Origin of the sequence: Corynebacterium sp. CCUG 71335 (assembly GCF_024454075.1) — a bacterium.
GTDB classification, from domain to species: Bacteria; Actinomycetota; Actinomycetes; order Mycobacteriales; family Mycobacteriaceae; genus Corynebacterium; species Corynebacterium genitalium.
Genome location: NZ_JAGPYY010000001.1, coordinates 57,356 through 113,403 on the forward strand (window position 1 = coordinate 57,356; position 56,048 = coordinate 113,403).

59 protein-coding genes (2 of these 59 running past the window's edge) are annotated in these 56,048 nt (G+C 63.5%); 34 read left to right on the plus strand and 25 right to left on the minus strand.

Annotated elements, in window-relative coordinates; translation table 11 throughout:
* A protein-coding gene (locus KBX19_RS00265) for a GH32 C-terminal domain-containing protein (RefSeq protein WP_255997013.1) crosses the window boundary here: on the plus strand, positions 1-1,203 show its 3' portion. The gene continues 186 nt to the left of window position 1, outside the view; only the last 1,203 of its 1,389 coding nucleotides appear in the window; the start codon falls outside the window, past its left edge; it ends in the stop codon at positions 1,201-1,203.
* 27 nt (positions 1,204-1,230) lie between these two features.
* On the opposite strand, the gene KBX19_RS00270 is transcribed toward KBX19_RS00265, so the two are convergent.
* From KBX19_RS00270 to dapE, 7 genes are all read right to left on the minus strand, one after another.
* Entirely contained in the window at positions 1,231-2,106 is an 876-nt protein-coding gene (locus tag KBX19_RS00270; protein ID WP_255997014.1) for a methyltransferase domain-containing protein, read from the minus strand.
* A gap of 5 nt (positions 2,107-2,111) precedes the next feature.
* Positions 2,112-2,282 (minus strand): DUF3117 domain-containing protein, encoded by a 171-nt coding sequence (locus tag KBX19_RS00275; protein ID WP_083770323.1) that lies wholly within the window; start codon positions 2,280-2,282, stop codon positions 2,112-2,114.
* A gap of 6 nt (positions 2,283-2,288) precedes the next feature.
* Positions 2,289-2,654 (minus strand): cell division protein DivIVA, encoded by a 366-nt coding sequence (locus tag KBX19_RS00280; RefSeq protein WP_255995269.1) that lies wholly within the window; start codon positions 2,652-2,654, stop codon positions 2,289-2,291.
* A 10-nt stretch (positions 2,655-2,664) separates the two neighbouring features.
* Positions 2,665-3,375 (minus strand): glucosyl-3-phosphoglycerate synthase, encoded by a 711-nt coding sequence (locus tag KBX19_RS00285; protein WP_255995268.1) that lies wholly within the window; start codon positions 3,373-3,375, stop codon positions 2,665-2,667.
* The gene (gene folP / locus KBX19_RS00290) at positions 3,375-4,223 is read right to left on the minus strand and encodes a dihydropteroate synthase (RefSeq protein ID WP_255997015.1); all 849 of its coding nucleotides are present in this window, start codon (positions 4,221-4,223) and stop codon (positions 3,375-3,377) included. The genes KBX19_RS00285 and folP overlap by 1 nt, the downstream gene beginning before the upstream one ends.
* Complete coding sequence (locus KBX19_RS00295) at positions 4,223-5,020, minus strand: TIGR00730 family Rossman fold protein (RefSeq protein ID WP_255995265.1); 798 nt, start codon at positions 5,018-5,020, stop codon at positions 4,223-4,225. The genes folP and KBX19_RS00295 overlap by 1 nt, the downstream gene beginning before the upstream one ends.
* 69 nt (positions 5,021-5,089) lie before the next feature.
* Positions 5,090-6,175, minus strand: a complete 1,086-nt coding sequence (dapE, locus tag KBX19_RS00300; RefSeq protein WP_255995264.1) for a succinyl-diaminopimelate desuccinylase — start codon at positions 6,173-6,175, stop codon at positions 5,090-5,092.
* Between the two features lie 51 nt (positions 6,176-6,226).
* Between dapE and KBX19_RS00305 the strand changes: the two genes are divergently transcribed.
* From KBX19_RS00305 to KBX19_RS00325, 5 genes are all read left to right on the plus strand, one after another.
* Complete coding sequence (locus tag KBX19_RS00305) at positions 6,227-7,174, plus strand: succinyltransferase (protein ID WP_255997016.1); 948 nt, start codon at positions 6,227-6,229, stop codon at positions 7,172-7,174.
* A gap of 57 nt (positions 7,175-7,231) precedes the next feature.
* The gene (locus KBX19_RS00310; RefSeq protein WP_305083292.1) at positions 7,232-8,698 is read left to right on the plus strand and encodes an amino acid permease; all 1,467 of its coding nucleotides are present in this window, start codon (positions 7,232-7,234) and stop codon (positions 8,696-8,698) included.
* 128 nt (positions 8,699-8,826) lie between these two features.
* The gene (locus KBX19_RS00315; RefSeq protein WP_255995293.1) at positions 8,827-10,161 is read left to right on the plus strand and encodes an amino acid permease; all 1,335 of its coding nucleotides are present in this window, start codon (positions 8,827-8,829) and stop codon (positions 10,159-10,161) included.
* A gap of 123 nt (positions 10,162-10,284) precedes the next feature.
* Complete coding sequence (gene dapD / locus KBX19_RS00320; RefSeq protein ID WP_005290811.1) at positions 10,285-11,250, plus strand: 2,3,4,5-tetrahydropyridine-2,6-dicarboxylate N-succinyltransferase; 966 nt, start codon at positions 10,285-10,287, stop codon at positions 11,248-11,250.
* A gap of 67 nt (positions 11,251-11,317) precedes the next feature.
* Positions 11,318-12,430: an HNH endonuclease signature motif containing protein gene (locus KBX19_RS00325; RefSeq protein WP_255997017.1), complete on the plus strand. Its 1,113-nt coding sequence runs from the start codon at positions 11,318-11,320 to the stop codon at positions 12,428-12,430.
* 48 nt (positions 12,431-12,478) lie between these two features.
* On the opposite strand, the gene KBX19_RS00330 is transcribed toward KBX19_RS00325, so the two are convergent.
* The 7 genes from KBX19_RS00330 to typA form a co-directional block, all read right to left on the minus strand.
* Complete coding sequence (locus tag KBX19_RS00330) at positions 12,479-13,054, minus strand: GtrA family protein (RefSeq protein WP_156774926.1); 576 nt, start codon at positions 13,052-13,054, stop codon at positions 12,479-12,481.
* A 166-nt stretch (positions 13,055-13,220) separates the two neighbouring features.
* A complete protein-coding gene (gene dapC / locus KBX19_RS00335) occupies positions 13,221-14,321 on the minus strand; it encodes a succinyldiaminopimelate transaminase (protein WP_005290818.1) in 1,101 nt (366 codons plus the stop codon).
* Positions 14,322-14,645: a ferredoxin gene (gene fdxA / locus KBX19_RS00340; protein WP_255995260.1), complete on the minus strand. Its 324-nt coding sequence runs from the start codon at positions 14,643-14,645 to the stop codon at positions 14,322-14,324.
* 39 nt (positions 14,646-14,684) lie between these two features.
* Complete coding sequence (locus KBX19_RS00345; RefSeq protein WP_255995259.1) at positions 14,685-15,071, minus strand: hypothetical protein; 387 nt, start codon at positions 15,069-15,071, stop codon at positions 14,685-14,687.
* Positions 15,068-16,009 carry an N-acetyl-1-D-myo-inositol-2-amino-2-deoxy-alpha-D-glucopyranoside deacetylase gene (gene mshB / locus KBX19_RS00350; protein ID WP_255997018.1) on the minus strand — a complete coding sequence of 314 codons (942 nt, stop codon included), beginning with the start codon at positions 16,007-16,009 and terminating at the stop codon, positions 15,068-15,070. The genes KBX19_RS00345 and mshB overlap by 4 nt, the downstream gene beginning before the upstream one ends.
* On the minus strand, positions 15,981-17,678 hold the full coding sequence (locus KBX19_RS00355; RefSeq protein ID WP_005290831.1) for an ABC transporter family substrate-binding protein: 1,698 nt from the start codon (positions 17,676-17,678) through the stop codon (positions 15,981-15,983). Before KBX19_RS00355 ends, mshB begins: the two co-directional genes overlap by 29 nt.
* An 11-nt stretch (positions 17,679-17,689) precedes the next feature.
* Entirely contained in the window at positions 17,690-19,606 is a 1,917-nt protein-coding gene (gene typA / locus KBX19_RS00360; protein WP_005290834.1) for a translational GTPase TypA, read from the minus strand.
* 306 nt (positions 19,607-19,912) lie between these two features.
* Between typA and KBX19_RS00365 the strand changes: the two genes are divergently transcribed.
* A complete protein-coding gene (locus KBX19_RS00365) occupies positions 19,913-20,653 on the plus strand; it encodes a hypothetical protein (RefSeq protein WP_232210301.1) in 741 nt (246 codons plus the stop codon).
* Positions 20,654-20,681: 28 nt separating this feature from the next.
* A complete protein-coding gene (locus KBX19_RS00370; RefSeq protein WP_005290838.1) occupies positions 20,682-21,260 on the plus strand; it encodes a DUF402 domain-containing protein in 579 nt (192 codons plus the stop codon).
* Here the strand turns inward: KBX19_RS00370 and KBX19_RS00375 are convergent.
* Complete coding sequence (locus tag KBX19_RS00375) at positions 21,257-21,589, minus strand: DUF2218 domain-containing protein (RefSeq protein WP_040423787.1); 333 nt, start codon at positions 21,587-21,589, stop codon at positions 21,257-21,259. The two genes, KBX19_RS00370 and KBX19_RS00375, sit on opposite strands and share 4 nt — an antisense overlap.
* A gap of 58 nt (positions 21,590-21,647) precedes the next feature.
* Between KBX19_RS00375 and KBX19_RS00380 the strand changes: the two genes are divergently transcribed.
* The 3 genes from KBX19_RS00380 (at position 21,648) to KBX19_RS00390 (ending at position 25,843) form a co-directional block, all read left to right on the plus strand.
* Entirely contained in the window at positions 21,648-22,577 is a 930-nt protein-coding gene (locus tag KBX19_RS00380; RefSeq protein ID WP_005290844.1) for a DUF808 domain-containing protein, read from the plus strand.
* 61 nt (positions 22,578-22,638) lie between these two features.
* Entirely contained in the window at positions 22,639-24,363 is a 1,725-nt protein-coding gene (locus KBX19_RS00385; protein ID WP_005290847.1) for a hypothetical protein, read from the plus strand.
* A 133-nt stretch (positions 24,364-24,496) separates the two neighbouring features.
* On the plus strand, positions 24,497-25,843 hold the full coding sequence (locus KBX19_RS00390) for a DUF4185 domain-containing protein (protein ID WP_040424551.1): 1,347 nt from the start codon (positions 24,497-24,499) through the stop codon (positions 25,841-25,843).
* On the opposite strand, the gene KBX19_RS00395 is transcribed toward KBX19_RS00390, so the two are convergent.
* The gene (locus KBX19_RS00395; protein WP_005290853.1) at positions 25,840-26,154 is read right to left on the minus strand and encodes a DUF4298 domain-containing protein; all 315 of its coding nucleotides are present in this window, start codon (positions 26,152-26,154) and stop codon (positions 25,840-25,842) included. The two genes, KBX19_RS00390 and KBX19_RS00395, sit on opposite strands and share 4 nt — an antisense overlap.
* Positions 26,155-26,213: 59 nt before the next feature.
* Here KBX19_RS00395 and KBX19_RS00400 point away from each other — a divergent pair, with 59 nt between their 5' ends.
* On the plus strand, positions 26,214-26,633 hold the full coding sequence (locus KBX19_RS00400) for a cupin domain-containing protein (RefSeq protein ID WP_005290855.1): 420 nt from the start codon (positions 26,214-26,216) through the stop codon (positions 26,631-26,633).
* 71 nt (positions 26,634-26,704) lie between these two features.
* Here KBX19_RS00400 and KBX19_RS00405 read toward each other — a convergent pair whose 3' ends face one another.
* Both KBX19_RS00405 and KBX19_RS00410 read right to left on the minus strand, forming a co-directional pair.
* Positions 26,705-27,454 (minus strand): SCO1664 family protein, encoded by a 750-nt coding sequence (locus tag KBX19_RS00405; RefSeq protein WP_005290859.1) that lies wholly within the window; start codon positions 27,452-27,454, stop codon positions 26,705-26,707.
* Positions 27,447-28,031: a histidine phosphatase family protein gene (locus tag KBX19_RS00410; protein WP_005290862.1), complete on the minus strand. Its 585-nt coding sequence runs from the start codon at positions 28,029-28,031 to the stop codon at positions 27,447-27,449. Before KBX19_RS00410 ends, KBX19_RS00405 begins: the two co-directional genes overlap by 8 nt.
* A 39-nt stretch (positions 28,032-28,070) precedes the next feature.
* Here KBX19_RS00410 and KBX19_RS00415 point away from each other — a divergent pair, with 39 nt between their 5' ends.
* The 7 genes from KBX19_RS00415 to KBX19_RS00445 all read left to right on the plus strand — a co-directional run bounded on the left by KBX19_RS00415 (position 28,071) and on the right by KBX19_RS00445 (position 37,719).
* Positions 28,071-29,471, plus strand: a complete 1,401-nt coding sequence (locus KBX19_RS00415) for a magnesium chelatase (protein WP_005290865.1) — start codon at positions 28,071-28,073, stop codon at positions 29,469-29,471.
* The gene (locus tag KBX19_RS00420; RefSeq protein WP_005290869.1) at positions 29,464-31,410 is read left to right on the plus strand and encodes a VWA domain-containing protein; all 1,947 of its coding nucleotides are present in this window, start codon (positions 29,464-29,466) and stop codon (positions 31,408-31,410) included. The genes KBX19_RS00415 and KBX19_RS00420 overlap by 8 nt, the downstream gene beginning before the upstream one ends.
* 178 nt (positions 31,411-31,588) lie before the next feature.
* Positions 31,589-33,622: a bifunctional UDP-sugar hydrolase/5'-nucleotidase gene (locus KBX19_RS00425; RefSeq protein ID WP_005290872.1), complete on the plus strand. Its 2,034-nt coding sequence runs from the start codon at positions 31,589-31,591 to the stop codon at positions 33,620-33,622.
* A 196-nt stretch (positions 33,623-33,818) separates the two neighbouring features.
* Positions 33,819-35,264 (plus strand): DHA2 family efflux MFS transporter permease subunit, encoded by a 1,446-nt coding sequence (locus KBX19_RS00430; protein WP_005290874.1) that lies wholly within the window; start codon positions 33,819-33,821, stop codon positions 35,262-35,264.
* 76 nt (positions 35,265-35,340) lie between these two features.
* On the plus strand, positions 35,341-36,201 hold the full coding sequence (locus KBX19_RS00435; RefSeq protein ID WP_005290877.1) for an SDR family oxidoreductase: 861 nt from the start codon (positions 35,341-35,343) through the stop codon (positions 36,199-36,201).
* A 245-nt stretch (positions 36,202-36,446) separates the two neighbouring features.
* Positions 36,447-36,998, plus strand: a complete 552-nt coding sequence (locus KBX19_RS00440) for a fused MFS/spermidine synthase (protein ID WP_255997019.1) — start codon at positions 36,447-36,449, stop codon at positions 36,996-36,998.
* A 13-nt stretch (positions 36,999-37,011) separates the two neighbouring features.
* A complete protein-coding gene (locus KBX19_RS00445) occupies positions 37,012-37,719 on the plus strand; it encodes a hemolysin III family protein (protein ID WP_005290883.1) in 708 nt (235 codons plus the stop codon).
* 18 nt (positions 37,720-37,737) lie between these two features.
* Here the strand turns inward: KBX19_RS00445 and KBX19_RS00450 are convergent, their stop codons facing one another.
* Both KBX19_RS00450 and KBX19_RS00455 read right to left on the minus strand, forming a co-directional pair.
* Complete coding sequence (locus tag KBX19_RS00450; RefSeq protein WP_255997020.1) at positions 37,738-39,879, minus strand: YhgE/Pip family protein; 2,142 nt, start codon at positions 39,877-39,879, stop codon at positions 37,738-37,740.
* Positions 39,880-40,063: 184 nt separating this feature from the next.
* The gene (locus KBX19_RS00455) at positions 40,064-42,481 is read right to left on the minus strand and encodes an ATP-dependent DNA ligase (protein WP_255997021.1); all 2,418 of its coding nucleotides are present in this window, start codon (positions 42,479-42,481) and stop codon (positions 40,064-40,066) included.
* 57 nt (positions 42,482-42,538) lie between these two features.
* Between KBX19_RS00455 and KBX19_RS00460 the strand changes: the two genes are divergently transcribed.
* The 5 genes from KBX19_RS00460 to KBX19_RS00480 all read left to right on the plus strand — a co-directional run bounded on the left by KBX19_RS00460 (position 42,539) and on the right by KBX19_RS00480 (position 47,187).
* Complete coding sequence (locus KBX19_RS00460) at positions 42,539-43,378, plus strand: Ku protein (protein ID WP_255997022.1); 840 nt, start codon at positions 42,539-42,541, stop codon at positions 43,376-43,378.
* Positions 43,379-43,401: 23 nt separating this feature from the next.
* Positions 43,402-43,824 (plus strand): DUF3592 domain-containing protein, encoded by a 423-nt coding sequence (locus tag KBX19_RS00465; protein ID WP_255997023.1) that lies wholly within the window; start codon positions 43,402-43,404, stop codon positions 43,822-43,824.
* Between the two features lie 85 nt (positions 43,825-43,909).
* Entirely contained in the window at positions 43,910-44,326 is a 417-nt protein-coding gene (locus KBX19_RS00470; RefSeq protein ID WP_255997024.1) for a DUF3592 domain-containing protein, read from the plus strand.
* Between the two features lie 901 nt (positions 44,327-45,227).
* A complete protein-coding gene (locus KBX19_RS00475; protein WP_005290893.1) occupies positions 45,228-45,905 on the plus strand; it encodes a YoaK family protein in 678 nt (225 codons plus the stop codon).
* Positions 45,906-46,083: 178 nt separating this feature from the next.
* Positions 46,084-47,187 carry a DNA alkylation repair protein gene (locus KBX19_RS00480; protein ID WP_255997025.1) on the plus strand — a complete coding sequence of 368 codons (1,104 nt, stop codon included), beginning with the start codon at positions 46,084-46,086 and terminating at the stop codon, positions 47,185-47,187.
* Positions 47,188-47,210: 23 nt separating this feature from the next.
* Here the strand turns inward: KBX19_RS00480 and KBX19_RS00485 are convergent, their stop codons facing one another.
* The gene (locus KBX19_RS00485) at positions 47,211-47,681 is read right to left on the minus strand and encodes a GNAT family N-acetyltransferase (RefSeq protein ID WP_255997026.1); all 471 of its coding nucleotides are present in this window, start codon (positions 47,679-47,681) and stop codon (positions 47,211-47,213) included.
* Between the two features lie 263 nt (positions 47,682-47,944).
* Here KBX19_RS00485 and KBX19_RS00490 point away from each other — a divergent pair, with 263 nt between their 5' ends.
* The gene (locus tag KBX19_RS00490; RefSeq protein WP_255997027.1) at positions 47,945-48,223 is read left to right on the plus strand and encodes a DUF1275 family protein; all 279 of its coding nucleotides are present in this window, start codon (positions 47,945-47,947) and stop codon (positions 48,221-48,223) included.
* Between the two features lie 3 nt (positions 48,224-48,226).
* Here KBX19_RS00490 and KBX19_RS00495 read toward each other — a convergent pair whose 3' ends face one another.
* Positions 48,227-48,748 carry a DUF1707 domain-containing protein gene (locus KBX19_RS00495; RefSeq protein WP_040423788.1) on the minus strand — a complete coding sequence of 174 codons (522 nt, stop codon included), beginning with the start codon at positions 48,746-48,748 and terminating at the stop codon, positions 48,227-48,229.
* Positions 48,749-49,607: 859 nt separating this feature from the next.
* Here KBX19_RS00495 and KBX19_RS00500 point away from each other — a divergent pair.
* Complete coding sequence (locus KBX19_RS00500) at positions 49,608-50,198, plus strand: putative glycolipid-binding domain-containing protein (RefSeq protein ID WP_255997028.1); 591 nt, start codon at positions 49,608-49,610, stop codon at positions 50,196-50,198.
* Positions 50,199-50,229: 31 nt separating this feature from the next.
* Here the strand turns inward: KBX19_RS00500 and KBX19_RS00505 are convergent, their stop codons facing one another.
* Together KBX19_RS00505 and KBX19_RS00510 are read right to left on the minus strand one after the other, a co-directional pair.
* Positions 50,230-51,222, minus strand: coding sequence for an NAD-dependent epimerase/dehydratase family protein (locus KBX19_RS00505; RefSeq protein ID WP_040423790.1), 993 nt, complete (start codon positions 51,220-51,222; stop codon positions 50,230-50,232).
* Between the two features lie 57 nt (positions 51,223-51,279).
* Complete coding sequence (locus KBX19_RS00510) at positions 51,280-51,603, minus strand: helix-turn-helix domain-containing protein (RefSeq protein WP_005290928.1); 324 nt, start codon at positions 51,601-51,603, stop codon at positions 51,280-51,282.
* A 242-nt stretch (positions 51,604-51,845) separates the two neighbouring features.
* On the opposite strand from KBX19_RS00510, the gene KBX19_RS11340 reads away from it, so the two are divergent.
* The 5 genes from KBX19_RS11340 to arfB all read left to right on the plus strand — a co-directional run bounded on the left by KBX19_RS11340 (position 51,846) and on the right by arfB (position 54,332).
* Complete coding sequence (locus KBX19_RS11340; RefSeq protein ID WP_370686972.1) at positions 51,846-52,157, plus strand: hypothetical protein; 312 nt, start codon at positions 51,846-51,848, stop codon at positions 52,155-52,157.
* Positions 52,158-52,190: 33 nt separating this feature from the next.
* Positions 52,191-52,733 carry a hypothetical protein gene (locus KBX19_RS11345; protein WP_370686973.1) on the plus strand — a complete coding sequence of 181 codons (543 nt, stop codon included), beginning with the start codon at positions 52,191-52,193 and terminating at the stop codon, positions 52,731-52,733.
* Positions 52,734-52,876: 143 nt separating this feature from the next.
* Entirely contained in the window at positions 52,877-53,227 is a 351-nt protein-coding gene (locus tag KBX19_RS00515) for a VOC family protein (RefSeq protein ID WP_370686974.1), read from the plus strand.
* Positions 53,228-53,284: 57 nt separating this feature from the next.
* Positions 53,285-53,827 carry a DUF488 family protein gene (locus tag KBX19_RS00520; RefSeq protein WP_255997029.1) on the plus strand — a complete coding sequence of 181 codons (543 nt, stop codon included), beginning with the start codon at positions 53,285-53,287 and terminating at the stop codon, positions 53,825-53,827.
* 61 nt (positions 53,828-53,888) lie between these two features.
* The gene (gene arfB / locus KBX19_RS00525) at positions 53,889-54,332 is read left to right on the plus strand and encodes an alternative ribosome rescue aminoacyl-tRNA hydrolase ArfB (RefSeq protein ID WP_255997030.1); all 444 of its coding nucleotides are present in this window, start codon (positions 53,889-53,891) and stop codon (positions 54,330-54,332) included.
* On the opposite strand, the gene KBX19_RS00530 is transcribed toward arfB, so the two are convergent.
* Entirely contained in the window at positions 54,298-55,047 is a 750-nt protein-coding gene (locus KBX19_RS00530; RefSeq protein WP_083770327.1) for a DUF2625 family protein, read from the minus strand. The two genes, arfB and KBX19_RS00530, sit on opposite strands and share 35 nt — an antisense overlap.
* Before the next feature lie 172 nt (positions 55,048-55,219).
* Here KBX19_RS00530 and KBX19_RS00535 point away from each other — a divergent pair, with 172 nt between their 5' ends.
* The 3 genes from KBX19_RS00535 to KBX19_RS00545 form a co-directional block, all read left to right on the plus strand.
* The gene (locus tag KBX19_RS00535; RefSeq protein WP_232210303.1) at positions 55,220-55,327 is read left to right on the plus strand and encodes an alkane 1-monooxygenase; all 108 of its coding nucleotides are present in this window, start codon (positions 55,220-55,222) and stop codon (positions 55,325-55,327) included.
* Between the two features lie 82 nt (positions 55,328-55,409).
* On the plus strand, positions 55,410-55,769 hold the full coding sequence (locus KBX19_RS00540) for a helix-turn-helix transcriptional regulator (protein ID WP_005290942.1): 360 nt from the start codon (positions 55,410-55,412) through the stop codon (positions 55,767-55,769).
* Positions 55,766-56,048, plus strand: partial view of a cation-translocating P-type ATPase gene (locus tag KBX19_RS00545; RefSeq protein ID WP_255997031.1) — the 5' end (the start) only. It continues 1,610 nt past the right edge of the window; only the first 283 of its 1,893 coding nucleotides appear in the window; the start codon lies at positions 55,766-55,768; its stop codon lies off the right edge, out of view. The genes KBX19_RS00540 and KBX19_RS00545 overlap by 4 nt, the downstream gene beginning before the upstream one ends.

Below are 56,048 nucleotides of genomic sequence, written 5' to 3' on the forward strand. Positions count from 1 at the left end.
GACGTCATCGCGCCCGTCGGCGGCGAAACGCGCGTACTCGCCGGTTCTGTCGTCGCCGGGCCCGCAGGCACCGACCTCTACTTCACATCCGAGACCTCTGCGGGCACCACGATCCAGGTCGCGCGTATCGACGACATCGGTTCCCTCTGCGACAACATCGACGATTCCCACCAGGTCGACCCCGGTGTGCGCCGCATGGGCCCAGTGGTGAAAGACAAGGGCCGCTTCATCCGCTTCCGCTCCCCCTGCGTCGTGCCCGACTGGAGTGCCTCCGACGACCGCGAGCAGGGCCAGTCCGGCTGGCTCATGCTCGCCAGCACCGGCGAGGCCGACAGCCCCATGCCCGTCGTGCTCGAATCCGCCGAAGAGGACACCTGGACGCTCATCGGCCCGCTGCGCTTCGTCGGCGACACCGGCATTCCTTCGGACGTCCGCGTCGTCGCTCCCCGCATCTTCCGCCTGCGCGACGAGGTCGACGGATTCATCTACGACGTCCTCTTCCTCACCCAAGAGCTGGAAAAGTGGGACCTGTCCGGCTACCTGATCGGCGAGCTCAACGGCAACGAATTCACCGTCAAAGCACCATTTAGCCGCATCGACCACGGCCACGACTTCACTCGCCCCCGCACCACCAACTTCGTGCCCGGCACGCTTTCCGACGACGAGCGCTACGCCGAAGCCCGCATCTTCGGCCTCCTCGCAGAAACCGGCCGCGGCGGCGACCCGACATCCCAGCCGTCCTGGGCAGCGGAAGGCTGGGCCAACGCCCTGTCCCTGCCGCGCGTGGTCACCCTCGCCGGCGGGCAGCTCTACCAGACCCCCGCTCCGGGCCTGCCCGCCGCCGTCGACGCCACCGAGCACGCAATGCTGTGGACCGGCATGTGCGACATCCCCGCCGGTTCTGAGGTGAAGGTCGAGATTGTCGACGCAGCCGACAACGTCTGCGTGACCATCACCCACTCCGGCGACCAGATCACCGTGGACAGGCACGACGGTGACCCCGCCTCCGCCTCGCTCGACGACGAGGACGAGGACCACATCTCCGTGCTTATCGACGGCTCCGCCCTCGAAATCTTCGCCGGCGGCGGCGCCGTCACCTTCTCCAGCCGCTTCCGGCCCGAGGTCGGCGCGACGGGGTTGCGTGTGAGCACCTCCGGTGACGCGCAGATCCTCAACCAGTGGCGCCGCGGCGCTGCGCGCTAAACACTCCGCGCGCTAGGTCCTTCTCGCCTAGACCTTCCGCAGACGGGTGAGCTGCGCCCGCGCCGTCACCGTCATCGTCTCCGGTAGCGCGGCGACGCGCTCAGCGAGAACCTCCGGGGCGAGATGGCGTGCCGAGGGGCTCATGCCCACCTGGGCGGCGATCGATTCGCGGTCGAGCTTCATGGGAAACTCGACCAATTCGTGCGGGTCGTCGCCGACCGGTTCCAGGTAGCCGGCGGCCTGCTCAAGCATTCGCTCGACTTTGCCCTCCTCGACGCCGAGGATCCCCAGCGGCACGCGCAGTTCGTCGAGGTGGCCGGATTGCGGCGTGAGGATAATGGCCTCGCCTCCGCTGCCAAGCGCTCGGGCGAACTCGGCCGGGTTGCGCGGCGCGAAGATGACCGTGATCACATCGATGGACTGGTCACGCACCGGCAGCCCCTGCCACACATCGGCAACGATGGCGCCGACCCTCGGGTGCGACTTCGCCAGGTGCTTCGCCGCCGGAACCGAAATGTCCACACCGACCCCGCGTGCCCCGTCCACCGCATCGAGCGTGTGGGCCAAGTAGTAACCGGTGCCGGCACCGACTTCGAGGATGGTGGGGGCTGAAGCGGCGGAGGAATCGTCGATAAGCGCAAGGGCGTCGAGGACGCGTTCGGTGACTGTCTCCACGAACGGCGCGAAGTGCCCACGCGACAAGAACGCCTCGCGGGAAGCGACCATCGCCGGGCTGTCACCCTCGTGCGCGATGCCTGCGCCGGACGCGAGCGTGACATACCCCTGGCGTGCTACGTCGTAGGAATGCCCGGACTCAGACACCAGGCGTGCGAAATCATCTGCGCCGTGCAAAGGTGTGCCGTCGACGGGGTCAGCGAGAACGTCGACAATATCCCGCAGCATTTGGCTTACTCGCCTGCGACGCCGAGCAGCAGGTTGCCCAGCTCAGCCGCCTCTTCGTTGTTCAGCTCCACAACGAGACGGCCGCCACCGTCGGACGGAATGCGCATGACAATCTTGCGGCTTTCCTCCACAACCTCCATGGGACCATTTCCGGTACGTGGCTTCATTGCAGCCATGCAGTGTCACTCCTCGACATGTAGGTGAGAGGATCCTCGCTCAGAACCCTCGGTTAAGGTGTCTACAATCTTACGCTCATTCGGCGCGGCCGGAGCCAGCTCCGGGACCGCCCCAGGGGCTATCCCGCACTTGGCGACGAGCTGCTCCACGAGTGCATCCACCTGATCCTGGCGGTACCCGCGCGGGACGACTTCGAGCGCGATGTCGTCGATGCGGCCGCCCTCGACGGCGGCGCGGTTGGCTTGAATGACGTCGTGCGGCTCATCCATCGGCGGCAGCACTTCGCCGCGGCCAAAGATCGACGCGGACACCCACGCGCCGAACACGGCGATGGCGGCGATGACGAGGATGAGCAGCAACCAAGACAGCATGCTGGGGATATTACCGCACCCACGGCGGGCGCTCGGCGTGCGGCGCGAGCACCCCTGCGCGCGACAGAATGGCCCGCGCGACCGTTTCGGACATCTGCGTCAGCTCCGTCAACGGCCGGTTGCGGTGGGTTTTCAACCCGAGGTCCACTTGGGTGATGGATGCGGGGCCGTGGTGGGTGGTGACGTCGATAAGCAGTCCCGCCTCTACGCCATACCCCGCGGCGAACGGCAGGCGCAGGGCAGTCTCGCGGCGAATCGCGTACTCGCCGGCGAGTGGCTGGTCCAGCTGCGGCACGTCTGGAAAGAATAGGCGCAGCAGGGGTTTCGCGGTCAGTTCTGTGACGCGGCCGCCGTCGTTGGCGCGGCGGTACGCGGCCTTGACCAGGTGGATCGCCGGGTCCTCGAGCGGTGCGGCGAGCGTATCGACCCACCACGGTTCGACGGTGGTGACATCAGCGTCGAGAAACACCACGACATCGCCGCTCGCCGCCTTCACCCCGCGCCACAACGCCTCCCCCTTGCCGGGGCGCACAGGTTGCGGGTCAATGTCGCGCCAGTTCACCACGGTCGCGCCCGCCTCTGCCGCACGCTGCGCCGTGTCATCGCGCGAATCCGAGTCGATGACAAGCACTTCATCAGCGCCCGACGCACGCGCTTGCTTGACGACGCCCCCTACCGTCTCCCCCTCATCCAACGCCGGCACCACGACTGAAACGCGCATCAGCCCAGTCCTCTGACGGTGTCCCGGGGCGGTACAGTCCCTTGGATCGCGGCGGTCATGTAGAGCACGTCCATGGTGTCGGCGACCTCGTGGACGCGGAAAGCCGCGACACCGCGGGCTGCGCACCACGCCGTCGCGGCGAGTGTTCCGGTGACGCGCTCCCCGACGGGCTGGCCGTTCTTGCCCAGTGTCTCCCCAATGAAATCCTTGTTGGACAGAGCCATGAGGACGGGCCAACCGGTGGCGACGATCTCGTCGACACGCCGGAGAATCTCCAAGCCGTGAAAAGTGTTCTTGCCGAAGTCATGCGTGGGGTCGATGAAGACCTTGTCCTCCGGCACGCCGCAAGAAACTGCGCGCTCGGCCAGCGCGGTGGTTTCGGCGATGATGTCGGCGACCACGTCGTCATAATGCACCCGGTGCGGGCGTGTCCGCGGGGTGGCACCACCCGTGTGAGAGCAGACGTAGCCGACCTTGTGGGCGCCAGCGACCTCAACGAGCTCCGGCTCCCAGCCCGCCCACGTGTCGTTGATGATGGTGGCGCCCGCCGCAATCGCGGCTTCGGCGACCTCCGGGCGCCACGTGTCGGCGGAAATGTCGACGGTGCTTGCGGAGAATTCCTCGCGGACCGCAGCAATCAGCGGAACGATCCGGTCGATCTCCTCCGCCACACTGACGGTGTCGCCGGGTCCGGCCTTGACACCTCCGACGTCGATAATGCTCGCGCCCTCGGCGACTATTCGGCGGGCTCGCTCGACGGCGCTGTCGAAGGCATACGTCGCACCCTTGTCGTAGAAGGAGTCCGGGGTGCGGTTGAGGATGCCCATGATCCGGGCCATCTCACCCATCAGGCTTGGTGCGGCGTGTGAATGTTCCGCGGGTCGGTCATCTCGCGGTGGGACGCGCAAATGTACTCCACGGCTTCTTCGACGGAGTCGGTGACAAGGAAAAGCTCATCATCACCCGGAGAGATCAGGCCGCGGGCGAGCTGCTGACCGCGGATCCAGTCCACCAAGCCGGACCAGAACTCGGTGCCCAACAGGACCATCGGGAAATTGGTCACCTTGCCGGTCTGGATCATGCAGAGGACCTCGAAGACCTCGTCCATCGTGCCGTAGCCGCCGGGAAGCGAGATGAAGCCCTGGGAGTACTTCAAGAACATCGTCTTGCGGGCGAAGAAGTAACGGAAGTTCAGACCCAGGTCGACCCAGTCGTTGAGCCCCTGCTCGAACGGCAGCTCAATACCCAGCCCGACGGACATGCCCTGTGCCTCGTGCGCGCCACGGTTCGGGCCTTCCATCAGGCCGGGGCCGCCGCCGGTGATGACGGCGTACCCAGCGTCAACAAGGGCCTTGCCCAGCTGGCGGGCCTGCTCGTACTCCGGGGTGCCCTCGCCCAGGCGTGCCGAGCCGAAGACAGTCACGGCCCAGCCCAGATCCTGCAGTGCATCAAAACCGGAGACGAACTCGCTGGTGATGCGCATGACGCGCCACGGATCGGCGTGTTTCCAATCGTGATCGGCGCGGCCCATCTCGAGCAGGCGCTGGTCATAGGTCGAGCTCCCGTCCTTATCTCTATTGCGCTTGAGAATCGGGCCGGACAGCGTGCGGTTTCTGTCCGGGCGGGGTGTGATCTGTGGGGCCACGGGGTAAACTTGCCTTTGCGTAGGGTGCGGGGGTGCTGAACTTATAAGGTGGCCGGCATCTGCCAGCTCTTACCTACTCTGCGGAGCGAGGAACTCGCGCAGAGAGTCGGCGACGGTGCGGATCTGGTCCACCGGGCACTGCTCATCAATCTTGTGGGCAAAGCCGGGGTCGCCGGGGCCGAAGTTCACGGCCGGAACCCCCAGACTAGAGAACCGCGACACATCCGTCCATCCGAACTTGGCACGGAAGTTCCCGCCGACGGCGCGCAGCAGACCCTTCGCGACGGGGTCGTCGAGACCCGGCAGGGCACCGCCGACCGCATCGTCGTAGGTGAGTTCAAGGCTCTCGTCAATGTCTAGGACGGACTCAAGGTGCGCTTTGGCGTCCTCCAACGAGCGGTCCGGAGCGAAGCGGAAGTTCACCGTCAGCCGCGCCTCATCTGGGATGGTGTTGGTGGCCACTCCCCCGCTTATCCCCACGACGTTGAGGCCCTCGCGGTATTCGCACCCGGCGATGGTGACCGTGCGCGGCTCGTAGGCCGCCACGCGGCCGAGCACCCCGGCCAGGTCGTGAATAGCGTTGTGTCCCAGCCACGCGCGTGCCGAGTGGGCGCGCGTGCCGCGGGCGTCGACGAACACGCGGATCGTGCCCTGGCATCCGGCCTCGATAATCGCTCCTGACGGCTCGCCGAGCAGCGTCAAGTCGCCGTCGAGCAGCTCCGGGCAATCCCGCTCCAAGTGTGCCAGGCCGTTGTATTGGGCGGCGACCTCCTCGGCTTCGTAACAGATCAGGGTCAGGTCGGTGGTGAGGGAAGAAGCGTCGTAAAGCGTGGCGAACGCGTGCAAATAGCAGGCCAGGCCCGATTTCATGTCCACCGAGCCGCAGCCGAACAGCGTATCGCCCTCAACGCGGTGCGGGACGTTGTCGGCGATCGGCACCGTATCGATGTGCCCTGCCAGCACCACCCGTTGCCCCAACCCGCGGTGCGTGCGCGCGATGAGCGTGTGGCCGCGCCGGGTCACCTCCACGCCGTCCAACGCGCGCAGGGCCTCCTCGATCGCATCGGCGATCTGCTCTTCCTCATGCGACGGCGACGGGATGTCCATCAGCGCTTTCGTCAGCTCAACAGGGTCCTGAAATAGATCTAACGTCACGTGGGCGATCTTAGCGCGCGGCCGCTGAGTCCCTTTCGTACGATGTGACGCATGGGTCAATCCGCACGCGCAGTAGGAATCGCCAACATCGCCGCCGACGGTACCGTGCTGGACAGCTGGTACCCCTCCGTGTCGCTTATCGACGACCCCGCCGACATCCTCGCCCCCTCCACCCGCCGCGTCAGCGCCAACGACCTTTCGCAGCGCCTGCTCAACCTCGTCGGAATGGACAGGGACCGCCGCGTCGAAGTGGTGCCCGTGCTCACCGAAATCGCCGACCTGGACGCTCCCGCCATCGACGCTCATGATGTCTACCTGCGCCTGCACCTGCTCTCCCACCGCAAAGTGCGGCCGCTGGAGATCAACATGACCGACTGCCTCGAGCACCTCGTGCCCGTGGCCTGGACCAACAAAGGCCCCTGCCTGCCCGACGACTTCGAGTACGTGCGCACCAACTTGCGCGCCCGCGGCACCATTCACGTCTACGGCATTGAGCGGCTGCCCCGCATGGTCGACTACGTCGTGCCCACCGGTGTGACCATCGCCGAGGCCGAGCGCGTCCGCCTTGGTGCCTACCTCGCCGAAGGCACCAGTGTGAACCGCGAAGGCTACGTCTCCTACAACTCCGGAACACTCGGCGCTGCCCGGATCGAAGGGCGACTGTCATCGGCGTGCGTCGTCGGCGGCGGCTCCGACCTGGGCCTGTCGTCGCTCGTCATGGCCGGCCGCTCCGGCGGATCCAACCGCACCCCGCTCCACATCGGTGCGGACTGCATCATCCACCCCTCCGCCGGCATCATTGACCTCGACCTGGGTGACCGCTGCGAAATCGGCGCCGGCGTCATGCTCGAACCGGGCACTATTCTCCATGACTCCCGCATCGGCACCGGCTTCGAATCCTACGTTCCCGCCCGCACCATCAACGGCCAGTCCGACATCACCATCACCAACGAAGCGCACAGCGCCACACCGGTGATCCGCGAGCGGCGCGCGCAATAACGCGAAATCCTCCCCTGATTTCTTGGTCAGCCCCCGCTATTCCTAGACTTGACATTTATGTCAACATCCCTGAACGCCGGGCTGAAAACCCGTCACCTGACCATGATGGGACTCGGCTCAGCTATCGGTGCCGGCCTGTTCCTGGGCACCGGGGTGGGTATTCAAGCCGCCGGCCCCGCTGTGCTCATCGCCTACATCATTGCTGGCGCCATCACCGTGTGCGTGATGCAGATGCTCGCCGAGATGGTCGCCGCGCGCCCGTCGTCGGGCACCTTCTCCACCTATGCCGAGGAAGCGTTCGGGCCCTGGGCTGGCTTCCTCATCGGCTGGCTGTATTGGTTCATGATGATCATGATCATGGCCGTGGAGATCACCGGTGCCTCCGCCATCATCGCCGCCTGGTTCAGCATCTCGCCATGGATTCCGGCGCTTGTGGCGATTGTCGTGTTCACGCTGATCAACTTCGCCGCCGTGCGCAACTTCGGCGAGTTCGAATTCTGGTTCGCACTAATCAAAGTCGTAGTCATCGTGGCGTTCCTGATTCTCGGCGTCGCGCTGTGGCTGGGACTGCTGCCGGGCACGTCGTTTGTCGGCCTGTCCAACGTCAGCGACATCGGCTTCATGCCCAACGGCTGGGGCGGCGTGGCTACCGCGCTGCTCGCCGTCGCGTTCGCCTTCGGCGGCATTGAGCTGGTCACCATCGCCGCCGCCGAATCCGAAGACCCCGAGGTCGCCGTCCACTCCGCAATCCGCACCATCATCTGGCGCATCTCCGTCTTCTACATCGGCTCCGTGCTGCTCATCGTGCTGCTGCTGCCGTTCAACCAGATCGGCGGCGCGTCCGACGCCTCCGAATCGCCCTTCACCGCCGTGCTGCGCCTGGCCAACATCCCCGGTGCCGTGGGCATCATGGAGGCGGTCATCGTCGTCGCGCTGCTGTCCGCGTGCAACACGCAGATCTACGGCTCCTCGCGCTTCCTGCACAACCTCTCCGTGCGCGGCGATGCCCCCCGCGCCTTTTCGCTTACCGACGCCCGCGGCGTCCCCCTGCGCGCCGTCATCGTCTCCGTCATCTTCGGATTCGTCGCCGTCGCCCTCCAATACTGGAACCCGCCGGGGCTGCTCGCCTTCCTGCTCAATGCCGTCGGAGGCTGCTTGATCGTGATCTGGTTCGCCATCGCGTTCTCGTTCCTGCGACTCCACCCGCGCCTGGAGGCCACCGGCCAGCTCACCGACGTCCGCATGTGGGCCCCGTCTGTCTTGCCGTGGGCAACCATTGCGCTGGCTGCTGGGATTGTTGTCCTCATGCTTACCGACGACGGCGGCCGCTTCCAGGTCATATCCGTCGCCGTCGTTGTCACCGTGATCACCGTCGCCGGGCTGATCTGGACCAACACCGGCGCGTTCAAGCGCCGCCGCGCTGATATTGCCGCGAACTCCCCCGCAGCACCCGCAGCGCTCGATGAAGCCACCGCAGACACCGACTCCACAACCGAAACCACCACCGAAGGACCCCGTCGATGACTACTGCCGCTAACACCTCCGGGCCGGACTCCGGCGCCAACCACGGCGCCACCACAACCGCCGCCGCGTCGACCGCGGACGCGAATTCTGAACTCGGCAGCGGCCTGAAGTCGCGCCACCTCACGCTCATGGGCCTGGGCACTGCCGTCGGTGCGGGCCTGTTCCTCGGCGTCGGCGTGGGCATCCGCGCGGCGGGACCGGCGATTTTGCTGGCTTACGTTATAGCCGGTGTCATCGTGATTTCCGTGATGCGCATGTTGGGTGAGATGGCGGCGGCGCGCCCGTCGTCAGGTTCTTTCGCGACGTACGGACGCCAAGCGTACGGCCACTGGGCGGGCTTCCTCCTCGGCTGGATCTACTGGTTCCTGCTCATCATGGCGTGCGGTGTGGAGATCACCGGCGCATCCGCCATCATGGCGGGCTGGTTCGGGGTGCCGCAGTGGATTCCGGCGCTCGTCGTCGTGGGCATTCTCACCGCCGTCAACCTCGCGCAGGTCAAGGGATTCGGCGAGTTCGAGTACTGGTTCGCCATGATCAAGGTCGCCGTCATCTTGCTCTTCCTGGTCATTGGTGCCGCCCTGTGGCTCGGCCTGTTGCCCGCCAACGGCTTCGTCGGGTTCTCCAACGTGACCGAATCCGGTTTCGCCCCCAACGGCATCGCCGGTATCGCCGCCGGCCTTCTCGCCGTCGCCTTCGCGTTCGGAGGCATCGAGGTGGTCACCATCGCCGCCGCCGAATCCGAGGACCCCGCCCGCAACGTGCGCAACGCCGTCAACTCCATCATCTGGCGTATCGCGCTATTTTACATCGGCTCGGTCATCGTGATCATCCTGCTGCTCCCCTACGCGCAGATCGACGGCGCGGACACCGCCGCAGAATCCCCCTTCACTCAGGTGCTGGACATGGCCAACATCCCGGCCGCGGCCGGCTTCATGGAGGCCGTCATCGTCTTGGCGCTGCTCTCGGCCTTCAACGCGCAGGTCTACGGCACCTCCCGCCTGGCCTACCAGCAGGCGCTCGAAGGTGACGCTCCGCGCTGGATGGCACGCACCAACGCCCACGGCGTGCCGATCAACTCGGTGCTCGTCTCCGTCTTCTTCGCCTTCGTGGCTGTCGGTCTGCAGTGGTGGAACCCGCCGGGCATGATCGACTTCATCATGAACGCCACCGGTGGCTGCCTCATCGTGGTGTGGATCATGATCACGCTGAGCTACATCAAGCTCAAGCCGGGCATCGCCGACTCCGCCGTCCAGGTCCGCGGCGCATCCTGGGTCCCGTGGGTCACGCTCGCCGCGCTCCTCGGCCTCGTCGTCCTGATGCTTTTCGACGCCTCCGCCCGCCCCCAAGTCATCTCCGTCACCATCCTCTCCCTCGTGCTGGTGGGCTTGTCTCTTCTCACCCCCGGTAGAAGCGTCAAAAACAACGGTGAAACCGCACCGGACGGGAACAAAACCTCTGCCTAATAGCGTTTCACGCGTGCCAAAGCTGAGATATCGCCCCCGATTCTCTAAGCTGGCTCACGGAAACAACGCGACGAGTCCCCCGTAGACACGTCGCATCACTGAGCAGAAAGAGCTGATACAGAGATGACCACCGCAATTGCTAAGGGCCTGGCCACCGTCACCCACGACGGAACCGTTCTGGATGTCTGGTACCCGGCCCCGAAGATTGGGGAGTCCGTCACCGAAGCCGGCACCACGCGCCTCGAAGAGACCCCGCAGCAGTTCGAAGACCTGGCCGGGCCGGATGAGGATCGTGGGGTGGCGCGTGTGGCAGTGGAGACGCGGATTGCGTCGATAAGCGATGCCCCCGCAGATGCGTACGACGCGTACCTGCGCCTCCACCTGCTGTCCCACCGCCTAGTCAAGCCGCACGAGGCGAACCTCGACGGGCTGTTTGGTCTGCTGGCCAACGTCGTGTGGACCAACTACGGTCCTTGCGAGGTGTCTGACTTCCAGGTCGTACGCGGTCGCCTGGCAGCCAGGGGCCCGGTCGTTGTCTACTCGGTAGACAAGTTCCCCCGCATGGTCGATTACGTTGTGCCGTCCGGCGTGCGCATCGGCGACGCCGACCGCATCCGCCTCGGTGCCCACCTGGCCGAAGGCACGACCGTCATGCACGAAGGCTTCGTGAACTTCAACGCCGGCACCCTCGGCGCCTCCATGGTCGAGGGCCGCATTTCCGCTGGCGTGGTCGTCGGCGACGGCACCGACATCGGCGGCGGCGCCTCCATCATGGGCACCCTGTCCGGCGGCGGCAAGGAAACCATCAAGATCGGCGAAGGCTGCCTGCTCGGCGCCAACGCCGGCATCGGCATCTCGCTCGGCGACAACTGCACCGTTGAGGCCGGCCTGTACGTCACCGCCGGCACCAAGGTCGTCATCACCGATAACATCGCCGCCGACCTGGGCCGCTCCGCCGGCGACGAAGTCAAGGCCGTCGAGCTGTCCGGCCACAACAACATCCTGTTCCGCCGCAACTCCCTGACCGGCGCCGTCGAGGCTTCCCGCGCACACGCCGTCGAGCTCAACGAAGAGCTGCACAAGAACTAACCCCTGTTGCACACTGCAGTGTGCACGCTCTTGCCCCGCCTTGTGCGGGGCTTTTAGCGTGTGAGGCATGGAAACTTTCGATGACCTTGTCAGCGCGTTCAGCGCCCCAAGGTTGGGGGCGTTGAAAGATTTCAACAAACAGCAAGCACTCAGCGCCGGCGTGGAGCCGTCGGTGGTGAACAACTGGAAACTTGTCCATGATGCCTACTTCGGCGATGGCTTATCTGCAGCCAAGCGCGAGAAAGCCTCGAAGAAAGCGATGCGCTTGGGCCTCTCCGTGGGCATGCTCGCAAAAATCGAGCGCTCCATCGCGCACATCAAGCATGCGACACGCCGCCACACCATGCGCCTGAAGCTTCTCGACGCCGCCAGCCGCACCACCCGCACCTTCAAAGCCTTGGGAGCACTGATCAAGAAGATCGTCCCGCCGAAAAACCCACCCGCGCGCCAGGAGCGCGCCACCATCAGTGAAGGCGACGACGACATGGCCACCCTGACCCTGACGACCGGTAAACGCTTCCTCGCCGACCTCAAGCACGTTCTTACGGCCGGCATGGGTGCCGACGTTTCTCCAGGGGCGCACATGGCGCGCAAGCTCATTGCCTTATTGCGTGGCGACGGCAGCGTCCCCGAAGCCTCACCCCGCCCCATGCTCCTTGTTCCCCTGCCGGAATGGACGCGTATTGTCCGCGGCGACGGCGACGATGTGATCCTTGGCTTGACCGACGGCACCACCATGACCGGCAAGGAATTCATGGACCGGTTCATCGCCACCGGCGACAACGAGCTGGAAGCCGCAGTGTTCCACCCCACCGAAGGCGCCGTGAATCTGTACCGCACTGAGCGTCTGGCCAACGCCAAGCAACGCGACCTGGCCAAGGCAGTCCAGCCGATGTGCGCCCACCCGGACTGCCACCATGCTGCCGACTTCTGCCAGGTCCATCACGCGGAAGCATGGGCGCGCGGCGGGGAGACTAACATCGCCAACCTGGTTCCGCTGTGCCGCTACCACAACCGTATTAACGACGACGCCCCAGACGTGCACCGCTCCCGAGGCCACATTGCAATCCGCGACGGCCGGCCAGTATGGGTCTCCCCGTACGGCACCGTGCGCACCAACCAGCGGCATAGGTTCGGCGCCATGGACGCTCTCTTCGGTCCTGCAGTTGCCGCCGCTTAGACTGCGGGAACTCGAAGGGCGGCGAGCTCGAGGGGCGGCGAAGCCGGTCTAGACGACAGCGAGGGGGCTTTTCGGTTTCCCGAACGTCCAGAGTTTATTGATGACGAAGTTGACCGGCATCGCCACCAGGGTCGAAATCGCGGCGGACCAGTAGAATTTTGTGCGGAAGCCGGTGGAGTTGTCGAAGATGTCGTCGGAAAGCGCGATGGGCGATGTCGGATTCATCAGCAACGTCGCCACGGTCTGACTTACGAGGAATGCGACAATGCCCGTGGTCATGAACGGGAAATAGCCGCGCAACCACGACTTCTTCGGCACATTGCGGAACGTCCACGACCGGTTGAGCTGGTAGTTCCACGTGTTTGCCACCACAAACGCAATGGTCATGATGACGTGGTACCAGCGGACGTTCCACCGCGTGCCGAACAAGTTCATGAAGACTTCGTTCTCGTGGATATCCCACCCGAGCTCGAGCGCCTTCTTGACTACATAAACCACCGCAAGGTTGACGAAGACCCCTGACCCGCCGACAATCCCGAATTTGATGAATTCTCGTGCGCCGTTAGCGAAGCGGACAGCGGTACTCCCGCCGCCCTCAGCTGGCCGTGGTTCGGCCGGTGTCACAGTGTCCGTCAATGAGCGTCCTTAGTCCTCAGTGGCGCCCGAATCGACGCGCAACTTCCCGGCAACATTACTCTGGTAGCGCGCGAACTCTGGGATTGTCGTGGCGTTATCTTGCTCACGAACCGGTCGAACCGCCCGTGGACGCGGCTGCGACGAACCAGAAGCGCTACTGCGCTAGGCGGGCGACTGCGGCATCGATGCGCTCGTCCGTCGCGGTCAGCGCAATGCGGACGTGCTGAGCGCCGGCAGGGCCGTAAAAATCGCCCGGTGCGGCGAGGATGCCGCGCTCGGCGAGCCAGTCGAGCGCCTCGCGGGAGTTCATGCCTTCGCGGCGCACCCAGAGGTAGAGGCCAGCGTCGGATGCATCGACCGTGAACCCAGCGCCGGGCAAAGCCTTCAGCAACTCGACGCGGCGGGTGGCGTACACCGACCGTTGCAGCTCCTCATGGAGGTCGCTACTCAGTGCTGCGGTCATTGCGTGCTGGATCGGGCCAGGCACGATCAGGCCGGCGTGTTTGCGCACCTCCAGCAGTTCTTGGACCAGGTTCTCGTCGCCGGAGATCATGCCGGTGCGGTAGGAGGCGAGATTCGAGGTCTTCGACAGCGAGTGCAGCGCGAGCAGCCCGGTGTTGTCCCCGTCAGTCACGGACGGGTGCAGGATGGACACTGGGTCGGTGGTCCAGCCGAGGTAGAGGTAGCACTCGTCGGAGGCCACGATCGCGCCGGTGTCGCGGGCAAACTCAACCCACGCTCGCAGCTGCTCCACCGATGCCAGGGCGCCGGTCGGGTTCGAGGGCGAGTTGATGAACACCAGGGCGGCGTCGCGGGGGGCGTCGGCGGGATCGTCGCAACGCACGATGTTGCACCCTGCGATGAGTGCCCCGACTTCGTAGGTGGGGTACGCCACTTCTGGGATGACCACGGTCTCGCCGCGCAGCCCGAGCAGCGTCGGCAGCCACGCGACGGCCTCTTTCAGGCCGATCGTCGGCAGAACCGATTTCTCGTTCAGCCCCGCGATGCCGAAGCGGCGCTCCAGAGCCGACACGATCGCCTCGCGCAGCTCCGGGGTGCCCATGGTCTGCGGGTATCCGGGCGCGGCAGCATTCTCTGCGAGGGCGAGCTGGATCGTCGGGGGCACCGGATCCACGGGCCCGCCCACGGACAGGTCAATCAAACCGTCCGGGTGGGAGGCCGCCTTCTTCTTGACGTCGAGGATCGTGTCCCACGGGAAGTCAGGCAGGGTCGAGGAGAGCGGGCTGCGCGGCATTTAGGACTCCCGCATCGGCGGCAGCGCGGCCACGAATGGGTGGTCGAAGTCGTACTTGCCGGCGGCAGCCGCTCCGCCCGGGGAGCCGAGCTCGTCGAAAAATGCGACGTTGACGTCGTAGTAGTGGTTCCACTCCTCGGGCAGGTCGTCTTCGTAGAAGATGGCTTCGACCGGGCAGGCGGGCTCGCAGGCGCCGCAGTCCACACACTCGTCGGGGTGGATGTAGAGCATGCGTTTGCCCTCGTAGATGCAGTCGACGGGGCATTCTTCGACGCATGAGCGGTCGAGCAGATCAACGCACGGTTCGGCGATGATGTAGGTCATTGTTGCTCCTCTGGGTTTTCCTGTTGCCCGTCAAGTATGTCACTTGCGCCGTAGGAGGGGCCAAACCCCTCCGAGGCAACCGGCGATTAACAGCGCGAGTGCGCGAATGGAATTGTTGTTCAGGATATCGCTGGTGACGTCGACGCCGAAATAGAGCATTGCAAAGCAGGCGGCCCACACGAGGGTCGGCACGAGCACGCGCACGCTTTTCGACGTCCACAACCGCCCCGTCCGCGTGACCACCCCCTGAAAGAGGAACGCGGTAGCGATAGAAGGGATCCCCCACGCGGCGTTGATGGAGGTGACTTGCAGCAGCACGGCGAACATCGCGCCGATGCTGAGCCACGCGATGGCCCAGCGCGCTTCGGAGGGGCTGAAGTCAGTGCGGACCTGCGGCTCCCGGCGCATGGGTGGCTCGGGCGTCACGGCGCGATGCCACTGAGCAGGTCAGCGCCGTGGTCCAGCGGCTGCCCGGCCCCGAGCTGGTAGTGCTCGCGGCGGATGACGGGCTGAGCAATGAGATTGGACAGCGCGTAGGTGGTCACGTCGGCGGAGGGGGCGCGGCCGAAGGCGGCGTGGGGGTTGGTGGTGGAGGTGGAGCCGTCGGCAATCCAGATCTGGGTGGCGTGGGCGCGCATGGCGTCGATCTTGGCGGCGTAGACGGTGTCGTTCATCTCTACCCAGGTGTCGGTGGTGTCGACGGCATCGAGCTCGCCCGGCGCAGGACGGGTCCAGCCTGCGGGGACAACCTCGGCGGTTTCAGCTTCAAGCTCGCTGCGCAGGCGCGTGGCCCAGAGAATGCGCGGCACTCCCCCGATCTGGTCGGCGGCGGCGTGCGTGATCTCGTGGGCGCGGATGTGGTCGGGGTGGCCGTAACCGCCGTTGGGGTCGTATGTGAGCACGAGGTGGGGCCGTTCCCGTTCGAAGATGGCGGCAAGGTCGTCAACCGCGCGCTGCCCCGAGTTCACGAACGCCCTTGCGTTGCGTGACGCGGGCGCCCCCGCCATCCCCGAATCCCTGTACTGCCCCGCCCCGCCGAGGAACTCGCCGCGCACGCCGAGGATGTCCAACGCGCGGGCCAGCTCGTGGATGCGGAAGCCGCCCAACTGGTTGGCGCCCCGGCCCTGGTCGTCGACGAGGCCCTGGTAGGTCTCGCCGATGACTTCGCCTTCCTCGCCGAGCGTGCAGGTCACAACGAGGACGTCGGCCCCGCGGCGAGACAGGTCAGCGAGGGCGCCGCCGGTGGAGATGGATTCATCGTCCGGGTGGGCGTGGACGGCGACGACGCGGTACCCAGTGAGGTCTCTACGATCAGCGTGCGCGTTGGGGCGGGGGTTACTCGGGTTCTGTGGTGCGTTGCTCATTGGCAGTTGTGTCCTCTTTCCATGTGTCGGCCCCGGCAAGGCCACGGTCCCATTCTTCCAAGTTCGGCGACGGGCCAATGATGCCTTGCCCCAGGACGATGATCCGGCGCTCGCGCAGTACCGGCACCCACACGGCTTCGATTGCGGTAGCGGCGGTGACCTGTTCGCGGGCTTGTTGGCTGGAGATGTCGCCGGCGAGAATTGCCTCGGCTAGTCGGTCCGTGTCCGGGGTGCATAATCCGCTCAGGTTGCCGGAGGCGTAGCGGTCAGCGCCCGCACCGCCTGCGTCGTTGCCGTTGGCCCCATCGCCGCCACTGTCCTGGGCGCCGCTGTCCCCGGCTTCCGTTGCGGCGGTGTAGGGGCATTGGACCTTGCTGGCCCACGCAGTCGAGCTGTTGGTGAACGACCAGCTCATCACCGCATCGATCTCACCGGCAGGCAGTCGCTCCGCAATATCGGTCATGTCGGCGGCGACGGTCTCCGCGGAGATCCCTTCGCCGTTGAGGATGTCCACGAGCGCTCTGGTGGCCGGCATCGACTCGTCATCGCGCGGGTCGGCGGCGATGCGCAACGGCCTGTGCTTATCGACGGCCGCGCGCAACTCTCCCGCTTCTCGACCCAACGCCGGAGTCGCTTCGGCGGCATCGACGTCGCGGGAGCGGGAGGAGGCGATGCGGGCGATGAGGGGGACGTCGATAAGCGAGCGCAGCTCCTCGCGTGCCGCAAGGTCATTGAGAATGGGCGAATCGACGCTCATGACCAGGCCTAATTCTCGTGGTCCGCGCTCCGTGCGGACTTGGGTTCCGGGGATGAGGGAGTACGCGTCGGCCGATGTCTCCCCCGGCACGTGATCGACGAAGGCGAGCTGGCCGGCGCGCAAACGGTCGGCGACCTGCTCGGTGGAGCGCACCGAATTCAGCGTCAGAATGTCAATGCTCGCCGGGCTTTGCCCCCAGAACCTGTCATTGCGGTTCAGCGTGATGATGCCACTGCCGCGGTCGACTTGGTCGACCATGTAGCGGCCGGCCGAAGCTGGGATCGAGTCTGCGAGCGCCGCTGCGAAATCGGCTGCGGTCGAATCGAGCAGGTGTGACGGCAGCAGGTTGCGGAACATTCCCTGCCAATCGCCGACCGGCTCGTCAAAAACGACGTCGACGATCTTGCCGCCTCCGCCCGAGACCCGCACGTCGCTCACGGCACGGTACGGGGCCGGGTCGACCGTGCCCGGCGTGGAGGTCATGCCACGCCACAGGTAGGCGAAGTCGGCGCCGGTGATGGGACTGCCGTCGGACCATTGGGCGGCCGGGCTGATTTCGTAGCGCACGGTCATTGCCGCGTCCTCGTCACCCTCGCCGGCGGGCAGCTCGCTGGTGCTGACGAGCAGATCAGTGTTCATCTTCCCGTCCACGAACGCGCTGGGCAGGGTGAGCTCAGCAATATCCTGCACCGTCGAATTCTCATCGGCGATGAGGTGCGGGTTGAGCCCGTTGCGCAGCGGCTGCACCCCGACCTGGACTTGTGACCGCGTCGGGCCGGGCTGGACGGTCGTCGTCGCTGTCTCCGTGGTCACCGTCTCTTCGACGATCGGGGGCGGGCCCGGGTTGGCTGCGCACGAGGAGAGCAGGCTTATCGACGCGAGCGTGACCGTCGTCAAGCGAACTGCTTTCATGCGCGCTAATGCTACTTGTTCATCTGCTTGGCACGAGAACGTGCACGGCCGCGCTCGGTGGAATTGAGGATCACCTTGCGCACGCGCATGACCTCGGGCGTGACCTCGACGCACTCGTCGTCGTCGCAGAACTCGATGGCCTCATCCAGGGAGAGGGTCCTGGCCTTGGCCAGCGTGACCGTTGCGTCTGCGGTGGCAGAACGCATGTTGGTCAGCTTCTTCTCCTTGGTGATGTTGATGTCCATGTCCTCGTCGCGGCTGTTCGCGCCGACGACCATGCCCTCGTAGGTTTCCGCGCCGGGCTCGACGAAGAAATCGCCACGGTCTGCCAGCTGCGTCAACGCGTAGGCGGTGACCTGGCCGGAACGGTCGGCAACGAGCGAGCCAGTCGGGCGGCCCTTGATCTCCCCTGCCCACGGGCGGTGCTCGATGGAGTAGCTGTTGGCAATACCAGCGCCGCGGGTCTCGGTGAGGAACGTCGTGCGGAAGCCAATCAGGCCGCGGGACGGGACGTCGAACTCCATGCGGACCCAGTCACCGGCGCCAGAGTTGCCCATGGCGGTCATCTGGCCCTTGCGGTTGGCCATGAGCTGGGTGACAGCACCCTGGTGCTCGGACGGAGTGTCAATGACCATGTGGTCGTAGGGCTCATAGGTCTTGCCGTCGATCTCCTTGGTGACCACCTGCGGCTTGCCCACGGTCAGCTCGAAGCCTTCGCGGCGCATCGTCTCGATCAGAACGGTCAGGGCCATTTCGCCGCGGCCCTGGACCTCCCACGCGTCGGGGCGGTCGGTCGGCAGCACCTTGATGGAGACGTTACCAATCAGCTCCTGGTCCAGGCGCGCCTTGACCATGCGGGCGGTGAGCTTGTCGCCACCGCCGCGGCCGGCCATCGGGGAGGTGTTCACGCCGATGGTCATGGAGATTGCGGGATCGTCGATTTTGATGCGCTCGCGGGCCTCGACGTGCTCCGGGTCGCACAGGGTGTCGCCGATCATGATCTCGTCGATGCCGGACACCGCGGCGATGTCGCCGGCGACGACCTCGCCCTGGGCCGGAACACGCTCAAGACCTTCGGTGACCAGCAGTTCGGCGATCTTGACGTTCTTGACGTGCTCGTTGCCGTCAGAGTCGTAGTGGACCCAGGCGACGTTGTCGCCTTTCTTCACGCTGCCGCGGTACACGCGGATCAACGCGATACGGCCCAGGAAGGACGAGGAGTCTAGGTTGGTGACCTGCGCCTGGAACGGGGCATCGATGTCGGCGGAGGGTTCGGGGAGGACGTCGTAGATGACGTCGAAAAGCGGCTGCAGGTCGTCGTTGTCCGGCAGGCCGCCGTTACCCGGGTTGTTGAAGGAGGCACGGCCGGCGCGGCCGGAGGCGTAGAGCACCGGCAGCTCGAGCAGGTTCTCTGCGGCTTCAGCCGCATCCGGATCCTCCAATGACGCGCCGAGCTCGAGGAGCAGGTCCTGGGCCTCGTCGACGACTTCGTCGATACGCGCGTCCGGGCGGTCGGTCTTGTTCACGCAGATGATCACGGGTTTTTTCGCCTCGAGCGCTTTGCCCAGGACGAAGCGGGTTTGCGGGAGGGGTCCTTCGGAGGCGTCGATAAGCAGAACAACACCGTCGACCATGGACAGGCCGCGCTCCACCTCGCCGCCGAAGTCCGCGTGGCCCGGCGTGTCAATGACGTTGATAACTAGATCGCGGCCATCCTTGCCCGCGCCTTTGCGGCGGATGGATGTGTTCTTCGCCAGAATGGTGATGCCGCGCTCGGACTCGAGATCGCCGGAGTCCATGACGCGGTCCGCGACCTCGCCGTGGTCACCGAACACGCCGGACTGCTCCAGCATGCCGTTGACGAGGGTGGTCTTGCCGTGGTCAACGTGCGCGACGATAGCGACGTTGCGGAATTCGGGGTGCGACACTGCGGATCTGCTCCTTCTTGCTTTTGCGTGACGACGCCACCGCAACGGCAGCCCCGCTTGAACGGTTAAACCCTACCCGCATACGGTGGGTAACGCGATGTCGGGGCGCAGCCGAACTGAAGACAGAACCCAACAGAGAACTCAACACACGCGGAGCAGGACCCAGGAAACAACACGCAACGCCCGCCCCAATCCCGACATTGGGACGTAAGAATACTATTGATATTTATGTTGCAATTGTTTTCAAAGTAACTAAAGTGTCCTGTGATAATGCGTTACTTTCCCGACGCGAAGGACCCAACTCCCATGAAGCTGAAGAAGCTCCCCGCCCTGCCGGCCCTGCCAGTGCCGTCGCGCCCTGTGAAGGCTGCTGCTGCGGCGACCATGCTCGCCGCCGGGCTCGTGGCCGGTGCGGCCGCTCCCGCCTCCGCGCAGAGCGCTGCCCCGGGACTGCCGGATCTATCGAACGTCACGTCGTCGCAAATTATCGACGATCTCGGCCGCCCCACCCCGCAGGTCCAGCGCGCCGTGACCGATTTTGCTAGCCAGCCGTGGGTGCCGCCGCAGGTGCGCGACGCACTTCTGGCAGCGGTCGGGTTCACCGCCGGGAAGGGGCAGACCGGTGGACCGGCCCTGCCGACGAACGGCCCGGCGTTTCGCCAGGGGTACTGGCCAACGGTGTCGCTGAACTGCATGGGCCCGGGCCTGCACTCCACAGGGTCCGTTATCGCGGTGCCGGGACCGGCGAACTCTCCGCAGCCGGCGCCGAAGGCCGGGGAGAGCACGTTCGTCTTCACCGCCCTGGGCACGGGAGCTGCGGAGAAGCAGCAGGGCCAGATGAATGTGTACTGGGTGAATGTTGGCTCGCTGCGCAGCGGTGTAACGCCTCTGGGCAATAACGGGATTAATCCCACAGGACCGGCAACCTTGTCCGGGGTGGCCTCCACGGGCCCCGGACCCGTTCTGGCAGTGGTCGACGGTGCGGTGAAGACAGGCGGGAAGTCCTGCCGCTTCGCACCGGTGGCCCTGACGGCGACGGTGAAGTAGGACGCCGGATGTAGGAAAGGCGATCGAGATGACTGGCACAGGCCCCCAGGTAACCCCGGGCGCGGCAGATTCTGCCGTGGATCTCCACCCCGTCAAGCAGGAGACCTTCGACACGATGTCGAAGACGAACACGGACCCGAAGGGGTACCTGCGCGACGTGGACACGTTCACGGTGACGGATTTCGGCCTGTACATGGCCCGTGGGGCCAACCACCCGAAGTTCGGTTACCTGGAGAGCTGGTTGCTGCCGGAACTCAACTTGCGCGCCAACATCTTCCACTTCCGCGAGGGCGTGGATGTGGAGCAGGACTTCTACTTCGACATCGCCGCCATTGATCACGAGGGCGAAGTGTGGCGCACACGCGACTTGTACGTCGACCTCGTGGCCATCCAGGGCGAGGCGATCGACGTGCTCGACATCGACGAGCTTGCCGCGGCCACCTCAGCAGGCCTGATCAGCGCCGCGGAAGCGGAGAAGGCGATCGATGCCACGCTCAACGCTGTCGAGGGCATCACCCGACACGACGACGACGCGATGGAATGGCTCCGCGCCCAGGGCATCGAACTGACATGGGCTGAGGAAGTGGAGTTGGCGCCGGTGGGTTAGGCGCTGTCGCGCGAGAAACGTGCGACGGTCTCTCCCCCGCGTAGCCACTCGACGACGACATCGTCTTCGTTCGCGATGTGGATCAAGCGTGTGGCTACCTGACGTTCGGCCTCCTCAACGCCGTCACGGGGACCCTCGACGCTGAACATGAGCACGCCGTCGGTGCCGATGACATCGCACGTGGCGTCCGGGAATTTGAACAAGCCTTTGGAACCGTCGCTGTCCCACGTCGCGTCAATGGTCTGAGCGAAGTGGGCGGCCAGCCGCTTGCCGCACCGCCCTGGGCTGGACAAACGCACCCGGGCTGTCGATGTGACCGTTTCAGACATGCTCACACCATACATAACGGGGTAGGCTCTGCTCGTTCCCTACAGAAAGGCTCAAACAATGGCCGGTGGTTTGCTCGCACTGCTTGACGACGTCGCCCTGATCGCCCGCACCGCCGCATCCAGCATGGATGACGTGGCTGCCATGACGGCGAAAACGTCCGCTAAAGCTGCAGGTGTTGTAATCGACGATGCTGCAGTGACGCCGCAATATGTCACGGGGGTGACGCCGGCGCGCGAGTTGCCGATGATCTGGCGGATCACAAAGGGTTCGCTGCGCAACAAGCTGCTCATCATTCTGCCGATCGCGCTACTGCTCAACGCCGTCGCTCCGTGGGCTTTGGTGCCCATCCTCATGATTGGTGGTTCCTATCTGTGCTTTGAGGGTGCGGAGAAGATCGTCGATAAGCTTCTGCACGACGAGGATGAAGCAGCAGAGCGCGCCGTCAACCGCGATGCTGAAAGCGAAGACTCGCTGGTCCAGCGCGCTGTGACGACAGACCTAATTCTGTCTGCGGAGATCATGATCATCGCGCTCGACGAAGTCGCTGACCAGCCGCTGTGGATGGAATTCCTCGTGCTGGTGGCCGTGGCCATCTTCATCACGATCGCGGTCTACGGTGCGGTGGCGCTGCTGGTGAAAGTCGACGACATCGGTCTGGGCATGGTTGAGCGCGGCAATACGCCAAAGCTGGGCACTGCCCTGGTCAAGGGCATGCCGTACGTGCTCAAGGCGATCGGTGTGGTGGGCACGGTAGCCATGCTGTGGGTCGGCGGACACCTGATCATTCGTGGTTTCGACGAAGTCTTTGGCTGGCACTGGCCGCACGACATTCTCGCCCGCGGTGTGGAAGCAGTCGGCGGCGGCTTCGTCGGCTGGCTTGTGGATACTGCTGGGTCGCTGGTGATGGGTCTCATCGTCGGCTTCGCCGTCCTGGCTGTTGTGGAGCTGGTTCGAAAGATGCTGGGCAAGTCCCACCAAGCTGGATGATCCCTGCCAATCGAACCCAGCCATTCGTTCAGCCGTTGCCTAACGCGTAAAGTTTCGAGTCATGGAACCGACCCCGCGCTACCCCCTTGCGCCGACCGCCTTAGGCGACGGCATGCGCGTGCGCGTGGGCAACGTCATGCACGCCACGGTGCATGAGAGCCTCGGCACGGCTGGCGGTGCTGGGCAGGCAGGCCTCACAACGGTTGAACTGGAACCGCACCCGATCTCCGGCGGGTGGCGCGTGCGCTGGCCGCAGGCGCACGGCAGCGTCATCGGTGAGATCGCCGCCGCAGACCGCGACACGCTGTTCCCTATCGACATCGTGCACGACGCGGGCATGATCCCGACCGCGACCGCCACGCTAGACGTCGCACCAGGCACCGGTGTCTGCGACGTCACGGTCAACCTCGCACCGGCCGAATTTGTCATTCCGGGCAACAACCCGCTCCCCGGTTCGGTAATGCTGCCCGGCAGCTACGACGAAACCGTTTTCGTCGACATCTCCACGGGCGAGTTCAGCGCTTCCGACATCACGGACATGTCCCCCGGCCAGTGGCTCGTGGGGCTGCTGGTGCGCGGGCAAGACATTGTGGTCACATGCGACGGCCGCGTACTCGGCACATTGCCCCACCCCGAGGCCGACCTTTTGCGCTCGCTTATCGACGCCTCCCCCGCCCCCGTCATAGCCCGCGCCTTCGCCAACAACGGACGCATTGGCGTCGATGTCTCCCCTGTTTCTGGGGCGGGCGCAATCCAGCAACTTCCCGAGCTGCCTCTCGAGCCGGAAACCTCCGACGACCCCTGGCAGGTCTACGAATACGCCGACGGCACCCTAGCCATCACCGTCGAGCTCGATGCCGCCATCGACCCGGAGGACCAAGTCATCCCGTTCCCGGGTGCGCGGGAGATCTTCCTGGATTGGGAACCGAAATACCAGCCGCCAGCGCAGGACGAGACCCCGGAAGCAGCCCCGCGGGTGCGGGTGGAGCCAGTCTTCGAGCCGGTACCAGCGCCCGAGCCGGAACCAGAGCCTTTGCTGCCCCCAGAACCGGAGCAGGAGCCGTTGCTGCCACCGGAGCCGGAGCCGTTGCTGCCGCCGGAGCCGGAGCAGGAGCCGTTGCTGCCACCGGAGCCGGAGCCCGTGTTCGAGCCGGAGCCGGAACCAGAGCCGGAGCCCGCGCCGAGGCCAAAGCCCATGCCGGAGCCGGTGTTCGAGCCGGTGTTCAAGACGAAGCCCGAGCCGAAGCCCGAGCCGGAGCCGGTGCTCCCGCCAGAGCAGCCGTCCCCCGCGGAGCCACCAGCGCCGGAACCGCTGTTCCCGGCCGAACCGGCGGAGCGCCCCAAGCCGGAACCGCTGTTCCCGGCCGAACCGGCGGAGCGTCCGAAGCCGGAGCCACTGTTCCCGCCCGAGCCGGCTGCGAAACTGGAGCCGTTGTCCACCGCAGAGCCGAAGGCTCAGCCGGAGCCGCTGTTCCCGGCCGAACCGGAGGCTCGGCCAGCGTCCCGCGCGGGGCGAAGACCACTGTTCCCTGCAGAGCCTTCGTCGGAGCTGCACCGCCGAGCGCAGGCTCATGTGCCTACGCAGTCCTTCCCGGCTCCTATATCGTTCAACCCCGGCCGCAGCAGTACCTCGGCCGACCTCGCCGGCGAGAACACCTACTTGTCCGAGGTGGAAAAGGTGCGGTTGCGGCGTGCTACGCGTTCTCGGCGCGCGGCACAGGGCACGGGCCGGCACAGGCGCCCCGACGATACGTCCAGTGTCGGGCGCCACAGGAAGCCGGAATAAAGCACTCGCCCTTTGCTAGAGTCCAATCCGGTTGCATCATCGCCCCCGGATATCAAAGCGAGCTAGCCCCATGCATACCCCGCGTACCCCGCGTTTCCTTCGTCCCGGTCGCTCCCGTCGTTCCCCGCGTCCCCTGCGTTCAACGTCTTCCGCCGTGCTCGCTGGACTTGCCGCTGTATCCCTGATCAGCCCTGCGGTAGCGGACGCACAGAGCTCGTCTTCTTCCTCGAGCTCGTCGAGTTCGCCGAGTGACTTCAGCTCCGGGCTCTTCGGCACGCCGTTGGAGAAGCCAGCGGCAAAGCCCGGAAACAACCCCTGGAGCCGGGTCAGCGAAGGCCTCGACGTCACGATGGTCGGTGACTTGCTGGGCACTCACCAAAACGACATTGGTGCCGGTGCGTTGGATCTGGGAATCATGGCGCCGCTGGGTATCGGGGAGGAATTCGCCATCGTCTTCGGCGACTCGTTCACCGGCCGCGGTTTTGGCCAGGGCGAGTGGCTCAGCCCCATCGGTGCAGTCGCTGAGATGGACGGGAACGGCCGGATCACTTTGAAGCGCCCGCTGAACAGTGGTGATTCTGTAAGACAGCTCATTAACTACCGTCACGACAACAACTTGACGTTGATTCCGTCTGATGTGATCAACATCAACGGGGTCTTGTACATGCAGGGCATGTGGAACGCGGGCCTGGGCAACATCGTGGAGACCCAGATCTGGAAGTCCACTGACAACGGCCGCACGTGGACGTCGGTGGGCACGACAAGCCCGCGCTATATGAGGGGTCTGGGCAACATGATCAGCTGGGAGATGGGGCCGGATGGTTTCATCTACGTGGTGTCGTCCGATTTCCGTCGCCAAGACTCGGTGTATTTGTCCCGGTTCCGCGAGCAGGACATTGGCAACCGCGAAAGCTGGGAGATTCACGATCCCGCCACCGGCACGTGGGGTTCGAAGATGGGCAAGCCGATGCTCTCCAAGAACATGAAGGCCGGTGAGATGTCGTTGCGCTACATCGACGGCCACTGGGTGCTCGCAATGTTCAACGCTCAAACCCGCTCCATCGAGGTGCGCGTGTCCGAGACCATCGCGCGCAACTGGGACGAGATTGCGCCGGCCCGCCCCGTCGTCGCTGGCGACGGCAATTGGCGCCACCGCCAGGACGAGAACAACTTCACCCAGCTCTACGGCGGTTACATTGTTCCGGGTTCGACTCTGGACAATATGGACTTGGTTGTCTCGCAGTGGAACACGTCCAACAATTCCCGCTACATGTCCACCCAGTTCAACGTGAAGGGCCTGGACAAGTTCTTCGGCATCGCCCCGTCGGATGCCCCAGCCGAGGTCGACCGCGGTGCGGTGGGCGACCAGACCGTCCTCGACGTCAACGAGTCGGACATCACGCAGGACGCCTTGGACCGCCTGGACAAGGAGCAGGCGATGGAGGAAGCTACCGACGTCACACTCGTGCCGCTGAACTAACCCTCTCCGCTAGACTCGCCGCCGTTTTGGTATTCCCGCACAATGCGCGCGGAGACGGCGGCGATCTCTTTCACTGCCTGGTAGAAACGCCCCATCTCGTTCCACACGCCGTCTTCGGACAGGACGCCGAACTGCGCGTCGGGGTAGTTCTGCATGTCGCCGCTCCAGCCGGTTTCGTAGTACTCGATCAACGGCGCCAGCTCACCCCAGGCCTCCTCAAGCTGCTCGGGCAGGTTCTCGAGGGTGGCGTTGGTGCGGGTGATGCGGGCTAGTCGAGCGTCGTTAAGCGGGATGCGTTCGGGGAGATCCATGCCCTTGGATTCTAGGTAGACTGAAGGTGCCTGATGTTCGCAACACATAAGGAGGAACAATGGCTGATCAAGGACCCAACCCGTACGTCGTTGACATTGAGAAGGCGACGGTGGATAACGAGGCCTTCCGCGACACGCTGTGGACCGGCAAGAAGCTCCAGCTGACCGTGATGACTATCCCGCCGGGCGGCGAGATCGGCGCGGAAATTCACGACGACCACGACCAGTTCCTGCGCCTCGAGGCTGGCGAGCTGCGCGCGATGATCGGCGCGTCCGAGACCGACCTCGAGGTCGACCAGGTTGTCGGCGCTGACTGGGCGGCGTTCGTTCCGGCTGGCAAGTGGCACAACTTCACCAACGAGGGCTCGGAGCCCGCGAAGCTGTACTCCATCTACGCGCCGCCGGAGCACGACCACGGCACGCGCCACGAGACGAAGGCTGACGCGGACAACGACCCGCAGGAGACTGACGGCGTTTAAAGCTCGTCCTGCGGAGAGGCCCCGAACGTACTGGAGGTGCGTTGCGGGGCCTTTCGCTTGTCGACGCCCCCCTACACCAACGGCCACGGGAACTGGTACTGGTGGCGCGGAGCCGGGAACATGGGCAGCCCCGCAAGACGTAGGGCGCGTTCCTGCAGTGCCTCGACCTCTGCGGGCTCGAGCAGCTCGGCGATGTCGGCCGGAACGTCATGAATGAGCGGCGAAACGGCCTCGATGAGCGCCGAGTCGATGAACTCGCCTGCGAAGTCCCAGATCACGGTACGCAATTTGGGGTCCTGGTGAAAGCACAGGCCTTGATCGATACCCCACACGTGTTCGGGCCCGGACGGCCCCTCCCCGAGCAGCACATGGCCGGACTTCCGGTCGGTGTTATTGGTCAGCACGTCGAAGACGGCCATGCGGCGAAACTGGTCGTGCAGGTCCTCGCGCGTTTCGTAGAGCGGGAAGTAGTGGGAGCCGTCATTGTCGATGTACAGCTGCAGCGAACCGATCCCTAGCCCCTCGATGTCGCGCACGACAGTCGGCGGGACGAGGTGCCATCCAAGGTGTTCGCTGAGCAGGAACGCCGCGCGCTCCCTCCGCCATAAAGCGGGCGAGAAGTCGTGCAGGTACTGCTCCCCTGCTTCTGGCTTGAATACAGCCCATGCGTACTCACTGTCATCCTGGTCGCCGCCAGCGGTGATGTCGAAGACGAAGGTCATGTTCGACGACCCAGCCACCTGCCCCACGAAACCTAGTTCACCGTGGGTAAGCAGCTCGAGCTCCCGCGTGAACGGCGGCTGAAGCGTGTGGTCAGACAACGCGGCCCACTCCTTCGGCGAACTCAATGACGGTCACGGACGCCGGATCTGCTTTCGCTTTCTGGAATTCGTCCAGGTTCACACCGCGGTAGTGGGTAATGGCCGCCTTGATGGGATCTGCATGGCTGAAGCACGCGACAACGCCGCCCGGGAATTGAGCAGCTGCGCGCTCGATTCCGGCGACGACTCGGTCCTGCATCTCCACAAAGCTTTCCCCGCCGGGGAACCGGAACTGGCTAGGAGTCTTCTGCACGGTTTGCCACTCTGGCAACTTGCTCAAGTCGGTCAACTTCTGTCCCGTCCAGTCGCCGAAATCGCATTCAATGAATGCGTCGTCAACGACCGGCTCCAGCCCGAAAACGCGGGCGGTCGGCTCCGCGGTTTCGCGGGTACGTTCTAAGGGGGAGGTGAAGATGGCGTCGATAAGCGAAAAGCGTTCCTTGAGCTGCACAGCGACACGTTCCGCTTGCTGGCGGCCCGTCTCCGAAAGGTGCAAGCCCGCCGCCCGACCAGGCAGAACGACACCGGTGGTAGGGGTTTGACCGTGGCGGATGAGGAGAACGCGCGTAGTTGTCATCCCGGCCAGTGTATGGCGAGCCGGAGTAGTCTGGGGCGCATGACTTCAGCTCCGAATATCTCGACCCTCGGTGAACTGCGCGAAAGCGGGAATTACCCGTACCGGACAATCCGTGAAGAGCTGCGAGACAATCTTCTCGCAGCGCTGGCGGCAGGCGACAACCCGTGGGAGGGGCTGCACGGCCTGGAGAACACGGTCATTCCGCAAGTCGAGCGCGCGATCATTGCCGGCCACGACATCGTGCTGCTCGGCGAGCGCGGCCAGGGCAAGACACGTCTGCTGCGCACGTTGCCATCGCTTCTCGACGAATGGACCCCTGTCCTCACCAACTCCGAACTGCGCGAACACCCGCTGCACCCGATCACCGACGCTTCCCGGGCGCTGGTGTCTGAGAACGGCGACGCGACCCCGATCTCGTGGCTGCACCGCGACGAACGCTACTCCGAGAAGCTCGCCACCCCAGACACATCGGTGGCGGATCTGATCGGCGATGTGGACCCGATGCGTGTGGCCGAAGGCCGCAGGCTCGGTGACCCGGAGACCATCCACTACGGGCTCATCCCCCGCTCCAACCGTGGCATTGTGGCCATCAACGAGCTTCCTGACCTGGCTGAACGCATTCAGGTAGCCATGCTCAACGTCATGGAGGAAGCAGATATTCAAATCCGCGGGTACATGCTGCGCCTGCCCCTCGATGTGCTGGTCGTGGCGAGTGCTAACCCGGAGGATTACACGAACCGCGGACGCATCATCACCCCGCTCAAGGACCGCTTCGGCGCGGAGATCCGCACCCACTACCCGCTCGAGCTGGCCGCGGAAATGGCAGTCATCGAGCAGGAAGCGGATCTCACAGCCGAGATCCCGCCTGTGCTGCTCGAGGTCCTCGCACGGTTTACCCGCGCGCTGCGCGAATCCCCCGCCGTGAACCAGCGTGCAGGTGTTTCCGCACGCTTTGCCATTGCTGGCGCGGAAACGGTCGCCGCATCAGCTCGCCACCGCGCCGCTGTGTCAGGCGAGGACCCCGTTGCCCGCCTGGTGGACCTTGAAGCCGCCGTCGACGTGATGGGCGGCAAGGTCGAGTTCGAACCCGGCGAGGAAGGACGCGAATGGGAGTTGCTGGAGTACATCCTGCGCACCGCCATCGCCGGGGCCGTGCGTCGGTCGGTGCGCGAAATCGACTTCGCTCCGCTCATTGCCGCGCTGGACGGCACCCGGACAATCTCCACGGGTGAGCACGTCACTGCTGCTCAGTTCCTCGCCGGCCTGCCGGACCTTGACGGCGCAACGCTGTACGACGATTTGACCGCCGCCTTCGCACCCGAGAACGGCGCTGGTTCGGACGGCCACCGTGCCGCAGCCATTGAGCTCGGCATCGAATCCCTCTACTTGTCCCGGAAGATCTCGAAAGACTCTGGAGAAGGCGAAACAATCTATGGCTAGATCCCGCTACACCCGCTATACCGGCGGACGGGACCCCCTGGCTCCCCCGGCGGACCTGACGAAGGCACTGCGAGAAATTGGCAATGAGGTCATGGCCGGCTACTCCCCGGAACGCGCGCTGCGCGAATACCTCCGCCGCGGTGCTGACGGTTTCGAAGGCTACGACGATCTGGTCGCGCGCATTTCCGAGCGCCGCCGCAACCTGCTGCAGCGCCACAACTTGGGCAAGACGCTGCAGGACGTGAAGAAGCTTCTCGACGACGCTGTGCTCGCCGAACGCGGCCAACTCGCCCGCGACGTGCACATGGACGACATGGACCGGCAACTGCGGGAAATGCAGCTGGATAACCTACCCGGTTCCCCTGCCGGCGCAGTGAGCGAACTGGGCACATACGAGTGGGCATCCTCGGAGGCGCGCGAAAAGTTCGAGCAGATCAAGGACTTGCTCGGCCGGGAGATGCTCGACCAGCGATTCTCCGGAATGAAGGATGCACTTGAGAACGCGACGGACGAAGACCGCGCCGCAATTGCAGAAATGCTGCGGGACCTCAATATTTTGTTGGGCAAGCACCGCCTCGGCGAAGATACCGAGGAGGACTTCCGCGCCTTCATGGACAAGCACGGCGCGCAGTTCCCGGAGAACCCCAGCACGATCGACGAGCTCGTGGAGCTGCTAGCCAAGCGCTCTGCGGCCGCCCAGCGCATGCTCAACTCGATGACGGACGAGCAGCGCCGCGAACTCATGGAGCTGTCCGCGCAGGCTTTCGGCTCGCCGGAATTGATGAACCTGATGGGCGAGTTGGACGCGAACCTGCGCGGCATCCGGCCAGACCTCGACTGGCACGGCGGCGAACAGTTCGAAGGAGACGAGGGGCTGGGGCTGGGCGACGCAGCCCGCGCAATGGAGGACCTCGGTCGTCTCGACCAACTGGCCGATGATCTCTCCGGGCTCACCCCGTCGGATGCCGATCTCGAAGACATCGAAGATCTGCTCGGCCAAGACGCGGCCGTGTCCGCGCGCACACTCTCAGACTTGGAGAAGGCGCTGCGCGATGGCGGGCTTCTTCAAAAGGGTGACGACGGCAGCCTCAAACTCTCCCCGCAAGCCATGCGCCGACTCGGCCAGTCACTGCTGCAGGATGCCGCGCAGCACCTCTCCCCGCGGGAGGGGTCCCGGGATTCGTCGTCCGCCGGCCAGACCGGTGAACCGACCGGCTCGAGCCGCGCCTGGGAATTTGGCGACACCCAGCCGTGGGATACGACCCGCACGATCACCAATGCGATTCAGCGTCAAGCTGCAGAAGGATCCCTGAGTGCGGGCCCAGTGAACATCACGATCGGCGACGTAGAAGTCCAGGAAACGGAGGCCCGAACCCGTAATGCGGTGGCCCTGCTCGTGGACACGTCCTTCTCCATGGCGATGGAAGGGCGCTGGCTGCCGATGAAGCAGACTGCTCTGGCCCTGCACCACCTCATCTCTACGCAGTTCCGCGGCGATGAGCTTGCACTGATCGGTTTCGGCCTTTACGCGCAGACGATGGACATCTCCGAGCTGACCGCCTTGCCGCCGCTGCAGGAAAAAGGCACGAACTTGCACCATGCGCTGCTGCTCGCGGACCAGTTCTTCTCCCGCCATCCGAACATGAACCGCACGCTGCTCATCGTCACCGACGGGGAACCGACCTCCCACCTCACCCAGGACGGAGAGCCTGTCTTTTACTGGCCCACCACGCGCGAAACCCTCGCGCTGACCGTCACGCAGCTCGATACTGTCACGCGTCGCGGGGCGCATACCACCTTCTTCCGCCTTGGAGGTGACCCGAATCTCGTCGCGCTTCTCGACGCACTAGCCTCCCGCGCCGGCGGCCGCGTCGTCGCCCCCGACCTCGACGAGCTCGGTTCCGCGGTCGTCGGCGAGTTCCTCGGCGGCTTGTGGTGACACAGTGAACCTGAGTGGCTATTCGGGCATTCCTTAACGTTTCGGACATTCCAGCTTCACGTCGCCGCCACCTTTCTGACTTAGGTTCGATTGCGGTTCTCTGTCTCTGCATGTGCCAGTAGCTGAGTACGGACCGACATTTTCCCCCAACCGCTTTCGAACCGAAAGGTGCCCACGCATGCGTAAGAACTTGCGCGCCACCATCGCTACCGCGACGATCAGCGCCCTGTCCGCATCCGCTCTGACCGTGCCGGTCGCATCCGCCGACGAACAGACCGCCAAGATCTCCATCTCGAATATCACCGACTTCCACGGCCGCTTCGAGCACGACGAGAAGAACTCCATCCCCGGCGCCGAGCGCTTGAAGTGCGCCATCGACCAGGAGGCCGAACCGTTCGGCGACGCGCACATTTTCACCTCCTCCGGTGACAACATCGGCGCTTCACCGTTCTCGGCCATGCTGCTTGACGACGCTCCCACCATCGAGGTCCTCAACCAGATGGGCCTGAAAGTCTCCGCTGTGGGCAACCACGAATTCGACAAGGGCGCGGCAGACTTGTCCGAGCGTGTCATCCCGGACGCTGCCTTCCCTTATCTTGCAGCGAACGCTGATTCCGTGAACGGCACGGAGCCGTACCACGTCGAGGAAGTCGACGGCGTGAAGGTCGCTTTCATCGGTACCGTCACCGCCGACATGCCGAACCTGGTCAGCCCGGACGGCATCGCGGGCATCACGTGGAACGACCCAGTTGCCACCACCAACACTCTGGCGGAGGATCTCAAAGACAAGGGCGAAGCCGACGTTGTGGTCGCCCTCGTCCACGCCGGCGGCATCGCCCCGGACAAGTTCGAGGCTGTCGACGTCGCATTCCTCGGCCACACCCACGTGGTTGTTAACCCAGATGCCTCCACCACCCCGGTTGTGGCGCAGGCTGGCCAGTACTCCCAGGGCTTCGCTAACGTTGACTTGAGCATCGACCGTGCAACCAAGCAGGTCACCGTCGATGAGGCGAAGGTCGTCGACAATGCCACCGTCCTCGCATGTGACAAGGCCTACCCGGAGATTGCCACGACCGTCTCGACAGCCGCAGCGGAAGCCGAAGAGCAGGGCAAGCAGGTCGTGGCCAACACTCCGGTCGCGTTCACTCGCGGCAGGAACGAGGGCGCAGAATCCGGCACGAACCGCGGTGTCGAATCCTCACTGAGCAACCTGCTCGCGGAGGCCGCTAAGTGGAGCGTCGCGGCGAACTCGAACGTCACGCCGGACATCGGCATCATGAACGCGGGCGGTGTCCGCGACGATCTCCCTGCAGGTGACGTGACCTACAAGCAGGCGTTTTCCGTTCAGCCGTTCGGCAACGAGAACTCCTACAAGTCCATCAAGGGCAAGGACTTCAAGGACGTCCTCGAGCAGCAGTGGAAGCCCGGTCAGGACCGCCCGCGTCTTGCGCTCGGCCTGTCCAACAACGTGTCCTACACCTACAACCCGGACGCGGAGCAGGGTCAGCGCATCACCTCCATCACCATTGACGGCAAGCCGATGGACATGGAGAAGGACTACGTCATCGCCGGTTCCACCTTCCTGCTCGGCGGTGGCGACAGCTTCGAGGCCCTGACCCGGGGGTCCGAGATGTCTAACATTGGCCTGCTCGATGTCGACGCATTCATCCAGTACCTCAAGAGCGACGAGGAACTCGCCCCGCGCGGCCAGTCCGCCGTGGGCGTGAAGCTGGACCAGCCGCTCAAGCCTGGAACGGACGCCACTATTGATCTGTCTTCCCTGATCTACACCATCGACGACCCGGCCAAGAAAGTCACTGTCTCACTCGAGAACGCTGGAGGCGACAAGCTCGCCGAGGCATCTACCGACATCGATCCGGACCTCGGCGAGCAGGGCTACGGCGAGGCCGGCAAGGCCACCGTCAAGCTGGCCGTCCCAACTGACGCTAAGGGCGATCTGGTCCTGCGCATCACCACCGACGCGAAGACCGACGTCACCATGCCGGTCAAGGTGGAGGGCAACAACGGCGACAGCGACACCGACGACAACAATGGCTCCGCCGCATCCTCTGCCGCCAAGGGAGTGCTGCGCTTCTTCCGTGCGCTGGCTGCCATCGCCGCGCTGATCGGTGCGCTCAATTTCTTCAACCCGAAGCTTTTCGAGGACACTCGGAAGCCTTTTCTCGGGAATGATGTCGTAACTGGGAACTGACACGACCACTGAATAGGCGCCGCTGGGGTTTCCCGGCGGCGCCTGAGCGTTTCTAGATTCTCAGTATCGCCTTTTACAGCGGAGCGAAAGCGTTTCTGCAGGTCAGATTTCGGACATGAACCTGAAAGGCGATACTGAAAAAGTAACTCCCGCCCGACCAACCCCGGAAGAGCCCGCCAGGAGTAGATTCGCCCAGGTGAGTACGTACGCCCAAGATCAGCGCTCGCCATGGCCGGCTTTGTGGTCGATGATGCTCGGATTCTTCATGATCCTCGTGGATTCCACCATCGTCGCCGTGGCCATCCCGGCGATTGCTGGAAGTTTGGACGCCTCGTACAACGAGGTCATCTGGGTCAACAGTGCTTATCTGCTGGCATACGCTGTCCCGCTGCTGATCACAGGACGGTTGGGCGACCGCTTCGGTCCGCGCAAGCTGTACCTAACAGGGCTCGCCCTGTTCAGCGTGTCCTCACTGGTCTGCGGGATGGCGGGCGCGGTCGGATCGGTCGGGGTGCTCATCGCCGCCCGCGCGTTCCAGGGTCTGGGCGGGGCGATGTTGTCCCCGCAGACGATGTCGGTGATGATCCGCACGTTTGCGCCGAACGAACGCGGCACCGCGATGGGCCTGTGGGGCGGCACGGCGGGTGTCGCCACAGTCGCAGGTCCGCTGCTGGGTGGCTTCCTCGTGGACCTCGGCGGCTGGGAGTGGATCTTCTACGTCAATGTGCCGGTGGGCATCATCGGCCTCATTCTCGCGTGGAAGCACGTCCCCCGACTGGAACTCACCGCGCGCAGTTTCGATTGGCTCGGTGTCGCGCTCAGTGCTGCGGGCATGTTCTGCTTGATCTTCGGGATTCAGGAGGGTGCGAACTTCAACTGGGACATTCGCGTGGTGGGCCTCATCGCGACAGGCGCAGTGCTGCTCGTGGCGTTTGTGTGGTGGCAGACGCGCACGTCGCGCGATGCGCTGGTTCCGCTTTCGCTTTTCGACGACAGGAATTTCGCTCTCGCCTCCCTCACCATCGCCACCGTTGGTTTCGCGGTATCGACCTTCACTATCCCGTGGATGATTTACGTCCAGAGCGTGAAGGTTCTCACGCCCACGCAGGCAGCTCTGCTGATCTTGCCCTCGGGCGTGGTGTCGGGAGCGTTGTCTGGGTTCATCGGCAAGCTGACCAATACGCGCGACCCGAAACCGATCGTGATCACCGGTTTGAGTGTGACTGCGTTGAGCATGGTGGCGGCGGCGGGGATCACACAGCCGTCGATAAGCAGTGCGTGGATGCTGCTCATCTCCGTCTTTTATGGTTTGGGGAACTCGATGATGTGGGGGCCGCTGTCGATGATTGCCACGCGCAATCTCGATCCGCGGCTGGCGGGGGCTGGGTCGAGTGTGTACAACACGGTGCGGCAGGTCGGTGCGGTCATCGGGTCGGCGAGCGTGGCCGCGATGATGTCGGCGCAGCTGGCCGCGCGTGTTGGTGACGGCGACTCGACGTTCGCTGGGCCACTCCCGGAGCCGCTGCACGAACCATTCGCCACAGCGATGGCCGCCACAATCCTGCTACCTGCCGGAGTCCTCGCTGCGGGCGCCGCACTGGCGCTGTTCTTCAATAAGACTCGGACGTGGAACGACAACTAGCGGATGTGTGCGCCGGGTCACAAATTTCTAGCCATTTCGCCCCCACGAACAGTTTTGCAGTTCTAAGGTGTATCTCATGTGGAACCCTTTAGCTAAGCCATTTCGCCATGACGAGAACGAAACCCCCTACGCGAAGCCGGAGGATTTTGTCGCCGATGCTTCGAGGCGTCCTGCGGCCTTCATTTCCGGTGGTGCATCCGGCATCGGTAAGGCAACGGCCCAGCGTCTGCTGAACATGGGCTGGACCGTCGGCTCCTATGACGTCAACGAGACCATCTGGGGCACAGACGACATCCCCGAAGGCCAGCTGATCACCGGCCACCTGGACGTCACCGACCGCGAGAACTGGGATGCGGCTCTTCAGGACTTCACCTCCAAGACCGGCGGCCGCCTGGACTTCCTCTTCAACAACGCCGGCATCATCATCGATGGCGAGGTTGTGGACCAGGATCCGGAGAAGGTCCAGTTGCTCACCGACATCAACTGCGTCGGCGTTGTCTACGGTGCGCAGGCCGCATACCCCTACCTCAAGGCGACGAAGGACGCGGTGATGATCTCCATGTCGTCGGCATCGGCGATCTTCGGCCAGCCGGAGATCTCCACGTATTCCGCATCGAAGTTCTTCGTCAACGGCATGACGGAGGCGCTGTCGGTCGAGTGGCGCAATGACGACATCCGCGTCCACGACATGATGCCCCTGTGGGCCGCCACCCAGGTGGCCAACGTGAAGGCCCAGTCGGTGAAGAACATGGGCGTCAACCTCACTCCCGGCGACATTGCGGATGAGACGATCAAGGTGCTCACTTCCAAGCAGCCGTGGATCAAGTGGGTGCAGCACCACTCGGTCAGCCTCTCCGACCGTGGCTTGAAGTGGCTGCGCAAGCCGTTCCCGGACCCGATCGCTCACGTCTTGATGCGTTTTGCCGCCGTCTGGTAGTCGCCCCCGCAGACGTCAGGACAAGCCACGCGCCAGGAAGTTCCGTCCCGCGGGCACCTACCCCATCGACACCGGGTCAGCGCGGATCATCACCGACCCGGAGCGCGATGGGGCGTACGTGTTGGAGGTCAACGGTGTGCCGTCGTCACGCATTGTGTTGGGTGCGCCGCGGGTGCTGGGCTTCGACTACATGGAGTGGATTGCCGCGTGCCTGCGCGAGCCGCGCACCGTCGTCCACCTCGGCGGTGCCGGGTGCTCTCTGCCGCGCTATTGCGCCGACGTCTGGCCGGAATCGCGCAACATCCTGGCCGGAATCGCGCAACATCGTTGTGGAGATCGATGGCGCGTTGAGCGAACTCACCCGCTCGCTTTTCGACGTCCCCGCCCACTTCCACACCAGCGACGCCCGCACCTACGTGCACTCCCTATCCCCGGGCAGCGTCGACGCTGTCATCCGCGATGTTTTCGACGGGCCCACCACCCCACGCCACGTGACGACGGTCGAGTTCTACCGCGCCGTCGCACGCGCCCTGTCCCCCGGCGGGGTCTATGTGGCCAACATTGGAGACCGCGCAGGTCTCGCCGAAACACGCGCAGAGCTCGCCGGGATGGTGGAAGCGTTTCCGCACGTCGGCGCACTATCTACGCCTGGCATGCTCTCTGGGAACAGCTACGGCAACGTGGTCGTGTGGGGCAGCGACCGCGCTGTTGGACCGGGTGCGGTCAACGGCGTCAAGCAAGCGGACGCTGCGTGGGTTCGCACGATGACTGAGGGGATTGCACCCCGCCGCGACTAGGCTTGCAGGCGTTATGACTGCGCAAAGTAGAAGTGGCGAGCAAATCCGCGTCACCCACTGGATCGCCGACCGTGGCGAGCGCCCCCTCATCCGCGGCTGGGCCCACCTGTTCGCGGCCCAAGCGGCCACCATCGCCGCCACCGTGCTGATCACCTTTTCCTGGATGACGCTCACCTGGCTGGAGGCGCTGAGCGTGACCATCTACGGTGCCGGCCTGATCGCACTGTTCTCGGTCTCGGCGACCTACCACCGCTTCCCGTGGCGCACCCAGCGCGGCGTCGAGGCGTGGAGGCGAGCCGACCACGCCATGATCGCCGTCTTCATCGCCTCCACGTACACCCCAATGTGCGTCATCGCGCTACCGCCGCGGATGGCGGCGTGGACCCTGGCCATCGCATGGGTCGGTGCGCTGGGCAACCTCGCGCTGAAGTTGTTCTGGTCGGGCCACCCGCGCTGGCTCTCCCCCATCATCTACGTCGGGCTGGGCTGGATCATCATCCCGCTCATCCCCTACCTATGGAACAACGCCAACCCGGCCGTGCTGTGGCTTCTTTTCGTCGGCGGTGTCGCCTACACCGTGGGTGCCGCGATCTATGGCTTCAAGTGGCCTGGGCGCGAGGCCCGCTACTACGGCTACCACGAGCACTTCCACACCCTGACCATTGTTGCTGCGATCGTGCACCTGATCGCTGTGTGGATCCTCGTCGTCAGCGCCGGATAAAGCCGGACGCGGCAGCAGCTAGCGGCTGAAGACCGACTGCAGCGGCTCCTCGCCTTCGCGGATCTCACGCTGGTAGATCTCGCGCTGACGCGGGTTCTCGTTCGGGTCGTCGATGTGGAGCGCCTGGCGGCGGGCGTTGTAAATCACGATGGATCCGGCGATCGCCAGCAGCGACACCACAACCAGGACGACCAGGCCGGTCCAGAACGCGCTGTCGTAGATGCCGTCGACAGTGCGGACGAACAGGTTGCGGGCGTGGCTCATCGGGTGGAACGGGTTCAGGGCCGCCAGCGGTGCCGGCAGTGTAGACAGCGGCCAGACGGAGCCGGAGGTGAACAGGCCCAGAGCGAAGAATCCGATATTGAACATCGCGCCCACCACGCGTCCGAACAGGATGCGGAAGAACTGGAAGACGGAGGTACCCATCACGTCGATCAGCAGCAGGGTCATGATCATGACGGGCCAGCTCACCGGGCGCCAGCCGAGGGTGATGGACACGAACGCCAGCAGTGCAGTCAGCGCGACGTTGACACCGAAGTTGCTCAACCACGCGGACAGGACCGGGCCGGTGGCGCCGGATGCCTTGTGGCGGCGGCCAATCGCATGCGGCAGCAGGATGGACATGACCGCCATGAGCATGAAGTTGATCACGATGAGGCCGATGATGGAGAAACCACTCGACGGCTCCTTCACGGTCGGGTCAGCCTCATCGACAACGAGCTGCGTCGGGTGCTCGTTCGCCTCCATGAAGGCGATCGGGACGGCGATCTGGTCGGAGGACTTGTCCATGTCTTTGACCTCGGGGGCGCGCTGTGCGCCGTCGCCAAGCTTGGTGGACAGCTCGGTGGAGCCGTCCTTGAGGCGGGTGGTGCCGTCTTGGAGCTGGGCGCCGCCGTCGACAAGCTGGGTGGTGCCGTCCTTGAGGCGGGTGGTGCCGTCGTGCAGGCGGTTCGCGCCGTCGGTCAGTCGGGTGACACCGCCGTTGAGCTGGTCGGTACCGTCAGCCAGCTGGTTGGAGCCGTCGATCAGGCGGTTGAGGCCGTCACGGTACGGCATGTTCGGGTCGGAGAGGTTCGCGTAGAGCTCGCCGGTACCGTCGCGCAGACGGTTGAGGTCGTTGACGACGTTCTGCGGATTCTCCGGGTCGAGCTGCTTCACAATGCCGTCAATCTTGTCGGCCTGCTCGTTCATGCCCACAGTGCGCAGCGTGTCCACGATCGGCTTGAGCTGGCCCACGCCACCCTGCACGTTCTGAAGCAGCGGGATGAGCATGTCGGTGAGCTTGTTGACGCCTTCGTCGATCTGGCGGGCACCGTCGGCGAGCTGGTCGGTACCGCCCTCGAGCTGCGTCAGGCCGTCGCGCAGCTGGTAGGCACCGTCCTTGAGGCGCCCTGCACCGTCGCCGAGCTCACCGACACCTTCCTTGAGCTCTCCCGTACCGTCGTTGAGCTGCGTGGCACCGTCGTCAAGCTGGTTGATGCCATCGACTGCACGACCGGTACCCTCCTTCAGCTGGCCAGCACCTTCGTCGAGCTGCTTGGAGCCGTCGGCTGCGGCGCGGATGCCGTCGCCAAGCTCGTTGATGCCGCCGAGAACCTCCTCGCCGTAGGTCTTAGCCACCTCGGCTTTGACCTCGGACTGGATCTGCGGGAGCAGGCCGGAGGTCAGCACCGCACCGTTGGTGCCGTTGTAGTCGTTGAGGTTGATCAGGATCTCCGCTTGCTGCGGCTCCGGGTCGATCACGCTGACGACCTTCTCGGAGAAGTCCTCCGGGATAGTCACGGTGAACAGGTACTTGCCCGTGAGCAGGCCCTGCTTCGCCTCTTCATCCGACACCTTGGAGAAGTCGAGGTAGTCGCGGCTGGTCAGACCTTCGACGACCTGGTCGCCGATATTCTCCATCCCGGCACCTTCACCGCGGTCAACGCCCTTGTCGTTGTTGACCACAGCCAGGCGCGTCTGCGGCACGGAGCCCGTCGGGTCCCACATGGACCACATGTACAGTCCGGCGAACAAAAGCGGCACGACCATCGCCAGGATGATCAGCGTGCGTGCGACCGCGGAAAACGGACGCCAGGTCAGAAGGCGTTCGAGCGGCCCCATGTTTTCCCGGGCCTGAGCCTGGGCGGAATCGCCCTGGCCTGTAATTTTGGTGCTCAACGGTAACCTCTCTCCGGTTCGACGCCCGCATCACATTGACTGGAAGCACAATATTTAGCGGACGTGATCAAAATTACTTTGTAGAGGAATATAGCTCTAATCGCCCAGGAATTCATAAGTTTTCAGCGTGAGTTTGTGCGCATTCCACAGAAATAACCGATATCCGCCCCCGGGCAGTACTGTGTTATCCCAGCTCAGGAGTCCAATCGACATCGCTGGGTTGCTTATCGTCGCGCCACCCTCGCCACGCGGCGTGTCGCACTTTCCCGTCGCGCGTACGCCCCGCCAGCGCGACTTCCGCGACGTACGTCGGCTCCACCCACCATGCGTCCTCAGGCATTCCGCTTATCGACGGCTCCTTGCGCCTCACCTTTTCCAACCGCCGTTCAATCTCCTCGATATCCTTGGTGCTGAACCCTGTGCCGACGCGGCCGGCATACGTGAGCTCTCCATCCTCATCGGGCACAGCGACAAGGAGCGAGGCGATCCCGCGCTTGCCTTCACGCACACCGACGACCACGACTTCTTGGTGGATCTGGAATTTGATCTTGATCCACGCTGTGCCCCGCTGGCCGGGGAGATACGTCGAGTCCGTCCGCTTCGCCACCACCCCTTCGAGCTTCAGCTCGCGGCTCACTGCGATCGCCTCCTCCAGGCTGCCTGTATGTGCGGGAGGAATGGCCACGTAGTCACCGCTGTCCAGAAGACTGCGCAGCAACTCGCGACGCTTCTCGTACGGCTCGCGAATCAGAGAGCGCCCTTGTCCGCCCGGGGTGCCCATGTGGAGAATGTCGAAGACCATGTAGCGAATCGTCGCCTCATCACCACCCAGCTCGCCTTTTCTGTGCGCCTGCAGAAGGCCGAAGTCCGGCCGCCCTTGGGCATTGAGCGCGACTACTTCCCCATCGAGAACAGCGCCGCCAGAGTCATCTCCGATGAGTTCCTGAAGTTCCGAGAGCTCCGGGAAGATGTCCGTGTAGTCCTTCCCGTTGCGGCTGGAGAGCACTACTCCTCCCCCGTCGCGTGGATCACCGACACCGGCGATAATGCGGTAGCCGTCCCACTTCATCTCGAAGGCCCACGTCTCGCCGTCTTTCTTTCCCAGTCGGATGTCGGCCTCGCTGCCAGCGGTCGCGAGCATCGGCTCCGGTACGTCAGCGACGCTAAACGGCACGGATGCAGGTTCGGCGGGTGGCTCGAAGGCTGGCTCGGCAACTGGCTCAAGGGCGGGCTGTTTCTTCATGAACTTCATCAGCCACTGCTGTTGCTCAGAGCCCTCGCGGGATCCGGTGCGGATCATCGCATACCGGCGCGGCACTCCGCCCAAACCGCCGTCGGGACGGCCGCGAAGGACGACGATGACCTCCTTGCCGTCACGCCACTTCTCTACCTCGATCGTGCCGGTGTCCCAGATGCTCACCTCCCCGGCGCCGTACTGCCCCTTTGCGATGGCCCCTTCAAACGCGGCGTACTCAATCGGGTGGTCTTCTGTCTGGACCGCGAGCCGGTTCTCCGCCGGATCGAGCGGCGGGCCCTTCGGCACCGCCCAGGACACGAGCACCCCCTCGCGCTCGAAGCGGACATCCCAGTGCAACGACGAGGCGTGATGCTCCTGGATGACGAAGATGGGCTCCTCCCCGGCGCGGTCGGCCGGCGGTTCGGCGGGGACGGGTTCGGCGGTTTTGGAGGGGTTGCGCATGGAGCGGTACGTCGATAAGCGATCGGGGTGAAAGCCCAGGTGCGCGAGCGGATCACTGTCATCCGCAAGCCGCTCCATGACCTCGGTGTACTCGAGCTGGCTCGGGTCTTCGAGCTCGTCCCACGTGCGTGGGGCGGCAACGGTCGGCCGTTCGCGGCCGCGCAACGAGTAGGGCGCCACGGTCGTCTTCGACCCGTTGTTCTGGCTCCAGTCGATGAAGACCTTCCCGGCGCGCTGATCCTTCTTCATCACATGCGTGACCTCATCCGGATTGTCCGCGGCGAGTGCGCGGGCCAGTTCCTTCGCCACCGCTGAAACCCGGTCCGCAGTGCTCGTGCCGTCGAGCGCGGCGTAGATGTGGATACCCTTCGACCCCGATGTCACAGGAACGGACTCCATGCCCATGCCGTCGAGGATCTCCTTGCACCAGCGGGCGACTTCGGCGCACTCGGCAAGGCCCACGCCAGGACCAGGGTCGAGGTCGAGGACCATGCGGTCAGGGTTGGCGGGGTAACCGGTGTCGTCGAAACGCCACTGCGGGGTGTGCAGCTCCAACGCCGCGACCTGCGCGAACCAGGCCAACACAGCGGGCTCGTCGGCGAGCGGGTACCGGTTTGTCGACGTCTTGTGCGCGATGATGCCGAACGGGATCCACTCCGGCGCCGAATCTTCCAAGTCCTTGCGGAAGAAGGCTTCTCCTCCGACACCGTCCGGGAACCGCTTTCGCGTCACGGGGCGGCGGGCGATCTGCGGGATGAGCGCATCGGCGACCGTGAGGTAGTAGTGCATCACGTCCGCCTTCGTCACGGCCGGAGCATCATCCGTGGCCGGGTAAAGCACCTTGTCCAGGTTGCTCACGGCGAGAGTGCGCTCGCCGACCTGAAATTTCTTGCTGCGCGCCATGAACTGCCTTTCGCTTACTCTCCCACAGAACTTACATAACCCCCGTACACTGCGGGTATGCGCGCAATTTGGAGCGGTTCCATCACCTTCGGCCTCGTCAACGTCCCGGTCAAGGCCTACGGGGCGACCGAAGACCACGACATTTCTTTTCACCAGGTCCACGACAAGGACGGCGGCCGCATCCGCTATGAGCGCCGATGCGAGGTGTGCGGCGAGAAGGTCGAATACAAGAACATCGATAAGGCCTTCGAAGAAGACGGCGAGACAGTCGTGCTCACCGCCGACGATTTCGAGTCCCTGCCGGAAGCGAACAACAACGAGATCGAAGTCGTCCAGTTCGTTCCCGCCGATCAGATCGACCCGATCATGGCGGAGAAGGCCTACTACCTCGAGCCCGTCGGCAAGACGCCCAAGTCCTACCTGCTGCTGCGGGAAACGCTCAAGAACACCGACCGTATGGCCGTGGTCAAGTACGCCCTGCGCAACAAGACCCGCCTGGGCGCGCTGCTCGTGCGTGGCAAAACCCTCGTGTTGCAGGGCATGCTCTGGGCCGACGAGATCCGCGATGTGAACTTCAAGGGCGTCAATTCGCGCGCGAAGATCGGCGACAAGGAGCTTGAGCTCTCCGCCGCGCTCGTCGAGCAATATTCCTCAGACTTCACCCCGGATGAGTTCTCTGACGACTACCAGATCGAGCTGCGCAAGCTTATCGACGCGAAATTCGAGTCCGGCGACACCCTGGACACCTCGAAAACATTCGGCGAGGATGCCGACTCCGACTCCGACAGCAGCGACGACGGTGACGACGCTGACGTGGTCGACCTCATGGAGGCTCTGAAAGCCTCGCTAGACAGGAAGAAATCCGGCAAGTCCAGCAAGTCCGGGAAATCCGCTTAGGAACACCGGCTAGAGAGTGTGTGATGTTCAGCGCAGCCTTGTTCGCCGCGGCGGTGTTTCTCGTCTTCCTGGGTTACAGGGATTACAAGTCCCGCGAGCGCTTCGCACAGAAGGGTGTGCGTGTCACAGGTCGCGTTGTTGACACCTACCTGCGGGAGACTCCCACTACAGATTTCAAAGTTCGCAGTAAAACCGACCGCAACATGATCGAGACCATCGAGTTTCACACCGTGGACGGAACCCCGATTCTCGGCCGGCCGTCCGATGGCGTTGGAGAACTCAACCGAATGGGTATGACTGTCCGGGGGATCTACGACCCAGACTCGCCGAACCATTTCTTGGCCCCAGCGTCCGAGGATGCAGAGATTAGTGTCATTGAGCCGTTTGTGACGATGGCCGCCGGTGGATTCTTCGCGTTGGTTGCCCTGATCTTCCTGTTTACCTAGATCTTTTCAGACCAGTCCTGAACCTACCCCCTCCCCGGCGCGTTACACATGATGAATAGGCACCTAACACTGAAGCGTGGAACCAATGGATTACATTCTTCTCATCATGGCCGCAGTGGTCATTTTCAAAGGCATCTCTGACTACATGTCCCGCGAGAGGCTCGCCTCGCATGGGGTGCGTGTGGAAGGCCGGGTCGTGGATTCGTTCATGCACGAAAAACGCACGCAGGACAGAGGCAGCCGTACGAGAGTGGAGCGCACCATGGTTGAAACGATTGAGTTCACCACTGTCGATGGCCAGCCGCTTCTGGGGCAGCCAGCCCATTCTGATGTGGGGATGAACAACCGCATCGGCCAGATCGTGACGGTGATCTACGACCCGAACTACCCGCAGCACTTCACCGCCCCCGCCCACGGGAACGATGTCAACGTCGTGCTACCCGTCACGACAATGCTCATCGGTGGACTCATGTTGCTGGTTGGTCTGATTGCGGCGTTCTAATCGCCCCGCGCGTCGACGACATTGAGAGCAAAGACCGCGTCAGCGTGTTCGCCGCCGGCCTGAAGGATCGGTTGCCGGGTGAGTATCCGGAGGTGGTGGCGGGAATCGTCGATAAGCTTGGACCTGAACTCACGGAGAGCGAGGGCTATTTCAACCACTCGTTCCACCTGTGGCCCGTCAGCCGCTACATCGAGGACTACGGTGCATTAGCCCCAGTACGTCTCGGCGATTTCGTTGCATATGCGCCGACCCGAAGCTGCAGTGTGAGAAGGCGGAATGAACCCTCGGTTTGCCAGGCAGCGAGCAAAATACACGCACATGCACAATTCCGGTTCTTCATTTGACCATCGCCTACGCTCTGAGCACTGTAGCTTTGCGGACTAACGGCCGCGTTAGACTGACGAGCAACGTAACCCCCGAAGACCGTTGCGGGCCCCTATTCTCGCGGCCCGAGAGATAGCACCTACGCTTTGAGCCGGTTAGTTGCGACTGACGCGTTTCTTTACCCTCATCGGTCACCTAGGAATCGGCACGCCGACGGAAGGCGACCTGCGCATGAAAGACTGCATCGACCAGATCGTTTTAATGTTCTGTTCGAAGAGATTGCCCTGTTCCCACAGCTTCCGCACAGACCATGGGCACAATCCCTTGAGCAAAATGGTGCCCAACTTCATTAACCATCCGTTTCACTAGGTTCACTCATACTTCCGTTGAGTGCCGTGGACCACGCACGCTTCACTACATCAGGCCGACGGAAATGGCCGAATGACCAACAGCAGACAGCCCTCCGGCTCACAGGTTCGCATTTTCATTCTCAGTGACCCGTTATTTCTCTTTCCGGGGATCCCATGAATCGGCTCACTAACCTTTTTCGAGTGCCATCTCTAGAAAGGAAAGTTAAATGAAGGGGTACCGTAATGCTGAGCGTGCCTTGGCCATTTACCTGTCTTCGATCACGGGATTCGTGGACACCATCGGATTCATGTACCTCGGGGGGTACTTCCTCTCGTTCATGTCGGGCAACACCACCCGCTTGACCGCCGCAATGAGCGAGCGGCGCTGGGAAGTCGCCGGCCTCACCGGAAGCATCATGATCACGTTTCTCGTAGGTGTCGGCGTAGGCGCAGCCATTAGCCAGTTGGGACGTCGTATGCTCCCGCACACGCGCACGCGCGAAGCGGTTCTCCTGTTCATTTGCCTAACTTCAACGTTCGCATCAATTCTCATTACTGTCGATGCTCAGCTCGCGGCGATGTACATGCTCTCTTTCACCGTAGGTGCTATGAACTCGACGTTCGAGCGTGACGGTGAAGTCTCGATCGCTCTGACCTATATGACGGGGACCTTGGTGAAGATGTCCCAGCGCTTTGTGGGTGCGCTCTTCGGTGACCCCCACAAGCATTGGCTCGGACACTTCGCCTTGTGGGCGTCTCTGGCGTGCGGCGCCCTGCTTGGTGGTCGCGCATATGTGTTGTTCGGCACCGATGCCGTGTACATCGTTAACGCTCTGATTGTGTTCGGCGCTCTCGTTGCGATTATCAACCGGCAGCGCCTGCGCAACCGCGGTTTGCCGGTTTAGTCCTTCACCGCACGAAAACTGCATTGAGACAGCGTGATCAAACCCATCCTGACGTTTGCCTCAGACGCGTTCTTCGTGGTGGATGTGATGCTCTAGCCAGCTAGTTGCCGGGCCTCCTCGCTGGTAGGGGGCGAGCTGCGAACCGCCCGGTTAATCGAACGACTGTACAGTGGCTGCCATGAAGATGAAGTACTACTTCGGCGCAGACACCGCCCACAAGCTCGGCAAGCAGCTCGGGATCGACGCCGAGGAGTACGCCGCCTGGGTCGCCCCACGCGTCGACGACCTTGAGATCAAAGACCGCGTCAGCGTGTTCGCCGCCGGCCTGAAGGATCGGTTACCGGGTGAGTATCCGGAGGTGGTGGCGGGAATCGTCGATAAGCTTGGGCCTGAACTCGCGGAGGGCGAGGGCTATTTCAACCACTCGTTCCACCTGTGGCCGGTCAGCCGCTACATCGAGGACTACGGGCTGGAGCATCCGGAGGTCTCGCTTGACGCGATTGAGGCACTGACCCGCGTGTTCACCGGCGAGTGGGCAGTGCGGCCGTTCCTGGCACGCTACCCGGAGGCCACGCTGGAGTGTGTCCACGTATGGTCGCGGTCGGATTCGCACAATGTCCGCCGCTTATCGACGGAAGGCATCCGCCCCCGCCTCCCCTGGGCCGCCGTCCACAGGCCGTTCACTGAAGATCCGTCACCCATCCTGCCGGTGCTCGACCGTCTCTACAACGACGAGTCGCTGTACGTGCGCACATCCGTGGCCAACAACCTCAATGACATCGCGAAGACGCACCCGGACCTCGCGGTGGCGACAGCGCGGCGGTGGCGCGAAGAAAACGACTCCCCCGAGGTCACCTGGGTGGTCGACCGCAGCCTGCGCGGCCTGGTGAAGCAGTCCCACCATGAAGCGCTCGACGTGGTCGGTTTCGCGCCGGACGCGGGCATTGAACTGCACTCGGTGGCATTCCCGGTTGCTGCAGCGATTGGGTCTAGCGTCGAACTCACCGCCACACTGGTCAACCACGGCGACACCGCGCGCGATGTCCTCGTGGATTACAAACTGCACTTCCTCAAAGCCAACGGTGGCCGCCGCCCCACTGTCTTCCGCTTCGGCCGTTTCACTCTCGCGCCGGGCGAGGAGCTTGAAATTTCCAAGACACACCCATTCCGCGTGACTGGGACCCGCACCTACTACCCCGGCACGCAGGCCGTGTCCGTCGTAGTCAACGGCATCGAGAGCGAGCCGATCGCGTTTGAGCTCTCTGCTGCGGACGCGGAGTGATTCCCCGATTCACGCTCGCACACCTACAGCTCGCGGATGTAGCACAGCATCCGGTATTTGCGTCCTGCCCCCTCCGTCTCGACATTGCTGAAACCGTGGCGCTCATAGAAGCGGCGCGCGCCGGTGTCCGGTTCATCGACGTTGATGTGGATTTCCCCGCAACCGCGTGCGCGCAGTTCGTCCACGACCGTGGTGATCATGCCGGTACCGATTCCCTGCCCGCGCAGCTCCGGGACAACATACAGCTCCTCGAGCTGAGCTAGCGGGCCGTCGTAGTACGGCGTGGGGCGCAACGTCAGGTACGCGAACCCGACTGGGGCGGGATGTTCTGCGAGCACGACCAGCACGTCTTCCCGCTCAAGGAGAGTGCGCCACCGCCGGGTGAGTGCGGCCTCATCCGGCACAGATGCGTCGAACTCGGCGTTGAACGCGCGCAACAAGGCGCTGAGGGCAGCGGCGTCGGCACCGTGGGAACGCCTGTAAACCGTGGTCATGCACACCACTCTTAGTCGGGTGTTACGTTAGCTGCACGCTCGCTTTTCGACGCGCCGACGACGCGACCCGATGAAGGGTTACCGCAGAGGTGAACACGCGCTGGCGATCTTCCTGTCGGCAGTGGCCGGGTTCGTGGACACGATCGGCTTCATGTACCTGGGTGGTTACTTCTTGTCGTTCATGTAGGGAAACACCACGCGCATGACCGCCGCCGACACGCACCCGCGAAGCTATCCTCCTGTTCATTTGTCTCACGTCGACGGTGGCTTCGGGGTTGCTGGCGGGAGGCATCGATAAGCTCGCGGTGTATGTGCTGTCCTTCACTGTCGGTGCCATGAACTCCACGTTCGAGCGCGGCGGCGAAGTGAGCATCTCCCTGACCTACATGACGGGCACGATGGTGAAAATGTCGCAACGGTTCGTCGGCGCGTTCTTCGGCGGCCTGCGCGCGGTGTGGGTGGTCAACGTCATGCTCGTCGCCGCGACAGCCGCAGCGTTAGTAAACAGGCAGCGGCGACGCGACCGCGGACTGCCGGTCTAAGGCCTACTTCCCCAACTCTTTGCGCCGCTGGTGCGCCAAGCGGAGACGCTCAGCGCGCTCCTTGTTGGCGTCTTCCATGATTTCTTCGAGCACCTCATCGTCTTCATCGCTGATCCCGTAGAAGGTGTACAAACCCGCTGTCAACACACCCGCGACGGGTAAGACGACCCAAAAGTAGTCCCAGCTGAACACGAACATGCCCAAGAAGAACATGGTCATCGTCGCTGCCCACAACACCGCCAAAGCGCTGTCGAGCTTGCGTTTACGGGCAATCATGTTCTCCAACTCGGCGTCAGAGTCACGATGCGCTGGAGCTGGAACCGGACCCTCACTGACCTCAGGCAAATCTGTGAACAGCGCGCTAATTTCACCGCGGGTGCGCGCAGCCGCAGCCTGTCCGGAACGCTCCTCAAACTCCGCCGGCGTGAGATATCCATTGGCGAAGTGCTCCCCCAGCCGGTCCAACGCCGTCGAGCGCTCCGTATCCCCTACTCGAACATTGGGCGCACCGTGCGACTCCGCCATTTCGTCCTCCTTGCTCAGTTTCCTCACAGCCTACCTCGCTGAGCAGTTTAGAATGAGGCCATGAACATCGATGCGACCATCGCCGTCGGGTTTCTTATCGTGTTCGTACTCGTGAATATTGCCGGAGCGCTGTTCTTTCACCTCGCAGAAGACGTCACAGAACCGGGCTATGGCTCCCCAACGCCCAACGGTGTCCCCTACCGTCCCTCCTCACTTCACCACCGGCACTCCTGGCGTTATCGCCCTGGCGACAGAACTGTCTCGCCGCCTCGCAGAAACCCCCTGCCGCGTGTTCACCACCCCGGACAGCGTGGTTATCGAATCCGCCCCGGACTCATTGCCCCACGGCCACTGGTTCACCATCACGCTCACGGAAACACCTACGGGATTCAAGCACCGGGACCGTCAGTGGACTGGACGCAGGGGGCACTATAGCGAAGCCGTCCCTTTGACTAGCGTCCAATGGAGTACCCGCCGTTCGTGGAGTATTGGCGCGTCTTGGGAACTGGAACGAGTGAACGGCAAATGGGTCAAACGCCGCACAGAGAAGCCCTTCGACCTAGACCACGAGATCCAGCAGTCCCTTCGTGCCATCGGGGCCACATAGCATTCTTGGTTTTTCGGTTTCACCGCCGGTTAGAGGTTAGGAAGACTCCGCTCCGCCGCACACGCCCCCGGGTCTCGGCGGATCTAGATTTTTAGTATCGCCTTTCAGTCAGTTGGCGAAGATCCCACCTGGGAAAACGTTACCGTGCCGCCGCGGAGGGCGATATTAAACATGTAGAACCGCCTTGATCCTCCCCTCCATCTACGAACCAGCCCGACGGGCTTAATCCTGCTGCGGGCTAAACTCGCCGACATGGAACGCAGTTATGAGTGGGAGCACGTCAGCGATCGCCGCATCCGAAACGAGGCAACAGTTCGGTTCGAAGTGGGCGGGCTGGCGGCCACGGGCACTCAGACCGGCTCCGACTACAAGGCGGAATGGCAGCTCGACGCGCGGGACAACTGGACGACTCAGCGGGTTGCCGTATCCGTTGTGGGCGAGGATTGGAAGCGGAGCTTGATCCTCTCCCGGTCCGCTACGGGAAAGTGGTCCTCCGAAACTGCGCTGGACGGTCAACAGCCGGCCGACATGGCCCCGCCAGGCATCGCCACGGGTGAGGATCTCACCCAAGCACTCGATTGCGACCTCGGTCTATGCCCGCTCACGAACACGATGCCGATACGCCGGTTAGGCTTGCTGGGCTCGGCAGTACCGGAAACGAAACTCATCATGGCGTGGATCGACACGCCGTCGCTCCAGGTGATCGCATCCGACCAGTACTACGCGTCGGTTGATTCTCAGACGGTGAGCTACGCCAGCGGCACGCGCGGAGTCGATGTCGAACTGCAGGTTGACGATGACGGAGTGGTGCTCCTCTACCCGGATATGGCGCGCAGGGTGTGATCGCCTTCGTACTCAACTCCGCGAGACGTTCCTAGTCATTGGCCTCCGCACCAGAACCCGCTCCTGGGGCCGAAAGAATTTCACGTTCTTTGGTGTCGCTAAGGCCCGTTTGTCGAGGTTCAACGCGCTGCCGTTCATAGTTCAAGGCTGAGACTAGAGTCTCTCCGAGCGATCGAATCTTCAACCCCATTCCTACCGCGAGACTGCGATCAAGAAGCGCAATCTTGCGTAGGTCAGTTCCAGGTATCCACAACGGTAAAGATTCAGGACCCATCCACGGAGACACACCATGTTCTGAAAGCATCTGGTCGTTTACTACTCTCGGCTGGGCACCATTACCCGCAATCTTTTGCGAGATTGCGAGCACCTCTGCAAGGGTGGTCGGCTCGCCGGCCACGTTTACTACACCGTCCGCACGGTTTTCTGCGCACCTAACAATCCAGTCTGCTAGATCCTGAGCATCGATCATGGCAACGGGGAAGCTTGGATCCGGCACAACGACTTCATCCGCAACAGGATTAGCGAACCGCCATGGGTAGTAACCGCTGCGCCCTGTTACATCTCCTGCGCCGCCAATCAACCCTGGTCGAATGACGAGTACCTTTGGAAATGCTGTTAAGTACGCCTTCTCGCATGCTGCCTTCGCCGCGGCGTATTGCTGCATGTCCACCATGAAGTCATCCTGGAGGGGAGGAACGATCTCATCTGATTCTGCATTGATCACAGACGGGTCTGCATAGACGCTGCTCGAAGATACGAATATAGCCTGACCAGCCGTAAGTTGCTCGACCACCCGGCTCGCGTGTTTCGGCTGGCTCGTCAGATCAATGACCGAATCCCATGAATCATCTGCTACTGGATTCAGAGCCGTTTCAGTATCTCGGTCGCCTTTCACGAACCGTACGCCGTCTATGGGAGGGTTGGTTCCCCGCGCCAAACACGTCACCTTGTGCCCTCGCGTCAGGGCAGCTCGCGCAATGTGCGCTCCTAAAAACCCAGTTCCACCAAGAAGAAGAATGTTCATGAGTGGATGGTAAAACCGGCTCTTCTCTGGCAGCAACGCATTCTGCTGTTAGCAGAATCAAGCCGCGAGAAACACCTCTAGACGCGCGGTTGCACACTCTATTAGCTCGGATGACCGGCGCGTTACTTCACGTGTTGTCAGATCGAGCGCACCCGAGACAGCATGAAGCACCTCAGATGACGGATCTTTTAAGCCGCGCTCAATCTCCGATAGATACTGCGTGGAAACCCCCGCACGCTCCGCGACGTCTGTTAGCCGGTCCCCACGTTCAGTCCTCGCTTCGCGAATGGTTTCCCCTACCGCCTCGCGCCACAGTTTCTGTGGCCAGGTGCCCGTTTTCCAATCGCTTGAACGATCTTCAAACTCGCTAGTGTCTGACATTTCCGTATTCCTTGTTCTGCTGGTGCTCTGCCGACTCGACGATTACCTCGATATATGCAGGGATAATATCTTGGACCGCTTCTCGGCCAAACTACGTCTACATAATCAGACATAAATGAGGATAACCAGGAGAGCCTGCAAGGTTGGATACTCGAGGACCAGAACCAAAAAATCGCATTCCCAACCTCTGCGCTAAAAACATCCATGCGTTACGACCTAGATGACCGTTAAGGTGGTGAGCCATGCAGAACGCGGGCTCCGCTACCCGTTGGGGTAGGAGCATTGTTGCCGCGGGGGCAAACCACACCATTGGTATTGCCTCGAATGGAACGACGCTTTCCACCGGAGCAAACTTCGATGGAGAGTGCAATGTCTCCGAATGGAATGGCCTGCATTCGGTCAGTGCATCTCCGGTCCACCTGGCCCGTAATACTGGGAAGTCCCACACCCTTGGCCTGCAAACGGACGGAACGGTTCAAGCGGTCGGTTGGAACCACGCCGGACAATGCAATGTCGATGAATGGATGAGCATGGTATCCGTTGCCGCAGGATGACGCTTCAGCATTGGGACCGACAACGAAGGGAATGTGCGTGTTGCCGGCCGATTCGAATCCGATTCTCTTCACGACTGGCGAGAAGTAATCGAGGTTGCAGCGGGAGACTGGCACGTCGTTAGCAGGCGCGCTGATGGCCGGGCGTTAGCAGCGGGGAACAACTCTCGAGGCCAGTGCAACGTTTCGGACTGGAGAGATCTTCAGAGCGTTTCCGCCGGTTATCTACACTCAATCGGTTTGATGTCCGATGGTCACGTAATCTGCGCTGGGATGAAGGCACACTGGGATGGGTGCGAGCAGTGGGAGAACGTTGTCTCCGTGTCAGCCGGTGCCTACCACAGCGTCGGGTTAACCTCCGAGGGCACAGTAGTGGCTGCAGGCAGCAATGACTACGGCCAGTGCGATGTTCGAAGTTGGCAGCGGATTGTAGCGGTGGTTGCTGGAAGCGCTTTCACTGTGGGAGTGAAGGATGACGGAAGAGTGATCGGGACCGGAGATAATCGTCATGGCCAACTAAACCTAGATTCTTGGCAGATCGATATCGCGCGGAATCGATTCGGCCCGATGAGACCTTGACCACCGACAGCCTAACGCGACTGAAACGAAAGAGGGCACCCATCTCAAGTTTCCCTTCACTCAATCAGACACTTAACCGAGCGGTTATGTCACCAAACGAAGAAATATTGCAGGTGCCATGGCTCGAGCCCACAATGGGGACCATGAGTGACATCACCTTCGGTATCCGCCAAATCACCTTCGACTGCCACGATCCTTCTAAGCTCGCCGAGTTCTGGTCAGCTGCAACTGGCTGCGGGATCTCTGCCGACTACGGTGACTTCGTCATGGTCGATTCCACTCCGGCACTGGGGTTTCAGCGCGTTGAGGATCCCACGCCTGGGAAAAACCGCATGCATATCGATGGCGGCGGCGTTGAACGCGAGACTCTAGTGGAGCGTCTCAAGGGTTTGGGCGCCACCGAACTGGGCACCCACGAGGTGCCGGGGCTCGTATGGACAGTCATGCAGGATCCGGAAGGCAACGAGTTCTGCGTAGGCAACCCCGAAGCCTAGCTTGCTTCACTCGGACACTGATGCGGGTGCGACGGCCTCACGCGTAGCGTTGTAGGCATGCGCATTTTCACTGTGGGCCACTCTAACCTCGAGTTCGAAGACTTTGCCGAGATGATTAGGGCTGCCGGTGTGGAATCCATCGTGGATGTGCGCAAGCTGCCCGGGTCCAGGAAGTACCCGTGGTTCAACGACGACCACCTCGCCGAACACCTTCCCACGCACGGCATCACTTACAGCAGAAGCGAGGGCCTGACCGGGCGGCGCAACGTGTCTCACTCCGTACCGTTTGAGGTCAACGGCAACTGGCGTAACCGCAGCTTCCACAATTACGCCGACCATGCGCTTGGCGAGGAGTTCTCAGACGCGCTCACGCAGTTACGGGCGAGCGCCACCGAAACCCCCACAGCGATCATGTGCTCCGAGGCGGTGTGGTGGCGCTGCCACCGACGCATCATCGCCGACCATCTCCTCGCCCACGGCGACGAAGTTGAGCACATCATGGGGATGGGTGCTGATGGGGCTAAGGTGAGCGAGGCCACGCTCAACGACGGCGCCGTCATCGGCGACGACCTCCTCGTGCGCTACCCCGAGCGCGGCTAGCTCCCACACCAGCACCGAGCCTATACCAAAGCTGTGGGTATCCGCTTGTAGGGTGGGCGGCATGAAAGATCTGACCATTGCGCCCGGCCCGGGGGTCCCCGGCGGTGTGGTCATCGCCGCCGCCGACCTGACGGAACGGTTCTCGAAGTCGTCGGGTCCGGGTGGTCAGGGCGTCAACACCACGGACAGCAAGGTGCAGCTCTCCCTCGATGTCGCTGCGTGCACATCGCTTTCCGACGCCCAACGTCGCCGCATCCTACGCAACCTCGAGCACCGCTTGGACGGCACCGTCCTCACCGTGGCCGCGTCGACCCAGCGGTCGCAGGCCCGCAACCGCGCCGAGGCTCGCGAGCGTATGGCCGCGCTGTTGCGCGAGGCGCTCGTCCCACCCCCTCCCCCGCGCCGCAAAACCAAACCGACGCGGGGCTCGGTGCGGCGACACCGCGAAGCGAAGAAGCGGCGTTCAGAGCTCAAGTCGACGCGGCGACGGCCGCAGATCCCCTAGTTCGGGGCAGATCACCGGGATCGGGATCCAGTCGGAGGATACCGTCGCAGGGGACTTCGAAGGGAGTTGGTCCTATCCTCTGCACCGACCCTCGTATCACGCAGTGCCCAGCAGCTCCCGGATACTGACGACCGACCTCGTCGCCTTGCTCACGCCACCGCCCTGGACGGTGGACGGCGGAGGGTAGAGAAAGATGCCCTGGTTCAGCGCCAAGGACGCCACCTCGTCCTGCCAGCCCGGCCAGCGCTGCCAGGAGGAATGCCGAGTAGCCGCCACCGAGCCCGTCCCATTCGAGGGTGTCCGACCCGAAATAGCAGACCTCGCCGGGTGCGACGCCCAGCGCACCGCCGTCGATGGCGAATAGGCCACCTAGAACATCGTGCCCGACGACGAGCTCGCCGGGCGGCGCTGAAACGGAACCTCCCAGCCCGTTGGCTTCGGCGATGCTCGGCAAGTGCTCGCTGCCGCCGCCGTACAGACGCACCCAGCCGTGGTCTACGACGATGCCACCGGTGTGCAGCGCGACGGCTCCCATCGCCGACGCGGCGGTGACCTGCAGCTCCCACAGCGAGCGCCGCCCTTGCTCTGGGTCGACGGGCAGCACGGCGGCGTCGGATTCGGCCAGCGCCTGCTGAAGATGGGGCCAGGCCGGATTGTCGACGGCGACGAGGCTTTCGATATCACGCATTGGGGTTCCTTCGCCTGCCATGTTCATCCGCAAGGGTGGGTGGTGAGCACCGGGCTATACGTGGAACTTGAACTCCACGGTATGTCGTTGCAAAGTTACTTTCTCGTTAGCCTGCAACAATCAAAAAACAGTAATTTGCGTCAGTACACAGAGAACATATGGGGCGCACGGAAACACGCATTGGTTTTGCGGGATGGGCGTGGACGCCAACGTGAAGATTCTGGAGAAGTTCGCCACCCGCGTCACCCCCGTCTTGGGGTGCCAGCCAAACCGCAAAGGACTAGTCATCGGCTACCCCATCGACTAATTCTTGCAGGTCACATGACCTTCGCGTAACTGTCAGTACAGTCTACGTTGAATAGTTCAGCGTACCGTGTATTGTTCAGCACATGCTGACTATTGCTTCACGCCTCGACGTCATGAACCGGCTCGGCCGGGCCATGGCGGATCCGACGCGTTCCAGAATCCTGATGACCCTACTTGACGGCCCGAGCTACCCGGCCGTGCTTTCGCGCGACCTGGACCTAACCCGCTCGAACGTCTCGAACCACCTGACCTGCCTGCGCGACTGCGGCATCGTCGTCGCCGAGCCAGAGGGCCGCAAGACCCGCTACGAAATCGCCGATCCGCACCTCGCGGCAGCGCTCGACGCGCTGGTGAACGCGACGTTGGCTGTCGATGAAAACGCCCCCTGCATCGACCCTGAGTGTTCCGTGCCCGGCTGCGGCGAGAAGGGAGCGGACGTATGAGCTCGGCGTGTGGGTGCGAACACGAACCCGCCAAGGAGATCGAAGAGCTCGATCGGCCATGGTGGAAGGACCCCGAGTTGCTACTGCCAATCTTCTCCGGCGTAGCCCTCTGCATAGGCCTGGCGCTGGACTGGTCCGGGCTGGAGACACCCGCAACAGTACTGTTCTGGGTCGGCCTGCTGCTAGGGGCGTATACCTTCGCGCCCGGCGCAATACGGAACCTTGTCATGAAGCGCAAGCTCGGCATTGGCTTGCTGATGACGATCAGCGCGGTCGGCG

Bases quoted from the DNA above. Each gene is read 5' to 3' on its own strand.
- KBX19_RS00460 (WP_255997022.1), top strand. From the start codon at position 42,539: ATGCGCGCAATTTGGAGCGGTTCCATCACCTTCGGCCTCGTCAACGTC.
- KBX19_RS00325 (WP_255997017.1), top strand. From the start codon at position 11,318: ATGGAAACTTTCGATGACCTTGTCAGCGCGTTCAGCGCCCCAAGGTTG.
- KBX19_RS00275 (WP_083770323.1), bottom strand. From the start codon at position 2,282: ATGGCTGCAATGAAGCCACGTACCGGAAATGGTCCCATGGAGGTTGTG.
- KBX19_RS00495 (WP_040423788.1), bottom strand. From the start codon at position 48,748: ATGGCGGAGTCGCACGGTGCGCCCAATGTTCGAGTAGGGGATACGGAG.
- KBX19_RS00485 (WP_255997026.1), bottom strand. From the start codon at position 47,681: ATGACCACGGTTTACAGGCGTTCCCACGGTGCCGACGCCGCTGCCCTC.
- KBX19_RS00420 (WP_005290869.1), top strand. From the start codon at position 29,464: ATGGCTAGATCCCGCTACACCCGCTATACCGGCGGACGGGACCCCCTG.
- KBX19_RS00285 (WP_255995268.1), bottom strand. From the start codon at position 3,375: ATGCGCGTTTCAGTCGTGGTGCCGGCGTTGGATGAGGGGGAGACGGTA.
- KBX19_RS00305 (WP_255997016.1), top strand. From the start codon at position 6,227: ATGGGTCAATCCGCACGCGCAGTAGGAATCGCCAACATCGCCGCCGAC.
- KBX19_RS00280 (WP_255995269.1), bottom strand. From the start codon at position 2,654: ATGCTGTCTTGGTTGCTGCTCATCCTCGTCATCGCCGCCATCGCCGTG.
- KBX19_RS00520 (WP_255997029.1), top strand. From the start codon at position 53,285: ATGCGCATTTTCACTGTGGGCCACTCTAACCTCGAGTTCGAAGACTTT.
- KBX19_RS00470 (WP_255997024.1), top strand. From the start codon at position 43,910: ATGGATTACATTCTTCTCATCATGGCCGCAGTGGTCATTTTCAAAGGC.
- KBX19_RS00315 (WP_255995293.1), top strand. From the start codon at position 8,827: ATGGGCCTGGGCACTGCCGTCGGTGCGGGCCTGTTCCTCGGCGTCGGC.
- KBX19_RS00530 (WP_083770327.1), bottom strand. From the start codon at position 55,047: ATGAACATGGCAGGCGAAGGAACCCCAATGCGTGATATCGAAAGCCTC.
- KBX19_RS00425 (WP_005290872.1), top strand. From the start codon at position 31,589: ATGCGTAAGAACTTGCGCGCCACCATCGCTACCGCGACGATCAGCGCC.
- folP (WP_255997015.1), bottom strand. From the start codon at position 4,223: ATGGGTGAGATGGCCCGGATCATGGGCATCCTCAACCGCACCCCGGAC.
- KBX19_RS00435 (WP_005290877.1), top strand. From the start codon at position 35,341: ATGTGGAACCCTTTAGCTAAGCCATTTCGCCATGACGAGAACGAAACC.
- KBX19_RS11340 (WP_370686972.1), top strand. From the start codon at position 51,846: ATGCAGAACGCGGGCTCCGCTACCCGTTGGGGTAGGAGCATTGTTGCC.
- KBX19_RS00540 (WP_005290942.1), top strand. From the start codon at position 55,410: ATGCTGACTATTGCTTCACGCCTCGACGTCATGAACCGGCTCGGCCGG.
- fdxA (WP_255995260.1), bottom strand. From the start codon at position 14,645: ATGACCTACATCATCGCCGAACCGTGCGTTGATCTGCTCGACCGCTCA.
- KBX19_RS00370 (WP_005290838.1), top strand. From the start codon at position 20,682: ATGACTGGCACAGGCCCCCAGGTAACCCCGGGCGCGGCAGATTCTGCC.
- KBX19_RS00385 (WP_005290847.1), top strand. From the start codon at position 22,639: ATGGAACCGACCCCGCGCTACCCCCTTGCGCCGACCGCCTTAGGCGAC.
- KBX19_RS00505 (WP_040423790.1), bottom strand. From the start codon at position 51,222: ATGAACATTCTTCTTCTTGGTGGAACTGGGTTTTTAGGAGCGCACATT.
- mshB (WP_255997018.1), bottom strand. From the start codon at position 16,009: ATGAGCAACGCACCACAGAACCCGAGTAACCCCCGCCCCAACGCGCAC.
- KBX19_RS00515 (WP_370686974.1), top strand. From the start codon at position 52,877: ATGAGTGACATCACCTTCGGTATCCGCCAAATCACCTTCGACTGCCAC.
- KBX19_RS00480 (WP_255997025.1), top strand. From the start codon at position 46,084: ATGAAGATGAAGTACTACTTCGGCGCAGACACCGCCCACAAGCTCGGC.
- dapC (WP_005290818.1), bottom strand. From the start codon at position 14,321: ATGCCGCGCAGCCCGCTCTCCTCGACCCTGCCTGACTTCCCGTGGGAC.
- KBX19_RS00380 (WP_005290844.1), top strand. From the start codon at position 21,648: ATGGCCGGTGGTTTGCTCGCACTGCTTGACGACGTCGCCCTGATCGCC.
- dapD (WP_005290811.1), top strand. From the start codon at position 10,285: ATGACCACCGCAATTGCTAAGGGCCTGGCCACCGTCACCCACGACGGA.
- KBX19_RS00465 (WP_255997023.1), top strand. From the start codon at position 43,402: ATGTTCAGCGCAGCCTTGTTCGCCGCGGCGGTGTTTCTCGTCTTCCTG.
- KBX19_RS00310 (WP_305083292.1), top strand. From the start codon at position 7,232: ATGTCAACATCCCTGAACGCCGGGCTGAAAACCCGTCACCTGACCATG.
- KBX19_RS00375 (WP_040423787.1), bottom strand. From the start codon at position 21,589: ATGTCTGAAACGGTCACATCGACAGCCCGGGTGCGTTTGTCCAGCCCA.
- KBX19_RS00445 (WP_005290883.1), top strand. From the start codon at position 37,012: ATGACTGCGCAAAGTAGAAGTGGCGAGCAAATCCGCGTCACCCACTGG.
- KBX19_RS00415 (WP_005290865.1), top strand. From the start codon at position 28,071: ATGACTTCAGCTCCGAATATCTCGACCCTCGGTGAACTGCGCGAAAGC.
- KBX19_RS00500 (WP_255997028.1), top strand. From the start codon at position 49,608: ATGGAACGCAGTTATGAGTGGGAGCACGTCAGCGATCGCCGCATCCGA.
- KBX19_RS00455 (WP_255997021.1), bottom strand. From the start codon at position 42,481: ATGGCGCGCAGCAAGAAATTTCAGGTCGGCGAGCGCACTCTCGCCGTG.
- KBX19_RS00355 (WP_005290831.1), bottom strand. From the start codon at position 17,678: ATGAAAGCAGTTCGCTTGACGACGGTCACGCTCGCGTCGATAAGCCTG.
- KBX19_RS00510 (WP_005290928.1), bottom strand. From the start codon at position 51,603: ATGTCAGACACTAGCGAGTTTGAAGATCGTTCAAGCGATTGGAAAACG.
- arfB (WP_255997030.1), top strand. From the start codon at position 53,889: ATGAAAGATCTGACCATTGCGCCCGGCCCGGGGGTCCCCGGCGGTGTG.
- KBX19_RS00410 (WP_005290862.1), bottom strand. From the start codon at position 28,031: ATGACAACTACGCGCGTTCTCCTCATCCGCCACGGTCAAACCCCTACC.
- KBX19_RS00270 (WP_255997014.1), bottom strand. From the start codon at position 2,106: ATGCTGCGGGATATTGTCGACGTTCTCGCTGACCCCGTCGACGGCACA.
- KBX19_RS00400 (WP_005290855.1), top strand. From the start codon at position 26,214: ATGGCTGATCAAGGACCCAACCCGTACGTCGTTGACATTGAGAAGGCG.
- KBX19_RS00365 (WP_232210301.1), top strand. From the start codon at position 19,913: ATGAAGCTGAAGAAGCTCCCCGCCCTGCCGGCCCTGCCAGTGCCGTCG.
- KBX19_RS00475 (WP_005290893.1), top strand. From the start codon at position 45,228: ATGAAGGGGTACCGTAATGCTGAGCGTGCCTTGGCCATTTACCTGTCT.
- KBX19_RS00395 (WP_005290853.1), bottom strand. From the start codon at position 26,154: ATGGATCTCCCCGAACGCATCCCGCTTAACGACGCTCGACTAGCCCGC.